The 44,142-nt window shown below is 69.9% G+C and carries 45 protein-coding genes and 1 pseudogene; 22 read left to right on the top strand and 24 right to left on the bottom strand.

Translation table 11 applies throughout. From position 1 onward, the window contains the following. The first annotated feature begins 316 nt into the window (after positions 1-316). From DJ74_RS08565 to DJ74_RS08550, 4 genes are all read left to right on the top strand, one after another. The gene (locus DJ74_RS08565; RefSeq protein ID WP_094524296.1) at positions 317-805 is read left to right on the top strand and encodes a TlpA disulfide reductase family protein; all 489 of its coding nucleotides are present in this window, start codon (positions 317-319) and stop codon (positions 803-805) included. After that, positions 802-1,506 (top strand): cytochrome c biogenesis CcdA family protein, encoded by a 705-nt coding sequence (locus tag DJ74_RS08560; RefSeq protein WP_094526968.1) that lies wholly within the window; start codon positions 802-804, stop codon positions 1,504-1,506. Before DJ74_RS08565 ends, DJ74_RS08560 begins: the two co-directional genes overlap by 4 nt. 69 nt (positions 1,507-1,575) lie before the next feature. Beyond that, a complete protein-coding gene (locus DJ74_RS08555; protein WP_094526967.1) occupies positions 1,576-2,373 on the top strand; it encodes a DUF3179 domain-containing (seleno)protein in 798 nt (265 codons plus the stop codon). 188 nt (positions 2,374-2,561) lie between these two features. Further along, entirely contained in the window at positions 2,562-4,322 is a 1,761-nt protein-coding gene (locus DJ74_RS08550; protein ID WP_254922153.1) for a globin-coupled sensor protein, read from the top strand. Positions 4,323-4,352: 30 nt separating this feature from the next. Here DJ74_RS08550 and DJ74_RS19135 read toward each other — a convergent pair whose 3' ends face one another. Beyond that, complete coding sequence (locus DJ74_RS19135) at positions 4,353-4,523, bottom strand: hypothetical protein (protein ID WP_158217282.1); 171 nt, start codon at positions 4,521-4,523, stop codon at positions 4,353-4,355. 48 nt (positions 4,524-4,571) lie between these two features. Continuing rightward, positions 4,572-4,877, bottom strand: a complete 306-nt coding sequence (locus tag DJ74_RS08545; protein ID WP_094524293.1) for a MazG nucleotide pyrophosphohydrolase domain-containing protein — start codon at positions 4,875-4,877, stop codon at positions 4,572-4,574. 121 nt (positions 4,878-4,998) lie between these two features. Here DJ74_RS08545 and npdG point away from each other — a divergent pair, with 121 nt between their 5' ends. The 3 genes from npdG (at position 4,999) to DJ74_RS08530 (ending at position 6,996) form a co-directional block, all read left to right on the top strand. Beyond that, positions 4,999-5,667: an NADPH-dependent F420 reductase gene (npdG, locus tag DJ74_RS08540; RefSeq protein ID WP_094524292.1), complete on the top strand. Its 669-nt coding sequence runs from the start codon at positions 4,999-5,001 to the stop codon at positions 5,665-5,667. Between the two features lie 57 nt (positions 5,668-5,724). Next, the gene (locus tag DJ74_RS08535) at positions 5,725-6,567 is read left to right on the top strand and encodes a polyprenyl synthetase family protein (RefSeq protein WP_094524291.1); all 843 of its coding nucleotides are present in this window, start codon (positions 5,725-5,727) and stop codon (positions 6,565-6,567) included. A gap of 72 nt (positions 6,568-6,639) precedes the next feature. Continuing rightward, positions 6,640-6,996: a YbjQ family protein gene (locus DJ74_RS08530; protein ID WP_094524290.1), complete on the top strand. Its 357-nt coding sequence runs from the start codon at positions 6,640-6,642 to the stop codon at positions 6,994-6,996. 140 nt (positions 6,997-7,136) lie between these two features. Here the strand turns inward: DJ74_RS08530 and DJ74_RS08525 are convergent, their stop codons facing one another. Genes DJ74_RS08525 through DJ74_RS08505 form a run of 5 tightly spaced genes read right to left on the bottom strand, consistent with a single transcriptional unit; the run spans position 7,137 to position 13,091 of the window. Further along, positions 7,137-8,213 carry an ABC transporter ATP-binding protein gene (locus DJ74_RS08525; protein ID WP_094524289.1) on the bottom strand — a complete coding sequence of 359 codons (1,077 nt, stop codon included), beginning with the start codon at positions 8,211-8,213 and terminating at the stop codon, positions 7,137-7,139. Then, the gene (locus DJ74_RS08520; protein WP_094524288.1) at positions 8,210-9,421 is read right to left on the bottom strand and encodes an ABC transporter ATP-binding protein; all 1,212 of its coding nucleotides are present in this window, start codon (positions 9,419-9,421) and stop codon (positions 8,210-8,212) included. Before DJ74_RS08520 ends, DJ74_RS08525 begins: the two co-directional genes overlap by 4 nt. Next, positions 9,418-10,437 carry an ABC transporter permease gene (locus DJ74_RS08515; RefSeq protein ID WP_094526966.1) on the bottom strand — a complete coding sequence of 340 codons (1,020 nt, stop codon included), beginning with the start codon at positions 10,435-10,437 and terminating at the stop codon, positions 9,418-9,420. The genes DJ74_RS08520 and DJ74_RS08515 overlap by 4 nt, the downstream gene beginning before the upstream one ends. Beyond that, entirely contained in the window at positions 10,437-11,429 is a 993-nt protein-coding gene (locus tag DJ74_RS08510) for an ABC transporter permease (RefSeq protein ID WP_094524286.1), read from the bottom strand. Before DJ74_RS08510 ends, DJ74_RS08515 begins: the two co-directional genes overlap by 1 nt. 27 nt (positions 11,430-11,456) lie before the next feature. Beyond that, on the bottom strand, positions 11,457-13,091 hold the full coding sequence (locus DJ74_RS08505) for an ABC transporter substrate-binding protein (RefSeq protein WP_094524285.1): 1,635 nt from the start codon (positions 13,089-13,091) through the stop codon (positions 11,457-11,459). 126 nt (positions 13,092-13,217) lie between these two features. On the opposite strand from DJ74_RS08505, the gene DJ74_RS08500 reads away from it, so the two are divergent. The 5 genes from DJ74_RS08500 to DJ74_RS08480 all read left to right on the top strand — a co-directional run bounded on the left by DJ74_RS08500 (position 13,218) and on the right by DJ74_RS08480 (position 16,983). Beyond that, positions 13,218-13,676: a hypothetical protein gene (locus DJ74_RS08500; RefSeq protein WP_094526965.1), complete on the top strand. Its 459-nt coding sequence runs from the start codon at positions 13,218-13,220 to the stop codon at positions 13,674-13,676. A 150-nt stretch (positions 13,677-13,826) separates the two neighbouring features. Continuing rightward, positions 13,827-14,540: a phosphoribosyltransferase family protein gene (locus DJ74_RS08495; RefSeq protein WP_094524283.1), complete on the top strand. Its 714-nt coding sequence runs from the start codon at positions 13,827-13,829 to the stop codon at positions 14,538-14,540. Positions 14,541-14,765: 225 nt separating this feature from the next. Continuing rightward, complete coding sequence (locus tag DJ74_RS08490) at positions 14,766-16,145, top strand: NCS2 family permease (protein WP_094526964.1); 1,380 nt, start codon at positions 14,766-14,768, stop codon at positions 16,143-16,145. A 74-nt stretch (positions 16,146-16,219) separates the two neighbouring features. Further along, positions 16,220-16,474 (top strand): glutathione S-transferase N-terminal domain-containing protein, encoded by a 255-nt coding sequence (locus tag DJ74_RS08485; RefSeq protein ID WP_094524281.1) that lies wholly within the window; start codon positions 16,220-16,222, stop codon positions 16,472-16,474. Positions 16,475-16,572: 98 nt separating this feature from the next. Then, positions 16,573-16,983, top strand: a complete 411-nt coding sequence (locus tag DJ74_RS08480) for a DUF192 domain-containing protein (RefSeq protein ID WP_394338307.1) — start codon at positions 16,573-16,575, stop codon at positions 16,981-16,983. A 28-nt stretch (positions 16,984-17,011) separates the two neighbouring features. Here the strand turns inward: DJ74_RS08480 and DJ74_RS08475 are convergent, their stop codons facing one another. The 4 genes from DJ74_RS08475 to DJ74_RS08460 form a co-directional block, all read right to left on the bottom strand. Further along, the gene (locus DJ74_RS08475; RefSeq protein WP_094526962.1) at positions 17,012-18,514 is read right to left on the bottom strand and encodes an ATP-binding protein; all 1,503 of its coding nucleotides are present in this window, start codon (positions 18,512-18,514) and stop codon (positions 17,012-17,014) included. A 68-nt stretch (positions 18,515-18,582) separates the two neighbouring features. Then, on the bottom strand, positions 18,583-21,177 hold the full coding sequence (locus DJ74_RS08470) for a DNA topoisomerase (protein ID WP_094526961.1): 2,595 nt from the start codon (positions 21,175-21,177) through the stop codon (positions 18,583-18,585). A gap of 91 nt (positions 21,178-21,268) precedes the next feature. Next, on the bottom strand, positions 21,269-22,462 hold the full coding sequence (locus tag DJ74_RS08465; protein WP_094526960.1) for a DR2241 family protein: 1,194 nt from the start codon (positions 22,460-22,462) through the stop codon (positions 21,269-21,271). A 2-nt stretch (positions 22,463-22,464) separates the two neighbouring features. Beyond that, positions 22,465-23,334 carry a CbiX/SirB N-terminal domain-containing protein gene (locus DJ74_RS08460; RefSeq protein WP_094524276.1) on the bottom strand — a complete coding sequence of 290 codons (870 nt, stop codon included), beginning with the start codon at positions 23,332-23,334 and terminating at the stop codon, positions 22,465-22,467. Between the two features lie 139 nt (positions 23,335-23,473). Between DJ74_RS08460 and DJ74_RS08455 the strand changes: the two genes are divergently transcribed. The 7 genes from DJ74_RS08455 (at position 23,474) to DJ74_RS08425 (ending at position 27,386) form a co-directional block, all read left to right on the top strand. Further along, the gene (locus DJ74_RS08455) at positions 23,474-24,001 is read left to right on the top strand and encodes a hypothetical protein (protein ID WP_094526959.1); all 528 of its coding nucleotides are present in this window, start codon (positions 23,474-23,476) and stop codon (positions 23,999-24,001) included. Positions 24,002-24,017: 16 nt separating this feature from the next. Next, a complete protein-coding gene (locus tag DJ74_RS08450) occupies positions 24,018-24,362 on the top strand; it encodes a hypothetical protein (RefSeq protein ID WP_241881439.1) in 345 nt (114 codons plus the stop codon). Between the two features lie 158 nt (positions 24,363-24,520). Next, positions 24,521-25,096 (top strand): copper resistance protein CopD, encoded by a 576-nt coding sequence (locus DJ74_RS08445; RefSeq protein ID WP_094526958.1) that lies wholly within the window; start codon positions 24,521-24,523, stop codon positions 25,094-25,096. Between the two features lie 94 nt (positions 25,097-25,190). Continuing rightward, the gene (pheA, locus tag DJ74_RS08440; RefSeq protein ID WP_094524274.1) at positions 25,191-25,997 is read left to right on the top strand and encodes a prephenate dehydratase; all 807 of its coding nucleotides are present in this window, start codon (positions 25,191-25,193) and stop codon (positions 25,995-25,997) included. 171 nt (positions 25,998-26,168) lie between these two features. Then, positions 26,169-26,669, top strand: coding sequence for a fasciclin domain-containing protein (locus DJ74_RS08435; protein ID WP_094526957.1), 501 nt, complete (start codon positions 26,169-26,171; stop codon positions 26,667-26,669). 104 nt (positions 26,670-26,773) lie between these two features. After that, the gene (locus tag DJ74_RS08430; protein WP_094524272.1) at positions 26,774-27,049 is read left to right on the top strand and encodes a winged helix-turn-helix domain-containing protein; all 276 of its coding nucleotides are present in this window, start codon (positions 26,774-26,776) and stop codon (positions 27,047-27,049) included. A 55-nt stretch (positions 27,050-27,104) separates the two neighbouring features. Continuing rightward, the gene (locus DJ74_RS08425) at positions 27,105-27,386 is read left to right on the top strand and encodes a hypothetical protein (RefSeq protein WP_094524271.1); all 282 of its coding nucleotides are present in this window, start codon (positions 27,105-27,107) and stop codon (positions 27,384-27,386) included. A 37-nt stretch (positions 27,387-27,423) separates the two neighbouring features. Here DJ74_RS08425 and cysS read toward each other — a convergent pair whose 3' ends face one another. Continuing rightward, positions 27,424-28,932: a cysteine--tRNA ligase gene (cysS, locus tag DJ74_RS08420; protein WP_094526956.1), complete on the bottom strand. Its 1,509-nt coding sequence runs from the start codon at positions 28,930-28,932 to the stop codon at positions 27,424-27,426. Between the two features lie 410 nt (positions 28,933-29,342). Further along, positions 29,343-30,728 (bottom strand): deoxyribodipyrimidine photo-lyase, encoded by a 1,386-nt coding sequence (locus tag DJ74_RS08415; RefSeq protein WP_094526955.1) that lies wholly within the window; start codon positions 30,726-30,728, stop codon positions 29,343-29,345. 123 nt (positions 30,729-30,851) lie between these two features. Here DJ74_RS08415 and DJ74_RS08410 point away from each other — a divergent pair, with 123 nt between their 5' ends. Then, the gene (locus tag DJ74_RS08410) at positions 30,852-31,214 is read left to right on the top strand and encodes a PLD nuclease N-terminal domain-containing protein (protein WP_094526954.1); all 363 of its coding nucleotides are present in this window, start codon (positions 30,852-30,854) and stop codon (positions 31,212-31,214) included. 49 nt (positions 31,215-31,263) lie between these two features. Here the strand turns inward: DJ74_RS08410 and DJ74_RS08405 are convergent, their stop codons facing one another. The 10 genes from DJ74_RS08405 to ahaH form a co-directional block, all read right to left on the bottom strand. Continuing rightward, positions 31,264-31,674: a DUF6276 family protein gene (locus tag DJ74_RS08405; RefSeq protein ID WP_094526953.1), complete on the bottom strand. Its 411-nt coding sequence runs from the start codon at positions 31,672-31,674 to the stop codon at positions 31,264-31,266. A gap of 69 nt (positions 31,675-31,743) precedes the next feature. Next, positions 31,744-32,445, bottom strand: a complete 702-nt coding sequence (locus DJ74_RS08400) for a V-type ATP synthase subunit D (protein ID WP_094524266.1) — start codon at positions 32,443-32,445, stop codon at positions 31,744-31,746. 120 nt (positions 32,446-32,565) lie between these two features. After that, on the bottom strand, positions 32,566-33,984 hold the full coding sequence (locus DJ74_RS08395) for a V-type ATP synthase subunit B (RefSeq protein ID WP_094524265.1): 1,419 nt from the start codon (positions 33,982-33,984) through the stop codon (positions 32,566-32,568). A 2-nt stretch (positions 33,985-33,986) separates the two neighbouring features. After that, on the bottom strand, positions 33,987-35,765 hold the full coding sequence (locus tag DJ74_RS08390) for an ATP synthase subunit A (protein ID WP_094524264.1): 1,779 nt from the start codon (positions 35,763-35,765) through the stop codon (positions 33,987-33,989). A gap of 1 nt (position 35,766) precedes the next feature. Beyond that, positions 35,767-36,096 carry a V-type ATP synthase subunit F gene (locus DJ74_RS08385; protein WP_094524263.1) on the bottom strand — a complete coding sequence of 110 codons (330 nt, stop codon included), beginning with the start codon at positions 36,094-36,096 and terminating at the stop codon, positions 35,767-35,769. Beyond that, positions 36,093-37,139 (bottom strand): V-type ATP synthase subunit C, encoded by a 1,047-nt coding sequence (locus DJ74_RS08380; RefSeq protein ID WP_094524262.1) that lies wholly within the window; start codon positions 37,137-37,139, stop codon positions 36,093-36,095. Before DJ74_RS08380 ends, DJ74_RS08385 begins: the two co-directional genes overlap by 4 nt. After that, complete coding sequence (locus DJ74_RS08375; protein WP_094524261.1) at positions 37,136-37,714, bottom strand: V-type ATP synthase subunit E; 579 nt, start codon at positions 37,712-37,714, stop codon at positions 37,136-37,138. Before DJ74_RS08375 ends, DJ74_RS08380 begins: the two co-directional genes overlap by 4 nt. Before the next feature lie 14 nt (positions 37,715-37,728). After that, complete coding sequence (locus DJ74_RS08370) at positions 37,729-37,983, bottom strand: hypothetical protein (RefSeq protein WP_094524260.1); 255 nt, start codon at positions 37,981-37,983, stop codon at positions 37,729-37,731. Positions 37,984-38,217: 234 nt separating this feature from the next. Then, complete coding sequence (locus tag DJ74_RS08365; protein WP_094526952.1) at positions 38,218-40,440, bottom strand: V-type ATP synthase subunit I; 2,223 nt, start codon at positions 40,438-40,440, stop codon at positions 38,218-38,220. Positions 40,441-40,444: 4 nt separating this feature from the next. Continuing rightward, complete coding sequence (gene ahaH / locus DJ74_RS08360; RefSeq protein WP_094524258.1) at positions 40,445-40,801, bottom strand: ATP synthase archaeal subunit H; 357 nt, start codon at positions 40,799-40,801, stop codon at positions 40,445-40,447. Positions 40,802-40,957: 156 nt separating this feature from the next. Here ahaH and DJ74_RS08355 point away from each other — a divergent pair, with 156 nt between their 5' ends. Next, a complete protein-coding gene (locus tag DJ74_RS08355; protein ID WP_094526951.1) occupies positions 40,958-42,616 on the top strand; it encodes a P-loop NTPase in 1,659 nt (552 codons plus the stop codon). Between the two features lie 24 nt (positions 42,617-42,640). On the opposite strand, the gene DJ74_RS08350 is transcribed toward DJ74_RS08355, so the two are convergent. Further along, a complete protein-coding gene (locus tag DJ74_RS08350; protein WP_094524256.1) occupies positions 42,641-43,612 on the bottom strand; it encodes a transcriptional regulator in 972 nt (323 codons plus the stop codon). Between the two features lie 198 nt (positions 43,613-43,810). Here DJ74_RS08350 and DJ74_RS08345 point away from each other — a divergent pair. Beyond that, positions 43,811-44,142 (top strand): annotated as a pseudogene (locus DJ74_RS08345) (tRNA(Ile2) 2-agmatinylcytidine synthetase); the annotation flags it as partial.

Raw genomic sequence — 44,142 nt, 5'->3', positions numbered from 1 at the left:
ACGACCGCGCCGCCGACCTCGTCGCCGATAACGTCGACCTCGCGGCGCTGGGGGTGGGCGAGCGCGAGTGACCGCGACTCGTCGGCGGAAACCGCGTCGTGTAATCCGATGACCGCGTCGGGGTCACTGTTCGAGCGCTCGCTCGACGTCGAAGCCGGCGCCGGTCGACGCGAAGTTCGCGGAGCTCGCGGCCACGAGCGCGAGAGCGGACGGCGGGACCGAACCGGAGTGGTAACGACGCCGAGAGAGCCACTGCTGTGTATCGACGGGCCACGACCGGCGAAAAACTAATTAGCGCGATATCGTGCTGGTCGGTATGCCGTCCCGTCGCAGATTCCTCGCCGGGGGACTCGCTGCTGCCGCGACGGGGATAGCCGGATGCATCGGTACGTCCGCGGACGAGACCTCAGCGCTCGACACCTTGGCCGTCGCGGGTTCGCCGGGCGGCTCGGTTCGGGTCGCCCCGGTCGACGACGTGGTATTGCTCGACTTCTGGGCGACGTGGTGTGCGCCCTGCGAGCCGCAGATGACCGAACTCCGTCGCATCGAGCGGGAGTATCCCGCGGTCCACATGCTCTCGATAACGAACGAGGCGGACGAGGCGGCCGTAGAGCGGTTCTGGCGCGACAACGAGGGGACCTGGCCGGTCGCGACGGATCCGGACCTGCGCGTGTCCGAGCGATACGACGTGACACGGATCCCGACGTTGATCGCGCTCGATACCGAGAACGCGGAGGTCTGGCGCCACAGCGGGTTGGCAGCCGCTGACACCATCGCCGACGCCCTTGACGACGCCGGCGCATGAGTCAGTTGGCGCCGCTTCGTCTGGGGTTCGCGTTTTCGGCCGGTGTGGCGACGTTTTTCGCCCCGTGTGCCTACCCGCTGTTGCCCGGCTACATCGCGTTCTACCTCGGCGACGCGGCGGGCGACGCACCGGCGGGGGTTCAGCTCCGACGGGCGGGGCTCGTGGCCGCCCTCACCAGCAGCGGCATGCTCGTCGTCTACGCCGCATTGGCCCTCCTCGTGGCCGTTGTCGGGACGGAACCGCTGTCGAACCTCGCCGCCCTAGAGCTGGTGGTGGGCGCCGGACTGGTCGCCCTCGGAGGCGCCGTCGCGACCGGCCGGTACGGCGTCTCCGCGGTGCATATCCGACTGCCGGCCCGTCGTCGGTCCAAGAGCGGCTTCCTGCTGTTCGGCGTCGTCTACGCGGCGGCGGCCGCGGGGTGTACCGCGCCCGTGTTCGTCGGCCTCGCCGGCGTCGCGTTCAGTGCCGGTCCCGTGGGCGCGATCACCGTCTTCGCCGCCTACGCGACCGGAATGGTCCTCCTGATGGTCGCCGTCACGGGAGCGACCGCGCTCGGCTACGACCGGCTCGTCACGCGGCTCGCCGACAGTGGCAACCGGTTCGAACGGCTCACCGGGGCGTTGCTGGCACTCGCCGGACTGGCCCAGCTCTACCTCTTCTTTTTCCGGTACGGCGGGCTGTCGCTGCTCGGTCTCGGCTGAGCGCGGCGGTGGTGCGGCGGCGGAACACGTCGGCGTATGAGTTTTGCGCACGCGGTTCCTGAGGCCGCCATGGACCGCCGTTCGCTCCTCTCGGCGCTCGGGCTGGGGATGAGTGGCTTCGCCGGGTGCGGCGGTGCCGTCGATAGCGAACAGTCCGAGACGCCGACCGACGATGGCCCCGACCGAAACGCGAGTGCGATGGCCGAATACGGCATTCCGTCTACGATCTGCGAGGAGGAGATCAGAGCCGATCCCGGTATCGCCGCCATCACCGACCCGGCCTTCGGTCCCGACTGGGACGAGATAACCCCGGCCCCCGAGTATCGCTTCGACGATGCGACGACGCTCAGCGCCGAACAGACGGTCATCGGGCTGGAGGGCCCCGACGGAACGCGGGCGTACCCGTTGGCGGTCCTCTACATTCACGAGATCGTCAACGACGCGTTCGGGCGGACCGATAGCGGTGAGCGTCGACCGGTGATCGTCACGTACTGTCCGATCTGCCGCAGCGGCCTCGTCGCCGACCGGCGACTCGACGGCGACCCGACCACGTTCCTGGTTTCCGGCCTGCTCTGGCAGCCCGAGTCCATCCGGCAGGCCGCGAGCGAACGGGACAACCGGACGTTCGGTGCCGGACGGACGGGCGGGGAGACCGACCTAGCCCGAGGTGGCAACCTCGTGATGTACGACGAGGCGACGCTGAGCTACTGGAGCCAGATCCTCGGGGAGGCCATCTGCGGTCCCGAGGCGGGCGACCGGCTGCCGATCGTTCCGTCGACGGTGACCACTTGGGGCGAGTGGCGGAGCGAGCACCCGGGGACCGACGTTCTCCTGCCGCCGCCGCACTCGGAGACCGTCGATAGCTGAGTCGCCGCGTCCGGGGCCACGTCGACGTCTGCCGGGGCGAACCGAGGCGGTCTCAGACCGCGAGAATCCGGGGCGAGATTGTTTATTATCGCCTTCCTCTCTCCGCGGTCCGGTCGTTGCCCTCGAAACGTATCAGTCCTGAAAAACGGACGCACAACGTTATATTCCACCGACGTGCGGGCGACGGTATGAGTAAGTCCGGCGAGTACGGGAGCGGAGACTTCGGACGGGGCGAACTGAGCGCCGGTGTGGACGCCGCGGCGCTGGTGGACGACATCGGGCTCGACGCCGAGGAGATCCGGTGGCGCAAGGAGTTCGTCGGCTTCGACGAGGACGACAAACGCCGGCTGAGCCGGTACGAGGAGGCGTTCGCGGAGAACGCCGATCGGATCGCGGAAGACTTCTACGAGAATCTCACCGGTCACGAGCAGACCGTCGACGTCATCGGCCGCTCGGATAAGGGGATCGACCAGCTCAAGCGGACGCAGTCGGCGTACCTCGTGACGCTCGCGGGCGGCGACTACGGTGAGGAGTACTTCGAGGACCGGGCGCGGATCGGGAAGATCCACGACGTGCTGGAGATGCCGATGAAACACTACCTCGGCCAGTACGGCGTGTACTACGACCTCATTCTCCCGCTCATCGGCGACCGGCTCGTCGACTCGCTCACGGACCGGCTGTCGGGCGGGGCGGACGGGGTGACGCCGAGCGCACCGGACGACGCTGACGGCGGGGCCGTCGACGCCGAGACCGAGGCGGCGATAGAAGCGGAAGTCGACGACGCGATCGAGGACCTCCTCTCCGTCCTCCGGATCGTCAACCTCGACATGCAGGTCGTCACGGACACGTACATCCACTCGTACAACGAGAGGCTCTCGAGGGAGATCGAGCGGAACGAGCGCCTGATGGCCGAGGTGGAAGACGAGGTCCGGGAGCCGCTGGGCGACCTCCGGGAGTCGGCGTCGGACGCCGCCGACAGCGCCGCCGCGGTCGACGACGCCTCCGAAGAGCAGTCGCAGCGGGTGGCTGAGATCTCCTCGGAGGTGTCGAACCTCTCGGCGACGGTCGAGGAGGTGGCATCGACCGCCGACGAGGTCGAACGGACGAGCGGCCGAGCGGAGTCGCTGGCGGACGACGGGCGCGCGGCGGCCGACGACGCCGCGGCGGCCATGGACGACATCGGCGCCGCCGTCGACGAGGTGGCCGACGACGTCGAATCGCTCCAAGACCGCGTCGAGGAGATCGACGAGTTCGTCGACGCGATCAACGGGATCGCCGACCAGACCAACCTGCTCGCGTTGAACGCCTCGATCGAGGCGGCCCGCGCGGGCGACGCCGGCGCCGGCTTCGGTGTCGTCGCCGACGAGATCAAGTCGCTCGCGGAGGAGTCGCAGCGACACGCGAGCGACATCGAATCGATGGTCGACGGGATCCGGACCGACACCGAGGACACCGTCGGGAGCCTCTCGGAGACGACCGAGCGGGTCGACGACGGGAGCGAGCGAGTCGGCGACGCGACGGAGAGCCTCGCCGCCATCGCCGAGGCGGTGACGGAGACGGCGGACGGCATCGACGAGGTCTCGGACGTGACCGACGAGCAGGCCGCCGCCGCCGAGGAAATCGCCGCCACGGTCGACGAGGTGGTCCGGCAGTCGAACCGCGTCTCCGACGAGATGCGGGAGCTGGCGGCCGAGAGCGAGCGTCAGGCCGAGACGGTCGAGGAGGTGGAACGCGCCGTGCGCCGGTTGGGTACGGGCGACGACGTCGGGGGAGTCGGGAGCGCCGACGACGACGGGGGCGACGGGGCGGTCGCGATGGGGACCGACGGCGGGCGGTCGACCCCGGCGGGGCTCCCCGAGGGAATGCCCGACTTCGTGATCGAGCGGCTCTCCGACGAGGAACTGCGGGCGATCGCGGACGGCGAAGCAGACGTGGACGACCTGCTGTGAGCCGCTGACGCGACCCGATGTGAGCCGGGATCAAGGCGCGAAGTAAGCGTCCGGCCCCCGGACGCCCCGAAGCTCGCGGAGCGGTGAGGCGCCGCACCGCCCGCAGGCGTCCGGCTCTTCGGGGTCGTCGGGCAGCGCGAACACCGTCTCGCAGGCGTCGCAGGCGACGTAGCGGAGCGCGAGCGACGGAGTGTCGGCCATGACGGTGGTAGGGGGCCGGCCCACTTGAACCGACGCCCGAGTCCGCCCCTACCGACCGGACCCCGCGTCGGCGGACGCGTCGAGCCGTCGCTCGTACTTCGCCAGCGACTCGGCGAGCGCGTCGCCGGCGTCGACGTCGGCGGTCTCGGCGAGCGCCAGCAGCGCGAACAGCGCGTCGCCGAGCTCGTCGCTCGCGATCGCGGCGGCGTCCGGGTCGCTCCCGTAGTCGGTCGAGGTCGCGACCTCCTTCGCGACCTCGCCGACCTCGCTCTCCAAGTCGAGGACGCGGTACGCGAGGTCGGTCTCCAGCCCGTGCTCGGCGACGAACGCGGCGACGCGGTCCTGCTCGTCCATGAGCGTCGCCTCTGCGCGGCCGGAAAAGAAGCTCCCGATCCGAACGGCGGTCCCCGATCCGAACGGTGGCGAGGACGGCCGGTCACGGAACCCATAAGACGCGAGCGGCCCCACAGACCGTATGAAGATCGCGATACTCGGCGGTACCGGCGACATCGGCGAGGGGCTCGCGCTCCGGCTGGCGGCCGACACCCCTCACCGCGTCTCGATCGGCTCGCGGGAGGCGGAGAAGGCGGAGACCAAGGCCGAGGAGTACACCACCGAACTGGAGAGCCGCGGCCTCGACGCGGCGGTCGAGGGCGCCGAGAACGCGGCGGCCGCCGCCGCGGCCGCGATCGTCGTCCTCGCCGTGCCGCCGTACCACATCGGCGACACGGTCGAGGCCGTCGCGGACGAGCTGGACGACGGCGACGTCCTCGTCTCGCCGGCGACGGGGATGAAACGCGACGACGAGGGGTTCCACTACCACAAGCCCGGCGCGGGCTCGGTGGCGCGGATCGCGGCGGACGCCGCGCCGGAGGGCGTCGCCGTCGTCGGCGCGTTCCACAACCTCGCGGCCGCCCGGCTCGCGAACCTCGACGCCGACCTCGGGATCGACACGCTCGTGATCGGCGACGACGAGGACGCGAAGCGAACGGTCGCGGACGTCGCGGAGGGAATCGAGGGACTCCGCGCGCTCGACGCCGGCGGGATCGCCAACGCGCCCGAGATCGAGGGGCTCACCCCGTTGCTTATCAACGTCGCGAGCAACAACGACGGGCTCCACGACCTCGGCGTTCGATTCACGTAGTCGCCCGCGGCCGCCGTTCCGTTAGGCCTTTGCGCGGCCGGCCCGTCCGGGCAATAGATGGAGTACCTGGAGCGCCGGGTCGCGCTGGTCGAGGACCGGCTGGAGGCCGTCATCGACGAGGTCGAGCCCGACGAGCTGTCCGACGAGGTCGGCCACGTCGTCCTCGCCGGCGGCAAGCGGGTCCGCCCGGCGGTGACGATCCTCGCCTGCGAGGCGTTCGACGGGGACCCCGAGGACGCCGTCGACTTCGCGGCCGGAATCGAGTTCGTCCACAACGCGTCGCTCGTGATCGACGACATCATCGACCGCTCGGAGGTCCGACGCGGCACCCCCTCCGCGTGGGCGGAGTTCGGATACGGCCCGGCGATCGTCGCCAGCGACGGCCTGCTGGGCGAGGCGTTCGGGCTGTTCTCCGCGGAGCCGCGCGCGATGCGGACCGTCGCCGAGGCGATGGTCGAGCTCGGCGAGGGCGAGGCGACCGAGCTCGCCGACCGCCCGACGACGGAGGCGGAGTACATGGAGCTCGCCCGTCGGAAGACCGGCGCGCTGTTCCGGGCCGCCGCCGAGCTCGGCGCGGTCGCCGGCGGCGCCGACCCCCACGCGATCGACTCGTTCGGCGAGTACGCCGAGCGCGTCGGCATCGCGTTCCAGATGCGCGACGACGTGCTCGACGCGACCGCCGACGCCGACGAGCTCGGCAAGCCGACGGGACAGGACGCGGAGATGGACCGGCCCTCGGTGGTGCAGGTCACCTCGCTGTCCCCCGAGGAGATCGACGAGCGGGCCCGCGAGCAGTCGGAGCTCGCCCTGGCCGCGCTCGACGACGCCGACCCGCCCGAGACGGAGGCGATCGAGTACCTCCGCGACCTCGCGGAGTTCGTCGTCGTGCGGGAGCGGTAGACGGCGACCACGCGACGAGGCCGCACGCGTCACCGTCGGTTTATCTCCTCAGACGACGTATACGGGGCGATTATGTCTTCGACAGTAGTCTCGTCCGACCCGGAGCAGTCGCTCGTCGCGACCGTCACCACCGAAACCGTCGCCGGCCGCGAGATCGCGGAGGTGCTGGGTATCGCCCGCGGCAACACCGTGCGAGCGCGGAACGTGGGCCGAGACATCACGCAGGGGATCCGGAACCTCGCCGGCGGTGAGCTCAAGGCCTACTCGACGCTGCTCGCGGACGCCCGGGATCAAGCGATCGAGCGGATGGAGGCGGACGCGATCGAGATGGGCGCCGACGCCGTCGTGAACGTCCGGATGGAGACGTCGGAGGTGACGCAGGGCGCCTCGGAAGTGATCGCGTACGGGACGGCCGTCAGGCTCGCCTGAGCGGTCGTTCGTCGAACGAGCGACTGCGCTCCGAAGTCGGGTTTCGGTCTGAATCGAACTTCGTTCGACGTGGGCGGTCCCCGGCGAGCCTCCCTGTGTCGCGACGCGACCGCCGAGCCCCGCGGCCGGGTCGGGTCCGCTCAGTCGTCGTCGCCCGCGGTCCGGGCGTTCTCCTCGATCGGCTCGCTCTCCCAGTAGGAGTGGTCCTCGTCGGCGCGGAAGCACGTCGCCGAGCGCCGAGCGCCGACGTCGTACGCCGGCGGCGACGACTCGCGGCAGGCCGCCCGCGCCTCTGGACAGCGGGTGTGGAAATGACAGCCCGCGGGCGGGTTCCGCGGCGACGGCACGTCGCCGTGGAGCGTCTCGAAGTCGCCGTCCCGCTCGTCGGTCGTCACCCGGGGGACGCTGGACAGCAGCGCCTCCGTGTACGGGTGCGCCGGGTCCGCGAAGATCTCGTCGACCGGCCCGGTCTCGACGATCTCGCCGAGGTACATCACGGCGACGCGGTCGCAGATGTGCCGGACCACGCTGAGGTTGTGCGCGATGAAGAGGTAGGTGAGACCGAAGTCGTCCTGGAGGTCGTCGAGGAGGTTGAGGATCTGCGCCTGCACCGAGACGTCGAGCGCCGAGACGGGCTCGTCGAGCACGATGAACTCCGGGTCGACCGCGAGCGCCCGTGCGATCCCGATCCGCTGGCGCTGGCCGCCCGAGAACTCGTGCGGGTAGCGGTCGATCTGGTCGGCCGACAGGCCGACGCGTTCGAGCAGGTCGCGGGCGGTCTCGCGCCGCTCCCCCTGATCGGCGATCCCGTGGATCCGGAGCCCCTCGGTGACGATGTCGCCAGCGGTCATGCGCGGGTCGAGGCTGGAGAACGGGTCCTGGAAGACGATCTGCGCGCGCCTGCGGAACGCCGTCAGCTCCGCGTCGGTCATCTCCAGCAGGTCCGCCCCGTCGAACGAGATCCGGCCGTCGGTGGCCTCGCGCAGGCGAAGCACGGTCTCGCCCGTCGTCGACTTGCCGCAGCCGGACTCGCCGACGAGCCCGAGCGTCTCGCCCTCGGCGACCTCGAAGGAGACGCCGTCGACGGCCTTCACGCTCTCCTCGTCGGCGCCGAGCAGCCGGTCGAGGAGCGACTGCTCGTCCGCGTAGTACTTCCGGAGCCCCTCGACGGAGAGGAGGGGGTCGGCGGCGTCGGCGGGCCCCTCGGCGTCGCTCATTCCGCGTCACCCCCGAAGTGGTCCTCCGGAAGCGCCTCGCTCGGGTCGTACGGGCGGTCCGCGAGGACGCACTTCGCCCCGTGTTCGGCCTCGGCGTCGACCACGCGCTCCGCGGGCTTCTCCAGACAGGACTCCATCGCCTTCGGACAGCGGTCGGCGAAGTAACACCGGTCGTCCATCTCGGAATCGACCAGTCCGGGGACGTTCCCCTCGATCGGTTGGAGCCGCGGGCGCGGGTCCTCAAGGTCCGGGATCGATCCGAGCAGCCCCTCGGTGTACGGGTGGACCGAGTCGTCGAACACCGCGTCGAGCGTCCCGCGCTCCACCACCTCGCCAGCGTACATCACGCAGACCCGGTCGCACATCTCCGCGATGACGCCGAGGTCGTGCGTGATGAGCACGATGCTCATCCCGCGGTCCGCCTGGACCTCCCGCAGGAGGTTGAGGATCTGCGCCTGGATCGTGACATCGAGCGCGGTCGTCGGCTCGTCGGCGATGAGCACGTCGGGCTCGCCGGCCAGCGCCTGCGCGATCATCGCGCGCTGGAGCATCCCGCCGGAGAACTCGCCGGGGTACTCGTCGACGCGTTCCGCCGGGTCGGGGATCCCGACCTGTTCGAGCAGCTCGATCGCCCGGTCGACGCTCTCGTCGCTGGTGTAGCCGCGGCCGGGGACGATACCGTCGAGGAGGTACTGGCCGAGCCCGTACCCCTGGGTCCGCGAGCGGGTCGATCGCGGGTTCGCCTTCGCGCGCCGCTGTACCTCCACCGCCTCGGCGATCTGCTCGCCGACGGTGATCGAGGGGTTGAAGCTGCTCATCGGGTCCTGGAAGATGGTGCTGAACGACGGGCCGCGGAGCGACCGCCGGACGCGCGGCGGGACGGTCCGGAGGTCGACGTGGTCGCCGTCGACGCCGACCGCGTCGCTCGCCCGGAACTCCTCCGCGAGGTCGGGGTTCCGGTACCACACCTCTCCATCGGTGATCCGACCGGGCGACTCGACGAGGTCGATGAGCGACAGCGCGGTCACCGACTTCCCGGAGCCCGACTCGCCGACGATCCCGAGAATCTCGTTGTCGCGGAGATCGAACGAGACCGACTCGACCGCGTTGATCTGCCCCTCCTCGGTGAAGAAGCGGGTCGAGAGGTCCGACACCGAGAGCACGTCGTCGCTCCGCAGCGCGGGGTCTGGCCGCACGCCCTGGCTCATGCGGCACCCCCTTCGCCCTCGATGCCCGGGTCGAGCGAGTCGCGGAGCCAGTCGCCGAGGAGGTTGATGCCGATCACGGAGAGCATGATCGCGAGCCCGGGCAGCGACGCGATCCACCACTGGCCCGACGAGATATAGTCGCGCCCCTGCGCGATGTCGAAGCCCCACGAGAGCGTCGTCCCCGAGAAGCCGAGGAACGACAGGGAGCTCTCCAGGAGGATGATCGCCGCCACCTGCACCGTCGCGAGGACGATGATCGGCGTGATCGCGTTCGGGAGGACGTGGTTCCAGATGATCGAGGTGTCGTCGGCTCCGAGCGCCCGGGACGCCTTGACGTACTCCTGACTCCGCAGGGAGAGCGCCTCCCCGCGGGCGACGCGGGCGAACCACACCCAGTTGACGAGCCCGACGACGATAACCACGGTTATCGGGAGCACGAAGCTCTCCGGCATCTCCGGCGCGAGGCCGGCGACGACGAACGGGTCGGGGATGTTGACCGCCGCCCGTCCCCACAGCCCGATGAGCGCGACGGCCAACACGAGCGACGGGAACGCGAGGCTGACGTCGGCGATCCGCATCAGGACGTCGTCGACGTTCCCGCGGTGATAGCCCGCGAACAGCCCCACCGGGACGCCGACGAACGCCGCCAGAAGCGTCCCGAGCACGCCGACGACCAGCGACGTCCGGGCGCCGTAGATGATCCGCGAGAGCATGTCTCGCCCGAGGCTGTCGGTGCCGAGCGGGTGCGCCGCGTCGGGGGTGATCTCGACGGTCTCGGTCACGGTCTGGATCTCCCCCTCGACCATCTGCGAGGTCGTCCGCTCGGTGGTCTCGCTGAAGCCGAGCGGCGGGAGCTCGCTCTGGTCGAGCTGCTGTTCGGTCGGGTCGTGCGGCGCGATGAAGGGCGCGAACGCGGCGGTAAACAGGATACCGACCACGAGCAGCAGGCCGATCTTCGCGAGCGCGCTGTTCCTGAACTCCTTCTTGAGATTTCGGATGACACGTGCGGAAACCATCAGTCGTTCACCACTTGGGGGTCGAGATACGCGTAGACGGCGTCGACGAGGACGTTCACGAGGACGAAGCTGGTGCCGATGACGATGAGACTCCCCTGTAACACCGGCCAGTCGCGGCGGTTGATGCTGTCGATGACGAGGGTGCCGAGCCCCGGCCACGAGAACACCGCCTCGGTGATGACCGCGCCGCCGATCAGCGTGCCGAGCTGGAGGCCGAGCACCGTGATCACCGGGATGAGCGTGTTCCGGAGCGCGTGTTTGTAGCGGACCAGCGTGTTCGGGAGTCCCTTCGCCCGCGCGGCCTGCACGTACCCCTTACCGAGCTCGTCTAACATTCCGGAGCGGGTGAGCCGCGTGATCAGCGCCATGAAGTACGTCCCTAAGGCGATCGCGGGGAGAGTGATGTACGCGAGCCACGCGAGCAGCGTCCCGACGAACGGGTCCGATCCGACGATCGACACCGCCACGTCGCCGACGTCGACGCCGCGACCGCTGGTGTTGAACACGTCGAACTCAACCGCGAAGACCAAGATGAGCATGATTCCCAGCCAGAAGTTCGGCGTGCTGATCCCGCCGAGCGAGAACAGCGTCGCGCCGTAGTCGACCGGCTGGTTGCGCCGGGTCGCGCTGAGCACGCCGAGCGGGATCGACAGGGCGATGGCGACGACGCTCGCGGCGAGCGCGAGCTCGACCGTCGCCGGCAGCCGCGCGAACACGAGCCCGACGACCTCCTGCCCGCGGATGTACGAGAACCCCATGTCGCCGCGGAGGAGGTCGAAGATGTACTGTCCGTACTGGACGTAGAGCGGCTGGTCTAAGCCGAGCTCGGCGGCGATCGCCTGTCGCGTCTCCTGGCTCGCGTCGAGCGGTGCGACGGCGTTGATCGCGCTCCCGGGGGTGACGAAGCGGAGCGCGAACACGACGGTGACGACCCCCCAGACGACGCCGAGTCCCTGGAGGCTTCTTTTGAGTACGAATCTCCCAAATGACATTGATGAGTTCGGGGCGGTCGTCTGGCGTTACTGTTGGGTGGCCGTGTCGGGGTCGATGAACTCGTCGGCTCGCGGCTCCCACGAGATGTCGCTGGAGACGCCGTAGACGCTGAACTGCTGGTGGAGGAACACCCACGGGGCGAGGTCGTGGGCGAGCTGGTTCGCCTCCTGGAGGATCTCGACGCGCTCGTCGGGGTCCTCGGTGCTCTCCGCGTCGACCATGAGCTGGTCGAGCTCCTCGTTTTCGAGGATCGTGAGCGCGCCCTCCGTGGTCATGAGCGGCGTGATGGTCTGGCTCCCGTCGAACTCGCCGTTCCCCCAGCCGAGAAGGTTGAAGTGCGGCTTGTCCTCGATGTTCCCCGTCGTGATGTCCTGGACGAGCGAGGAGAACTCGCGCTGTTCGAGGCTACAGGAGACGTTCGACAGCGAGTCGATCTGGTTCGCCGCGGCCTGCGCGATCTCGACGTCGCCGAGGTAGCGCCCGATGGGCGTCTGCAGCGTGATCTCGACGCCGGCGTGGCCGGACTCGTCGACCAGCCGCTCCGCCTCCTCGGGGTCGTACGGGTACGGCTCGATGTCGGGGTTGTGACCGACGTGGCCCTCGAGGGTGGGCTGGCCGGTGATGTTCCCGAAGCCGTTGAGGACGTTCTCGATGATGCTCTCGACGTCGACCGCGTGGTTCATCGCCTGCCGGAACTGCTGGCTGGAGAACGGCTCGACGTCGTAGCGCATCTGCAGGAAGATGATCCGGGCGCTCGGCACGGAGTTGATCCCGGCGACGTCGGAGCTCTCGACGCGCGAGACCTCCTGCGGCGGCACGTTCGTCACGATGTCCGTCTCCTCCGCGAGGAGGCGGTTCACGCGCGTGCTCGACTCGCTGGAGGCGCTCATCGTGAGCGCGTCGACCGGGACGTCGCCGCCCCAGTAGTCGTCGTTCGGCTCGTAGGCGACCTCGTTGCCGGAGTCGTACTCCGTGACGACGAACGGGCCGGTGCCGTTCGTGTTCCGGTTGATGAAGTTGCCGTCGTTCTCCTCGATCCACGACTGCTGCACGATCTCGCCGTTCGTCGCGAACAGCTGGAAGGCGATCGGGTTGAAGCCCTCGAAGCTCACGGTCACCTCGCCGTCGCCGGCGACGACCTCGCTGACCGAACCGAGGTCGTTCTTCTGCGGGCTGGCGATACCGACGTCGTCGTCGACGATCCGCCGGATGCTGAACCTGACGTCCTCGGAGGTGACCGGGTCGCCGTTGTGGAAGGAGGTGTCGCGGAGCACGAACCGGACGCTGCCGTCCTCGGTGCGCTCCCAGTCGGTGGCGAGTCCTTCGATGATCCCGCCCTCCTTGTCGCGGTCGAGCAGGCCCTCGTACACCTGCCCGACGATGATCTCCGTGTTCGTCTCCGCGTGGTCCTGCGGGTCGAGCCCGGAGTCCATCTGGCCCATGGTGACGCCGAGTTCGAAGGCCTCGTCGCCGCCGTCGTCGCCGTCGGACCCGTCCGAACCGTCCGAGCCGTCCGTGCCGTCGTCGCCGTCGGACCCGTCCGAACCGTCCGAGCCGTCGCCGCCGTTCCCGGAGCAGCCGGCGAGGCCGACCGCGGCCGCGGTGCCGGCGTACGTGAGCATCGTCCGCCTGTTGATCCGATCGTCGTTGTCAGAACGCATAGCATACCACATACGAGGCAACGTTATGAACCTAACGACGCGAACGCACCCGTCAGCCGTCACGTCGCGCGGTTTCTGTCACGGCGACTGGACAACTATTTACGATCCCGGCGGGTCCACGAGGACATGCGACGGACGGATCCGGGCGAGCGCTGGGGAGACGTGGTCGCCGACAGCGACGCGACGGCGACGGAGTACCGCGACCGGGGCTGGACGGCGGTCGCCGCCCACCCCGGCGACGTGAACCCGGTCGCGGACGCGGCGCGGATCGACGTGCTGCTCCCCGGCTCGGAGTTCGAGGAGACGAGCGCGGTCGTGGGCGACACCGACGTCGACTCGGTTCGGGTGTACGCCGCCGCGGCCGGGGGCGTCGAGTACCGCCTCGTCGTCGCGGAGGACGGCGACGCCGAGGTCGCCGTCTGCGTGCCGACGTACCTCGGCGCCGACGAGCTGGAGTCGCTCAGGGCGGGCGCCGACGCGGCCGGCGCGCTCACGGTCCGGCTCCGCCCCCTCGACGACCGGGACGTGGTCGAGATCGACGTGAGCGATCCGGCCGTCTTCTTCGACGCGACGGCCGACGCCTGAGCCGAGACTCTCTCGATGCGACGGCGGATCCGTGAGCCGAGACTTCCCGGCGACGGATCCGTGAGCCGACCCCATGTCACGCACACACATGTGTATCTCCTCCGGAGAACACTTCGACGTATTCATACTTGTGCGATCACGATCATCTGCATGAACCGAGCAGAGAAGGCGGCCCTCCAGCTGCAGGCGGTCGCCGTGTTGCGGATGTTGAAGGAGACGCGAACGTACGAGGAGCTCTCCGAGGTGACCGGGCTCCCCTCCGGCGACCTGAACCGGTACGTGAACGGCCACGTGTTGCCCGGCGCCGACCGAGCGAGCGAGGTCGTCGAGGCGGTGGGCCGCGACGCGCTCGCCGACGAGCTGATCGCCCGCGTCGAGTTCGACGACGAGGGGTACGTCGACAACTCCGGCGTCGTCTTCGACCAGTCGTTCCTCGACCTGGTCGCGCCCGTCGCCGCGGAGACGTTCGCGTTCGAGTCGCCGGACGTCGTCCTCACCGCCGCCACCGACGGGATCACCCTCGGCGCGGCGATGGCCTCCTTCTTCGACGCCCGCCTCGCGTACGCCAAGAAGTCGAAGGAGACCGCCGTCGAGGAGTTCATCGAGTCGCGCCAGCGGCTCGCCTCCGGCATCGAGCTCACATACTACCTCCCCGCGAGCGCGGTCGACGCCGGCGACACCGTGCTCGTCGTCGACGACCTGATCCGGTCGGGAGAGACCCAGGAGCTCCTCCTCGACATCGCCCTCCAGGCCGACGCCGACGTCACCGGCGTCTTCACCCTCATCGCCGTCGGCGACGAGGGGATGGAGCGCGCGCGAGCGATCACGGACGCGCCGGTCGGCGCGCTGACGACGTTCGAGTAACCCGCCGGCGGCCGTCGGGTGACGCGCCGGTCGGCGCGTTCGCGACCCGCGGGGAGTCGCTCGCGCGGGTCGGCGGTCGCGCTCAGAGAAGGGGAGTAAACACGTTCGCGCATTTTCTTTAGATTATTGACGCCTAAAGCGGCGTATTAATACACGTGTATGTGTATTCTCCGCGCTCGTTCAGCAAGGCTTATCATCCGATACGAAAGTAGACACATCCGTTCAATGGGGCTTACAGATACGCTGGCTGCGCGGTTCGACGTGGAGGCGCACGACTCCGACGTCCGTACGGAGCTGGTCGCGGGGCTCACCACCTTCCTCGCGATGTCGTACATCATCGTCGTGAACCCGTTCATCCTCGCCGAGGCGATCCAGATCCCCGGCTACGAGTTCTTCGAGGTGGTCCAGATGATCGCCATCGCGACGATCCTCTCGTCCGCGCTCGCGACGCTGGTGATGGCGCTGTACGCCAACCGTCCGTTCGGGCTCGCGCCGGGGCTGGGACTCAACGCCTTCTTCGCGTTCACCGTCGTGCTCGGCTTGGGTATCCCGTGGCAGACGGCCCTCGCCGCGGTGTTCGTCGAAGGGATCCTCTTCATGCTGCTCACCGCGGTCGGCGCGCGCGAGTACGTCATCCGGCTGTTCCCCGAGCCGGTGAAGCGCTCGGTCGGCGCCGGTATCGGCCTCTTCCTCCTGTTCATCGGCTTCCAGGAACTCCAGATCGTCGTCCCCGACGACGCGACGCTCGTCACGCTCGGCGGCATCTTCGGCAACCCGTGGGCTATCCTCGGGATCCTCGGGCTCGTGTTCACCTTCGGCCTCTGGGCGCGCGGCGTCACGGGCTCGATCGTGATCGGCATCCTGACGACCTCCGTCGTCGGCTGGGGGCTCACGCTCGCCGGGTTCTTCGACCGCGGCACGATCACGCCGGAGACGCTCCCGAGCGCACAGTACGACATCTCGCCGCTCGCGGGGGCGTTCGTCGACGGGCTCTCCGGGGTCGACCCGCTCACGTTCGGTCTCGTCGTGTTCACGTTCTTCTTCGTCGACTTCTTCGACACCGCCGGGACGCTCATCGGCGTCTCGCAGTTCGGCGACTTCCTCGACGAAGACGGCGACCTCCCCGACATGGACAAGCCGCTGATGGCCGACGCGGTGGGGACGACCGCCGGCGCGGTGCTCGGCACCTCCACGGTGACGACGTACATCGAGTCGTCGACCGGCGTCGAGGAGGGCGGTCGCACCGGACTGACGGCCCTCGTCGTCGCGCTGCTGTTCCTCGGGTCGCTCGCGGTGATCCCCGTCGTCGCCGCCATCCCGGAGTACGCCTCCTTCATCGCGCTCATCGTCGTCGGCGTGATGATGCTGCAGGGGCTCGTCGAGGTGGACTGGTCGGACCCGGCGTGGGCCGTCTCCGCGGGGCTCACGGTCACCGTGATGCCGTTCGCCTACTCGATCGCCGACGGGCTGGCCGCCGGTATCGTCGCCTACCCGCTTATCAAGGTCGCCGTCGGCGAGTACGACGAGGTCGCGCTCGGCCAGTACGTCATCGCGGCGCTGCTCGTCGTCTACTACGTCCTGCAGACGCGCGGCGTCATCCTGTAGCCCGACCGCCGCCCGTGCGCGCGGCGCGCACCGCCCACCGTACTTCTTTACGCGTCTACGCCCTACCGATGGTGATGGCAAATCTGACGCTCTACGAACTGGAGGGATGTCCCTACTGCGCGAAGGTGAAGACGAAGCTCGCCGAGCTGGACGTGGAGTACGAGTCGGTGATGGTGCCGCGCTCGCACTCCGAGCGCACGGAGGTCGAGGAGCTGAGCGGGCAGACCGGCGTGCCCGTCCTCGTCGACGAGGCGAACGGGATCGAGGGCATGTCCGAGAGCGACGACATCGTCGAGTACCTCGAGGAGACGTACGGAAGCGCGAGCTGATCCGACGGAGCAGTTCCTGACCGTCAGCGGCGGCGATCGACGGTCGCGCCGGCGGTTCGCGGTCGCGATCGCGAGGCTATTTATCCGACGGTCGCCACGTGCGGAGCGTGCGACTCGTCCACCGCAACGCGGAGTCCGACGGCGACGCGGGGCCCGACGGCGACGCGGGGCCCGACGCCGACGACCGGAAGTCGACCGTCCTCGCCGACGACGTCGACGTCGCCCGGTCGACGCTCGAACAGGGCCGCGGACTGATGTTCAGGCGCGCCGTCCCCGACGGCTACGCGCTCGTCTTCCCCTTCGAGGAGGCCGACGCGCAGTGGCTCCACATGCTGTTCGTCCCGTTCGCGATCGACGCGCTGTGGCTCGTCGACGGCGAGGTGCGAAAGCGGAAGCGGCTCGCCCCGTTCGTCGGACTGGGCCGGGGGCGGGCCGACACGGTCGCCGAGCTCCCCGCGGGCGCCGCCGCCGACGTCGCCGTCGGCGACGAGGTCCGGCTCGTCGAGTGACCGGAGCGACGGCTCGGGCGCGTCCGACTCACTCCCCGTCGACCGTGCGGAGCTCCATCTCGATCCGCGTGCCGCCGGCCTTGCTCTCGCCGATGTCGAAGCCCCCGCCGCCGGCGCTGACGATCCAGTTCACGTACCAGAGTCCGAGCCCGCTGGCGTGCTCCAGCGGCGTCTCCTCGCCGGTGAGCACCGCGCGCTCGACGGGCGGGATCCCCGGACCGTCGTCGGCGACGACCAGCGACGTCCACGACTCGCTGGGGAGCTCGGCGGCAGTAACGGTCACCGAGGGGCGGTCCGCGTCGCCGTGTCGGATCGCGTTGTCGACGAGCTCCGCGATCGCCTCGGCGAGGTAGCCGACCGCCGACACCGTGATCCCCTCCGGGACGTCCACCTCGATGTCGGCGCGGTCGCGGAGCTCCGACGGAACCGTCACCAGCGCCTCCTCGACCTCGTCCGCGAGGTCCGTCGGCCGGGGAGTGGGCCGGTCGGCGAGCAGCCGCTCGACCCGCCGCGAGGTCTCGCCGACGCGCAGCAGCCGCTCCGCGGTGTCGACGACGCGCTCGAGCTCCGCGGCGAGCGTCGGGTCCTCGACCTCGCCGATCGCCCGCTGCGTGAACCCCGTGACGACGTTGAGGTCGTTCCGGAAGTTGTGGCGGAGCACCCGAGTCAACACGGCGAGCCGCTCCTCTCGGAGGGACGCCTCGGTGACGTCCTCGCCGACCCCGACCGCGCCGACGACCTCGTCGCCGTCGGTGACCGGGCCGAGCGAGAGCCGGTACGGGACGCGCTCGCCCGAACGGGTGACGAGCGTCGCCTCGCACTCGGCGTTCTCGGCCTCGCGGTAGACGGACTGGAGCGCAGCGGCGACGGCGTCGTGGCTCTCGTCGTCGAACAGCGACGTCAACGCGGTCCCGGAGAGCCGCTCGTCCTCGTAGCCGGCGTCCGCGGCGAGCCGGTCGTTCCACCGCGAGAGGGTGCCGCGCTCGGTGCACTGGAACAGGGCGACCGGAACCGTCGCGGCGACCGCGTCGGTGACTCGGAGCTGCGACCGGAGGCGTTCCTCGGCGGTGACCCGGTCGGTGACGTCGGTCAGACCGACGATCAACCACTCGCGGTCGGCGACCGTGGCGGCGCGGACGGCCAGTTCGAGGCGCCGCATCGGCGCGCTCGCGACGGTCCACTCGAAGCGGGTGACGCCGTCGCCGTCGGGCGGGGCGCGGACGGCCGCGCCGATCGGGTCGCCGGCGACGGTCGCCGCCGCTTCGCCGAGGTCGTCGAGCCCCATCAGCGTCAGCGTGCCGCGGTCGCGGTCGAGCAGATCGGCCGCCGGCGGGTTCGCCGCGCGGATCGCGAGGCTCCCCGGATCGCACGCGAGCGCCGGCGTCGGAATCGCGTCGACGAACGAGCGGAGGACGCGCGGGACCGCCTCGCCGCCGGGCGCGCTCAGCGACCCCTCATCGGCGGCGCGGTCTCTCTCGCCGGCCGAGAGGCCGCCGTCCGCGTCCCCGTCAGCGTCGCTGTCGCGACCCATACGTAGCGCGACTGACGCGTCCCGCGCTTATGTGTCTGTGGGTCGGAAAGTCGGAGACGCCGGGAGCGTCAGTCCGCCTTCGCCTGCCAGTCCCGAACGGTGTCGGCGCCGACGCCGTCGACGTCGGCGGCGAGATCGTCCGGGTCGGCGGATTTGAGATCGTCGACGCCGTCGACGCCGACGTTCTGCAGCTTCTCGGCCGTCTTCTCGCCGATCCCCTCGACCGTCTGGAGCTCCGAGCCCTCCTGGCGGGCGGTGAACTCGCGGTAGTTACAGATCGGACAGCCGAGCTCCCACGGCTCGTCGCCGGAGTGGACCCGGAGGTGCGGGAGGTCGTGTTCCTCGCAGCGCTCGTCGGTGACCTCGATCTCGCCGCGGCGGGGGAGCGGCAGCGAGTAGTCGCAGTCGGGGTAGCGCGTGCAGCCGACGAGCCGGGAGCCGGAGCGGAGGCGTTTGATGGCCAACTCTCCCCCGTGCGTCTCACCGCACTCCGGACACGCACCGATCACCTCGTCCTCTTGATCGTCGGCCTCGTCGGCCTTACACTGCGGGCACCCGTGGACGAACGTCTTCCGGCCCGCGAGCATCTTCACGTGCCGGAGGTCGTGCGCCTCGCAGGTCTCGTCGAGGATGAGCGGCTTCCCGGTGGAGGGGAGCGGGAGGGTGTGCTCGCAGTCGGGGTAGCCGTCACAGCCCACGAAGTACGAGCCCTGTCGGGACTTCCGGACGAGGAGGTCCGCGCCGCACTCGGGACAGGGGCCGAGCGTCTTGTCCGCCTTCAGCGACTTCTGCAGGTGGTCGCCGACCGCGTCGCGGGACTCGGTGAGGTCGTCGAACACGCGGTCGAGCAGCTCGCGGGACGCCTCGGTCACCTCGTCGTACCCCTTCTCGCCGGCCGCGATCGCCTGCATGTCCCGCTCCAGTTGGGCGGTCATCTCCTCGCTGACGATGTGCTCCGCGAACTCCTCGGCCGCCTCGACGACCGCCTCCGCGAGCCGGGTCGGCCGCGGCGGGTCGCTCTCGATGTAGTTGCGGTCGTACAGCTTCTCGAGGGTGCGGTGGCGGGTCGCCTTCGTGCCGACGCCGCGCTTCTCCATCTCCTCGATGAGCCGCGACTGGCCGTACCGGCGGGGCGGCTGGGTCTCCTTCGCGTCCGTGCGGCGGCCGTCGAGCGCGAGCCTCTCGCCGACCTCGACGTCGGGGACGATTCGCTCGTCGCTGGAGCGGTACGGGTAGACCTCGTGGTACCCCGCTTCCAGCAGGCGCTTCCCGTTCGCCTTGAGCCGGAGCCCGCCGTCGGCGGCGAGGTCGGCGGGACCGTCGGCGTCCGCCGGGTTCCGGAGGGCGGCCCGTCCGTCAGCGCCCTCGGCGACCGCGGTCGCCTCGCCGTTCGCGAGCGCGACGACGCGGAGCCGCTCCCACGTCGCGGGCTCGGCGCAGGTCGCGAGGAAGCGGCGGACGATAAGCTCGTACACCTCCCACTCGTCCTCCGAGAGGTCCGACGCCGACGGGAGCTCGCCGGTCGGGTGGATCGGCGGGTGGTCGGTCGTCTCCTCGTCTCCCTCGGTGGGCTCGATCTCCTCCTGGTCGAGGAGGGACTTCGCGTCTTTCCCGAACGTCGAGGCGGCCGAGAGCTCCTCGATCAGCTCGCGGGGCTCCAGATCCTCGGGGTACACCGTGTTGTCCGTCCGCGGGTAGGTGACGTAGCCGGCGGTGTACAGGTCCTCCGCGAGCGACATGGCGCGCTGGGCGGAGTGGCCGAGCGAGCCCGCCGCCCGGATGAACGCCGTGGTGTTGAACGGGGTTGGCGGCTCGTCGGTCCGAGTCCGGCGGCGCACGTCGTCGACGACGGCCTCGTCGGCCGCCGCCAGGGCCTCGGTAAGCACCTCCGCGACGTCGCCGTCCCAGACGCGCTGGGCCTCGTTGCCCTCGTCGTTCAGGTAGAAGTAGCGCGCCTCGAACGGGTCGCCGCCGGACTTCGTCAGCTTCCCGTACAGCTCCCAGTACGACTCGGGATCGAACGCCTGAATCTCGCGCTCGCGGTCGACGATGAGCTTGAGAGTCGGCCCCTGCACCCGGCCGACCGAGATGAAGTCGTCGCCGAGCTGGCGGGCGGACAGCGAGAGGAAGCGGGTGAGCGCCGCGCCCCACGTGAGGTCGATCACCTGGCGGGCCTCGCCGGCGGCGGCGAGGTCGAAGTCGAGCTCGTCGGGGTTCGCGAACGCCTCGGTGACCTCGTTGTCGGTGATCGAGGAGAATCGGACCCGATCGATGGGGGCGTCCTCGTTGACCTCGCGCACCAGCTCGTACGCCTCCTTTCCTATCAGCTCGCCCTCTCGGTCGTAGTCGGTCGCGATGACGACACGAGAGGCGTTCCGCGCCAGCGTACGGAGCGCGGCGACGATCCCCTCTTGAGTCGGCTCCTTGGTGACCGGCGCGTCGATGAGCTCGACCGGCTCGACGTCGCGCCAGTCGTTGTACTCGGCCGGGAAGTCGACCCCGACGACGTGGCCCGAGAGGCCGATACAGCGCTTGCCGCCCCACTTGTACACGTTGACGTCGTTCTTCCGCTCCGTCGTCGCGGACTCGCCGCTCAGGATGTCGGCGATGCGGCGCGCCGCGTTGTCCTTCTCCGTAATTATCAGCTCGGGGCCGCGACTCATTGCACCGGGATACGCCGCTCTCCCGTCTAAAGGTTTCGTGATACAGCCTAAGATCGCCCGCACGCGCGACTGCGCGCGATGACCGGGCGTTCTACTCCTCGTCGTTCTCGTCCGGCTCGGTCGGCACGCCGGCGAGGTTCCCGTCCCCGTCGAACAGCTTGGCGCGGAGGAAGCGCGTCCGGTAGCGGTTCGCGCCCTCCTTCGTATCGGCCTCCCGGATCTCGTCGATCCGGCCGTCGGCGACCGCGTCGATGATGTCTTCGACCTGCTCCTTCTCGCTCGGCGTCAGCTCGAACTCGTAGGTCCGGGGCTGCTCGCTCTCCAGCCGCGTCCACTTACGCGCGGCCGAGACGACGACCGAGCAGGGCTCGCGGCAGGGGAAGGCACCGTCGCCGCCGTCGACGTCGAGGTCGGTCTCGTCGTCGTACTCCCACTCCCGGCGCTTCAGGCACTGCGAGTCGTCGCAGCACGCCTCCGCGACCCAGTTGACGTGCTCGTACCCCTCGCCGCGGTCCCACGTCTTCACGACGCCGTAGATGCCGGACTGCCGCGCCATCGTCTCGCGCCAGTGGTTCACGTCGAGCTCGCCCTCGCGCTCGCGGTGCCAGTTGGCGACCGTCGCGGGGTAGATCGTCTCGACCGCCTCGTAGGCGTCTCGCGGACCGAGCTCGGGGAAGACCCACCCGCCCGCGAGCGACGGCGCGGTCTTGAGGGGACGGTAGCGCCCCTGCTCGTCGTACCTGACGAGGTCGCGGGCGTCGAGCGGGTCCTCGTGGGCGTCGAGCTCGTCGACCGAGACGCCGGCGTCGTCGGCGTGGCGCACGTCGTACCGGCGCTCGCCGCGGTCGGTGAGAGTGGCCGTAATCCGCAGCTCCCCCCACGCGCGCTCGACCCCCTCCGCGAGCGCGGCGTACCGGGTCGCCACCGTCGCGCCGTCGGCGTCCTCCAGCCAGCGCAGGAACGCTCGACGGGGGCCGAACTCGCCGACGACGCGCTCGAAGGCGTACCAGTCCGTGACCGCGGGGGCGCGCTCGGCGAGCGCCTCGTGGAGTTCGCCCTCCGTCAGCCCGGTGCGGCGGTCGCCGTCGGCGAGGACGTACCGGTCCTCGTCGATGTCGCCGCGCAGGTCGGGCGCGACGCTGAACCCCTCGAACCGGAGCGGGTCGCCCGGGGTGTGGTCGCTGAGCGCGTCGAGCACCGCGTCGAAGGCGTCGCTCGGGAGGTCGATGTCGGGGGGCTCGGGAGCGGCCCCGGAGTCCGCCGACTCCTCGGCGGGTTCGGACATCGTCAGTCCCCCGTGGCGACGCGGGTGGTCTCGCGCACGTCGTCGAGCGCGGCACCGAGGTCGGCGCCCGCGTCGGCCGCGCGCTCCAAGACGACGTCGGCCATCAGGGGCTCGGTGCCGACGGCGCCGGCGTACCAGATCCGGGTGCCGTCCACCTCGGTCGGCACGTCGTACCCCTCCGTGTAGTCCTCGCAGAGCCCGACGTCCTCCGGGATGTCCTCCTGGGTGTGGTAGCCGTCGGCGATGAACAGCGGGACGAGGACGACGTCGTCGCTCTCGAAGAACTCGGGGAGGTCGTCGACCTCGGGGTCCTCGTCCATGTACAGCGCGCGCACCTCGTCGAAGCGGTCGCGCTCGGCGATCCGGTCGGCGTGGTACTCGATCGCCTTCGCCGAGTTCTCGTTGCGCTCGGTGCCGTGACCGACGACGGCGAGCCCGAAGTCGTCGCCCACGTCGGGGTCACCGGTGACCGACTCCGCGCGCCGGACGATCACGTCGGTCATCGCGCGGTGCGTCCCCACCGGGCCGCAGTAGTGGACCTCCCGGTCGATGTCCTCGGCGACGAGCGTGGCCTGGTCGGCCGAGAGGCCGTCCGAGTCCCACTCGGCGACGTCCCAGCCGTCGAGCCGGAGCTCGCGCGGGATCACCTGCTCGGTGAAGTACCCCTCCGAGACGAACAGCGGGACGACGTAGATCTCGTCGCCTTCGACGGTGCGGAGCACCTCCCGGAAGTGCGGTTCCTCCTTCCAGAAGCCGGTCTTCACCTCGTCGAACGCGCCGGTGGCGCGGATGGTGTCCGCGTGGTCGTACGTCGGCGCGCTCGACTCCGGATTGAGGTGCGAGCCGTGTGCGACGATGACGAGCGACTGCATACACACGCTGAGGGCGCGCCGCTCTTAGGGACTTCGGCACGTGCGGCGCAACGGGAACGCGACGGCGCCGCGTTCAGCCGAGGGGCGCTCCCCGAGCCCGACCGAAATCGCCATGCCGGCCCGCGCCGCACTCCCGACCATGTCGCTGGCAGCCGACACCCGCGAAGCGGCCCGGGCCCGCCCGTTCGTCCTCGACGCGCTCCGCGCCGGCGTGTTGAACCACAGCGCCGCCGCCGCGTGGCTCGCCGACGAGGCCGACCTCGGCGGCGACGGCGACGCCGACACCGACGCGATCGCGACCGCGCTCCGCCGATTCCGGGAGGACCTCCCGGCGTACGCGACCGCCGAGCGCTCGGCGAGCGTGTCGATGCGGAGCGGGGTCGGAGTGGTCGAGGGGGAGCGAGACACCGACGCCGGCACCGATCCCCTCCTCAGTGCCGGCGGTGCGGCGGTCGTCCCCGAGGGGCGCGACACGGCCATCCTCGCGACCGGGGACGTCGACGCCCGAGCGCTCGCGACCGCCGTCCGCCGCCTCGACGCCGTCGACGTCGACGTCGCGGCCGCGGGGGTCGCCGGGGGCGCGCTCGCCGTCGTCGTGGGACGGCGCGACGGCGCGACCGCGGTCCGGGTGGTCGAGGCGGCGCTCTCGGCGGTGCCGAACGAGTGAGGTGCCTGCGGCCGCGATGTCGACCGTGAACCACGTCCCGGACGAGGCGCTCGCGGCCCTCGACGCGTTCGGCGAGGGACACCTCCGCGGCGACCCCGCGCCGGTCAGCGAGCGGCTCCGCTCGGACCTCCGGCTCCGGATCACGACGCTCGACGACGGGCGGACGGCGCGCTGCCGGTTCGAGACCGAGCACACGCGGACGCCGCCGACGCTCCGGGACCGGGGGTCGTTCCTCGCGACGTACGCGGACGGCGTCGACGACCGGCTCCGCGCCTGGGGGATCGAGCCCCCCGACGCGTACGAGTACGTCGGGACGGTCGACGGCTGGCACCGGTACGCCGGGCGGCTCCGACTCCCGTAAGCGGGCGACCCGCGGCGGACGGGAGCCGATCGGGCCGCGTCGGCGACGCCGGGGCGGCAGACGACGACCGCGATGCCGGGGCGGCAGACGACGACCGCGACGCCGGGGCGCGGGAACGCCGGCGCGGCTTTATTTTCCGCGCGTCCGCAGGCGGTCCCGTGCTGCTCACGACCGCGTTCGTCTTCCACGTGCTCTCCGGCGCGCTGTGGACCGGCGCGACGCTGTACGTCGTTTACGCGACCCTCCCGCGTGCGGCCGACGGGACGCTCGGCCGGGCGGCGTTCGTCGACGCCGCGCACCGGCTCCTCATGGTCACGCGCTGGACCGGCGTCGTCCTTCCCGTCATTGGCGCGTACATGATCTGGGCCCTGTACACGCCGCTCGGCCTCCTCACGGCGAGCGGGCGGGGGTGGGCCGTCCTCGCGATGCTCTCGCTGTGGGGAGTCATGAACGGTCTCGTCGAGCTGGGCGTCCTCCGGATGCGCCGCGAGGTCGACCCGGCGCTCGGCTGGGGCGCGTACATGGCCGAGGGATTCCCGATCGACGCGCTGCCCGGCGAAGGAAGCGCGACAGACGTCGACTTGACCCACGAGACCGGCGCGGCCGACGGCGCTCCCGGCCCCGACGCGGAGCGCCTCGCCGCGGTCGGTCACCCGTACCTGCTCGCGAGCGCCGGCCTCGCCGTGCTCCTGCTCGTCGACGCCGCGCTCCTCGCGGGCGGGCTGCCGACGTGAGTCCGGCCCCGGCCCGGAACGCCCAGCCGACCGCCGTGCGACAGCGTTCGCGCGACCCGCATGCTTTTCTAACGCGCTCTGATAGGTACGGGCGATGAACGCCGTCACGCTCGGTCCCGCCGGCACGTACTCACACCGTGCGGCGCGGGCCGTCGCCGCCGAGGTGTCGTTCCGGGAGTCGGTCACCGCCATCGTCGACGCCGTCGCCTCCGGCGAGTTCGAGCGCGGAGTCGTCCCCATCGAGAACAGCATCGAGGGGTCCGTCACGGAGAGCCTCGACGCGCTGGCCGACTACGACGTCGCGGTCACCCGCGAGGTCGTCACCCCGATCCGACACGCGCTCCTCGCGCAGGAGCCCGAGTTCGGGGTCGTCGCCAGCCACTCCCAGGCGCTCGCGCAGTGCCGCAACTGGCTGGAAGAGCACTATCCGGACGCCGGGCTCGAAGCGGTCGCCTCCACCGCCCGCGGGGTCGAGCGCGCCCGCGAGGACGCCCGCATCGCCGGGATCGGCCACCCGGACAACGCCGGCGACGACCTCGAAATCCTCGCGGAGGACATCCAAGACCGCACCTCCAACGCGACCCGGTTCCTCGTCGTCGCGCCCGCGTCCGCCCGCTCCGACGCGGGCGGAAAGACGACCCTGATCGTCTATCCGAACGCGAACTACCCGGGGCTCCTGCTGGAGCTTTTGGAGGCGTTCGCCGACCGCAACCTCAACCTCTCTCGGATCGAGTCGCGCCCGAGCGGTGAGCGCCTCGGCGACTACCTGTTCCACTTCGACGTCGACGCCGGGCTCTACGAGGACCACATGGCGGCCGCCGTCGAGGACGTCGAGGCCATCGCCGACAACGGGTGGGTGCGCGTGCTGGGCTCGTACGACACCGAACACGTGCTGGAGTAGCGGCTCAGCGTCCGATCGCGAAGCCCGTTCCGCGCCCGGCGCTCTCGGTCCGACGCCCGATCGAAACCGGCAACACTGACGGAGATTTGGGTCTCTTTGATGTGGGATTGCGGTTACTTTCACCAAATAGTTGATTGCATACTAAAACGATCTCTCTGACGGGTATATCCCATGAACGCTAACAGACGGACGGTACTCAGGGGCGTCGGCGCGGGAACAGCGGCACTGCTCGGCGGCGTCGGCGCGGCCGCGGCCAGCCCGCCGAGCGAGGGCAAGACGATCGTCGACGTGGCCGACGACGCCGACGGCTTCGACGTCCTCGTCGCCGCGGTCAAGGAGGCGGGTCTCGCCGGCGCGCTGAGAGGAAACCGCCAGTTGACCGTGTTCGCTCCGACCGACGCGGCGTTCGATGACGCCCTCGAGAGCCTTGGCGCCGACAGTCTTGCTGAGGTCGACGACGAGACGCTAGCCAACATCCTCACCTACCACGTCGTGCCCGGCCGTCGGAAGGCGAACTCGATCGTCAACGCGGACGAAGTGCCGACCCTGAACGGCGCGAAAGTCGACGTCGACGGCACCGACCTCAACGGCGATCAGGCCGATATCGTCGCCACGAACATCGAGGCGTCGAACGGCTTCGTCCACGTGATCGACGGAGTGCTGCTGCCGTAGCGCGGCCGCGAGGCTCGATGGTCCCCGCCGGCGTCACGTGCCCTTCCGTCACCTCGTACGGCTATCCGTGTGTTTATATATCCGACTTCCGATGAGTATGTTCGATGGAGCCGGTGCTCTGGCAGGTGCTGGCAGGAACGCGGGGGGGGCCCAACCGCGCGCGATTGCTCCGGGCGCTCGACGAACGACCGCGGAACGCCAACCAGCTCGCCGAGGACCTCGACCTCGCATACAAGACCGTCAGGCACCACCTCGGAGTGCTGGAGGAGAACGACGTGGTCGAGAGCACCGAACAGGACTACGGCGCCGTGTATCTGCCGACGGAACGCACCCGGAACCACTGGGAGACCGTCGAGGACATCATCGATCAGGTGGAGTGAGTATGACTCGAATCTGGAACGAAGCGATCGACGGAGGAATCGGAGGGGACGCGGAATGACCCTGGTGCTCGACGTGGCGCGAGTCGCCGCCGCGGTCAACGTACTGCTGTTGCTCGTCCTCATCGGCATCTGGGGACGCAACTACCTCGAGATCCGCTCGAAGCACACGCTCGGGTCGGCGGTGTTCGCGCTCTTCCTCCTGGCCGAGAACGTGCTGGCGCTGTTCTACTACCTCAACCCGCCGCAGATGTCGGCGCCGGCGGTCCGGGCGATGATGTACCTCCAGATCCTCGAGTTCGTCGGGATCGCGTTCCTCGTCTACGTGACTTGGGACTGACGTCGGCGGCGCCCGCTCCGCCCTCGTTCCCGCCGCCCTACTCGAACCGGTACGTCGCCCCGTCCGGCCCGTCCTCGATCTCGATTCCCACGTCGCGCAGCGCGTCCCGGAGCTCGTCCGCGCGCTCGTAGTTGCCGGCCGCCCGCTCGGCCTCGCGCACGTCCAGCACCAGCTCGACGAGCTCGCCGGCCAGCTCCACGTCGCCGTCGCTCTCCGTCTCGAACTGGAGCCCGAGCACGTCGCCGCCGAGCGACTCGAACGCCTCGACCGCCTCGCGGAGCCCGCGGTAGTCGTAGGCCGCTCCCGAGTCGCCTCCGTCGGTCCCGCTGTCGCCCGCCCCGTCCACGTGGCGGTTCACGGCGTCCGTCAGCTCTAGGAGGGCGGCGGTCGCCTCGCGGAGGTTCAGGTCGTCGTTCATCGCCGCGGCGAACTCGTCGCGGGCCGTGTCGACCGCCTCGCGGAGGTCGCCGTCTTCGGCCGTCGCGCGGGCCTCAGTCGAGTCGAGCGCGTCGACGGCGCGGTCGTACGTCCGGGAGAGGCGCTCCCAGCGCTCCTCGGCCTCCGCGATCGTCTCCTCGGTGAGCGCCTGCTCGGAGCGGTAGGCGGCGCCGGCGTAGAAGGTCCGGATCACGTTGACGCCGAGCTCGTCTAAGGCGTCCGGGACGGTCCAGAAGTTACCGATCGAGGAGGACATCTTCTCGCCCTCCATCTCGAGGAGACCGACGTGGAGCCAGTGGCGGGCGAACGTCTCGCCGGTCGCCGCCTCGGACTGCGCGATCTCGTTCTCGTGATGGGGGAAGACGAGGTCGCGCCCGCCCATGTGGACGTCGAGGGTGTCGCCGAGGTGCGTCGTCGACATCGCCGAGCACTCGACGTGCCATCCCGGCCGCCCCTCGCCCCACGGGGAGTCCCACGTCTCGCCCTCGGGGACGACGTCGCCGTGGGCGTGTTTCGCGTGCTCGCGCGCGGCGGTCTCGCTCACGCCGCCGGCCTTCCACAGCGCGAAGTCCGAGGGGTTGCGCTTCTCCGACCGCTCGTCCGGCTCGCCCTGCGCCTCCAGTTCCTCGACGTCCTGGTTCGACAGCTTCCCGTACTCCTCGAACGTCGTGACGTCGAAGTAGACGGAGCCGTTCGACTCGTAGGCGTACCCCTTCCCGACGAGGGTCTCCACCAGCCCGCGGATCTCCGGGACGTGCTCGGTGACGCGGGGGTACACCTCCGCGCGCAGGAGGTTCAGCCCGCGCATCGCGTCGAAGGTGGTCGCGGTGAACGCCTCGGCCACGTCGCGCTCGGCGGCCCACTCGTCGCGCTCGCCGACGCGGGCCGTGATCTTCTCGTTGACGTCGGTGACGTTCTCGACGTGACGCACGTCGTAGCCGAGGTAATCGAGCCACCGGTGGAGAACGTCGGCGTGGAACCACAGGCGGGCGTGTCCAAGGTGGGGGTCGTCCGACACCGTCAGCCCGCAGACGTAGAGCGTGACGTCGCCGTCGGCCGTGAACTCGACGCGCTCGTCTGCCAGGGTGTCGGTAACGACGAGACTCATTAACGAATGCTTGCAAAGGTGAGAGTTTTAAACCGTCGGATCGGTCGAGGGTGCGGAGACGAGCGCTCTGACGGCTCGTACACCCGTATATAAATAATCGGTGCTGACACCGGACCGGTAACGGACTCCTCCAACGACCCAGCCGCTCGCCGATACATCGGTGACACCGCGGTGACCGCCCCAAAAGCCCCAGCCGCGACGGCTCGCGCCTCTAGCGGCCGGCGGCGACGCCGCCGGCGACTGCCCTTTTGAGTCCCTCTCGCCCGCTCCGCAACCGCACCTCACGCCTCCCCAGCCTCGTCGGACCGGCGCGTGTCCGCCGGTTCGACTCCCTCGCGCGTGCACCTCGCGCCCGGTGGGCGCTCGGCGGCACGCGCCGACCGCGTCACCCAGTTACACACAGCCGATTCTCACCGCTTTCCGAGCGCCTCCTCGAAGACGCGCTGGGCGCGCTCGTACCCCTCGTTCCGGTCGACGATCGGGTGCGGGTAGTCGGGCGCGAGCTCCTCGCGTTCGCCGTGCGAGAGCGTCGGCCAGTCGACGACCTTCCCGGCGGGCACGTCCCGGAGTTCGGGGACGTACGCCTTCACGAAGCGGGCGCCGTCGTCGTACTTGCTCATCTGACTCACCGGGTCGAAGATGCGGACGTCGACCGAGTCGGTCCCGGTGGAGGCGGTCCACTGCCACGCCCCGTGGTTCGAGGCGTAGTCGTGGTCGATCAGCTGTTTGGTGAAGTAGCGCGCTCCGCGCCGCCAGTCGATCAGGAGGTGTTTCGTCAGGAAGCTCGCGACGACCTGCCGCGGGCGGTTGTGGATATATCCCTCCGCGTTCAGCTGTCGCATCCCGGCGTCGACGAGCGGGTAACCGGTCTCGCCGCGCGCCCACGCCTCGAAGTCGGCGTCGTCGTCGTGCCACGCGATCTCGTTCGGGAACGACTTGTAGTTCGACACCGCCAGGTCGGGGTTGTAGTAGAGCAGGTGGTACATCTGCTCGCGCCACGACAGCTCGTAGCGGTACTTGTCCACGTTGCGGCGCTCGCCGCCCGTCACGGCCTCGTAGACGTCGCTCGCGCCCGCCCACACCTCGCGGATCCCGATCGCGCCGGTCGCGAGGTACGGCGACAGCCGCGAGACCGCGTGCGTGGGCTCCTCCGCGGCGCGCCGGAGGTCGTCGCGGGTGTCGTTGTACGACGTGATCCCGTAATCGAGGAAGTCGTCGAACCGCTCGCGGGCGGCCTCGTACCCCGCCGCGGGGAGGTCGATGTCGGCGTCCGGTTCGGGGACCGTCTTCCCGTCGCGCACGGCCGCCAGCGACTCCGACTCGGGCTCCGGATACGGTCCGGGCTTGGGGACCGCCGCCCAGTCGTCGTGGAACCGACTGTGGTTCGCGTAGCGCTCCTCGAGCCGGGCGGGGTCGACCAGAACGGCGTCGGTCCGCGCGTCGGTCTCGACTCCGACGCCAGCGAGGGCGTCCTCGACCGCGCGCTGGCGGTTGCGCCGAGCGGGGCGGTAGTACTCGTTGTAGAAGACCGTCTCGGCGCCGTGCTCGTCGGCGAGCTCGACGAGGACCTCTTCGGGGTCGCCCGCCCGGACGACGAGGTCGCTCCCGAGCTCGCGGTAACGAGCCTCCAACCACTTCACGTGGCGGAGGAGGAAGGCGCGCTGGCGCGCTCCCACCGTCTCGAACAGGTCGGCGTCGTAGACGAAGACGGGGACGACGGTCCCCGCCCGCGCGGCCGCCGCGAGCCCGGCGTTGTCTCCGGTTCGCGGGTCGCGTCGGTGCCAGAACAGCTGCATGGGATCGGTACGGACTCCACCGGATAGTGTCCTTCGGCCGGGAGCGACGTTCCGGGACGGACGCGACCGCGCTCCACCCGAAATCCACCCGTGTGCTTAAGCCGACGAGCCCGAAGCGTGAGTATGGAGCCGATCGTCGTCGCCATCCTCGTCGGCGTCCCGCTCGCGTGGCTCGTCGGCTTCGCCGCGTACGTCTACGTCGACGCCCCGAAACACGGGATGAACCGCGAGAAGTGGGCGCTCATCGCCTTCGTCGTCCCGCTGTTCGGCCTCTTCGCGTACCTCTTCGAGCGGGACGAACAGTCGTACGACCCGTCCGAAGACCCGTACGCCGGCGGGAGCGACGCGCGCAAGGCCGGCCTCGCGGTCCACGAGCGCCGGCGCGGCGAGAAGGCGCTCGGCCCGGCGGGGACGGAGGCCGACGACGAGTCGGACGCCGAGGACGAGTGGGACGACCCGCCGGGCGTCGACCTCGACGAGGACTGACTCCCGAGCGTCGGTATCGGCTCGGCGATCGCCACGCGCCGGCGAGCCCTCACAGCACGTCCAGCAGCGCCGCCCGCCGCCGGTCGAGGTCGAAGGCGGCGTCCGCGGCGTCGAGGCGCTCCAAGAAGGCGAAGACGTCGGCGCCGGACCGCTCCGCGTGGTCGACGAGCGCCTCGATCGAGGCGCGGTTGAGCGCGAACGACTCCAGCTTGCCGCAGACGAGCGCGAGCGCCGCGCCCGCCTCGCCGTCGGGGAACGCGGAGTCGACCGCGGAGAAATCGGGGTCGGCGGGGGACGCAGAGTCGGACCCGTCGACCTCGACGCCCCCGTCGCTCCCGTCGGCGGCGAACGTCCGCAGACAGCGGGTGCAGATCGCCGTCGTCGCGGCCGGCGCGTGCTCGCGGATCGCGGGCGGGACGACGAACGCGACGAGGTCGGCGTCACAACGGGGACAGGACATGAGAAACGAGATGGATGAGACGGCGGGTTCGGTCGGTAGACGCGGGACGGCGCGAGTCGACGGAACCGGTCAGTCCGCGGGCTCCGGCTCCTCGGCCCGGGCCGCGGCGGCCTCGGCGGCGGCCTCTTCGGCCTCCTCCTTCTCTTCTTCCTCCTTTTTGGCCTTGATCTTCTTCATGCGGAAGATCTCCTCGCGCTCCTGTTCCTCCAGCTTCTGCTCGATGTACTCCTGGTTCTCGTAGAGGGTCGGGAGGAGCGTGAACTCCAAGGCGTTCACGCGGCGCTTGGTGGTCTCGATCTCCGTGAGCATCTTCTTCATGGCCGTCTCGACCTCGGCCGCGAGGATGATCTTCTCTAACAGTTCCTCGTAGGCGTCGGCCGCCTCGTCGATGCGGGCGGAGGAGCCGAGCAGCCCGTAGCCGCGCTCGTCGAGGCTCTTCTTCACCTTCGAGGACTCGATCTGCGGGACGACCACGCCCATGATGTTCTTCGACTGGGTGGTTATCTCCGGGTGCTCTTTCAGCGCGGCGGCCGCGCCGCGGACGGCGACGTCGCCCTCCATCGCCCGGGCCATGTCGATCTTGCGCTGGGCCGTCTCGTACCTCTCGGAGACGTCCGAGCGGACGTCCTGCGCCTGATCGAGGATGTCCATGAACTCCATGATGAGGCCGTCACGCTTCTGTTCGAGCGTGTCGTGACCGCGCTCCGAGAGCTCGATGCGGTCCTCGATCGCCATCAGGTTCTTCCGCGTCGGTTTGACGTCCTTGGCCATCTTATTGGTGGAGTCTTCCGCTCCGAGGCGGATAATTCTTTTCAGTCGTGACGTGTCGCGCGCGAGCGGCCCCGGCCGGCGCCGCCGCTAACTGAGGGCGAAAAGTGGAAGAACGCCGCGTCAGTCGGCCGCTTCGACGACTTCGCGCTCGGAGTCCTCCTCGCGGTAGTACTCCTCGATGAACTCCTCGTCGATCCGGTTGAGGGCGTCCTTCGGAAGCATCGAGAGCAGGTCCCAGCCGATCTCCAGCGTCTCCTCGATGTCGCGGTTCGTGTCGAAGCCCTGGTCGACGAACTCCGACTCGAACGCGTCCGCGAAGTCGAGGTACTTGTTGTCGAGCTCCGAGAGCGCCTCGCGCCCGACGATGTTCACGAGGTCGCGCAGGTCCTCGCCCTCCGCGTACGCCGCGAACATCTGGTCTTTCACGTCGGCGTGGTCCTCGCGGGTGAGCCCCTCGCCGATCCCGTCGTCCATCAGCCGCGACAGGCTGGGGAGGACGTTGATCGGGGGCTGCAGCCCCTGACTGTTCAGGTCGGGGTCGACGTAGATCTGCCCCTCCGTGATGTACCCGGTCAGATCCGGGATCGGGTGGGTGTCGTCGTCGCCCGGCATCGTGAGGATCGGGATCTGCGTCACCGACCCGTCACGGCCCTGGATGCGCCCGGCGCGCTCGTACAGCTGCGCCAGGTCGGTGTACATGTACCCGGGGTAGCCACGTCGGCCCGGGACCTCCTCGCGGGCCGCCCCGATCTCGCGGAGCGCCTCGCAGTAGTTGGTCATGTCCGTCAGGATGACGAGGACGTGGTAGTCCTTCTCGAAGGCGAGGTACTCGGCCGTGGTGAGCACCATGCGCGGGGTGACCGTCCGCTCGACGGCGGGGTCGTCCGCGAGGTTCATGAAGACGACGGAGCGCTCCAGCGCACCGGTGCGCTCGAAGTCCTGCATGAACTCGTTCGCCTCCTCCTGGGTGATCCCCATCGCGCCGAAGATGACGGCGAACTCGGAGCTCTCCTCCCCGGCCTCCTCCTCTTCCGGCACGCTCGCCTGCCGGGCGATCTGCATCGCCAGCTCGCTGTGCGGCTGCCCGGAGCTGGAGAAGATCGGGAGCTTCTGGCCGCGAACGAGGGTGTTCATCCCGTCGATCGCTGAGACGCCCGTCTCGATGAACTCCTCGGGGTACTCCCGGGAGTAGGGGTTGATCGCCGCGCCGACGATGTCCTGGCGCTCCTCGGGGACGATCTCCGGACCGTCGTCGATCGGGCGGCCGGAGCCGTCGAGGACCCGTCCGAGGAGGTCCTCGGTGACGGGCATCTTCATCGTCTCGCCCAGGAAGCGGACGGACGCGTTCTGGTCGATACCGGAGGTGCCCTCGAACACCTGGATGGCGACGACGCCCTCCGAGGATTCGAGCACCTGTCCGCGCAGCGTCTCTCCCTGTGCCGTCTCGATCTCGACGATCTCGTCGTAGCCGATCGCCTCGTCGACCTCGGCGTACACGAGGGGGCCGCTGATCTCGGTGATGGTCTGATACTCTTTCATGGTCAGTAGAGGCTCCGGAGCTCGTCGGCGATCTCCGCTTTGAGCTCCTCGACGTACTCCTCGTAGTCCTCTTGGACGCCGATCCGGTTAATTCGGGGGGCGGCCTCGGTGTCGACGATCTCCTCGACGGGGACGCCCGCTTCGAGCGCCCTGAACGCCTCGTCGTTGAACGCCTCGATCGTCGTCAGCATGAGGTACGTCTTCTCGGGCGGACAGTACGTGTCCACCGGGTGGAACGCGTTCTGCTGGAGGTACGCCTCGCGCAGGTAGCGGGCGACCTCCAGGGTGAGCTGCTGGTCGTCGGGCAGGGCGTCCTTCCCGACGAGCTGTACGATCTCCTGCAGCTCGGTCTCCTCGTCGAGCACGTCGACCGCCCACTGGCGCTTCTCCGCCCAGTCGTCGGCGACCTCGTTCTCGAACCACGGGTCGAGCTGGTCTTTGTACAGCGAGTACGACTCGTTCCAGTTGATCGACGGGAAGTGGCGGCGCTCCGCCAGGTCCGCGTCGAGCGCCCAGAACGTCTTCACGATGCGCAGCGTGTTCTGGGTGACCGGCTCGGAGAAGTCACCGCCGGGCGGCGACACCGCGCCGATCGCCGAGACGGACCCCTCCGTCCCGTTGACGTTCTCGAAGTAGCCGGCGCGCTCGTAGAACTGCGCGAGCCGGGCAGCGAGGTACGCGGGGTACCCCTCCTCGCCGGGCATCTCCTCCAGCCGGGAGGAGATCTCGCGCATCGCCTCCGCCCACCGCGAGGTGGAGTCGGCCATCAGCGCGACGTCGTACCCCATGTCGCGGTAGTACTCGGCGATCGTGATCCCCGTGTAGATACAGGACTCACGCGCCGCGACGGGCATGTTCGAGGTGTTCGCGATGAGCGAGGTGCGGGCCATCAGCGGGTTGCCGTTGGCCGGGTCCTCCAGCTCGGGGAAGTCCTCGATGACCTCGGTCATCTCGTTTCCGCGCTCGCCGCAGCCGACGTAGACGATAATGTCGGCGTCGGCGTACTTCGCGAGCTGGTGCTGCGTGACGGTCTTCCCGGAGCCGAACGGGCCCGGGATCGCGGCCGTCCCGCCCTTCGCGATGGGGAACAGGCCGTCGAGGATGCGCTGTCCGGACACCAGCGGCGTCCGGGGCGTCTTCTTGTTCTCGGAGGGGCGCGCCTCGCGGACGGGCCACTCCTGGTGCATCGAGACGTCGGTCCCGTTCGCGAGCTCGGCCACCGTCTCGGTGACGTCGAACGAGCCCGACTCGATCGCGGTGACCTCGGTGGTCTCGCCCTCCTCGAGGGCGTCCGGCGGCACCATCACCTTGTGGTCGATGGTGACCGTCTCCTCGACGACGCCGACCACGTCGCCGCGGCCGACCTCGTCGCCGACCTCGACGATCGGCTCGAACTCCCACTCCTCCTCGAGGTCGATGCCGGGCGCGTCGACCCCGCGGTCGAGGTAGGGACTGCCCATCTTGCCCTCCAGCACGTCCAGGGGTCGCTGGACGCCGTCGTAGATGGCGTCCAGCATGCCCGGACCAAGGTCGACCGACAGCGGCTCGCCCGTGTTCTCGACGGGTTCGCCGGGGGCGACCCCGGAGGTCTCCTCGTACACCTGAATGGTCGTGATGTCGCCTTCGATCTCGATCACTTCCCCCATGAGGCCTTCGTCGCCGACGTAGACGACGTCGTTCATGCGGGCGTCGAGGTCGCGGGCGCTCACGACCGGACCGCTCACGCTTTGGATAACACCGTCTTCGGTAGGGGTGGTCTCCGTGGATTCTGCTTTGCTCATGTTAATCGTCCTCCTCCATCAGGTCGATCCCGATGGCTCGTTTGATCTGGTCGCGCAGCCCGCCGCTGCCGGCGCCGGCGCCGCCGAGCGTGACGAGCACGGGCTCGATGCTCCCCTCCACCGACTCGCGGGTCCCCCGCGAGAGGTGGTCGAGGTCGTCGTTGTGCATCACGATGATGCCGGTGCCCTCGTCGTCGAGGGTCCGTTCGACGGCGTCGTCGAGCCGCTCGTCCTTCTCGTCGTCTGGTACGTTCTCGAACTTCCGCACGCCGGCGAGCCGGAACCCCGTAGTGAACTCGGGGCTGCCGACGACGGCGATCTCCTGGCTCATGTTATCACCAGCTCCGATTCGATCTCGTCGGCCGACAGGCCGGCCTCCTTGCCGCGGGCGATCGCCCGGATGTTCTCCACCTCTCGCTCCTTCGCGAGGATGTAGGAGATGACCGGGGTGACCGACACCGGGTGGATCGTGCCGAGCCGGTCGCCGTACGCGAGCAGCGCGGCGTCGGTCGCGTGCTCGAACGCGATGAGGCTGTCCGCCTCCTCGAGTTCGCGCAGCGCCGGGCCGAGCTGCTCGGCGTACTGGCTGTCCGCGATGTACTCCACGAGCTCGTCGAGGTTCCGCGCGAGCCGCGCGAGCGACCCGCGGGTGAACAGCTCGCCGCCCTCGATGAAGTACGCGGCGGGGTCGATGTCCGCGCCCGACCGGGCGAGCCGGAGGGCGTTCGTCGCGTTCCGGAAGTCGACCTCCGCCTTGAGGAACGCCTCGTACTGCCGGGTCGGTTCGTCGTTACCGAGCCCGGAGAGGAGCCGCTCGTAGAACGCGCGGTCGACGGCGTTCTCGAGGGGGACCAGCACGTCCGTCTCCTCGTACTCGGCGTACGCCTCGCGGAGCGGCGGGCCGTAGATCGTGTCTTCCAGCACCTCGACGACGCCGTCGATCGAGTCGGCCTCCAGCAGGCGCCGGATCAAACGGTCGTCGAACTCGCCGGCGCGGATCAGGTCGACTTCGACGTCGGACTGGTCCGCGTCGGTGTAGACGCCGCGGATGACCGTCTTCACGTTCCACGCGTCGAACTTGCGGAGGTAGCGGGCGATCTGGTCGTACAGCCTTCCCTCGCTCCACTCTAAGATCCCCTCGAACTGCTGGGCGAGGTTCCGGTTCAGCGCGTACTCGATGAGGTCCACGCCGCCGTGGCGGCTCCCGAGGGCGTTGATCTCCCGCCCGTAGCTCGATTCCTCCATGAACCGGGCGATCTCCGCCGGGCCCATCCGGGTCAGCTTGCGGTACTCCTCGTCCCCGTAGAGGCTGCCGCGGCGGGCGCGAACCCGCGCGACGACGTACTCCGGGTTCGAGCTCCCGACGGCGCTCATTGGTCGAACAGCCGCTCCGAGATGTTCTTCAACTCGTCGTCCCAGACGGACTCCAGGACCGAGTCGAACGTGTTGTTCACGCGAACGCGAGAGGTGTCGCTCTCGGCGACCACGCCGCCGAGACAGTCGACTTCGCCGTCGACTTCCGCGTTGCGGTCGGCGACGAGCTCCTCGAGGAGCTCGACGTCCTCGGCGCGAGTGTAGACGGCGACGTCGGCGTCGCCGTCGAACTCCGCGAGGCTCGCGTCGAGCAGCGTCTCGGTCAGCTCGCGACGGCGGTCGTCGTCGAGACCGGCGATCGCCGCCTCGACGTCGTCGTGGACGTCTTCGAGGACGTCGCGGCGGGCTCCGAGCCGCTCCTGCTTCGCCTCGAGTTTGGCCGACGAGAGCGTCTGCTCGCGCTCTTGGTCGATCTGTCGGTCGACCTCTGCGAGCCGCTCCTCGCGGATGCGCTCGGCGTCGGCCTCCGCCTCGGCGACGATCTCGTCCGCCTCGGACTCCGCCGCTTCGCGGATCTCCTCTGCACGCGCGCGGGCTTCGTCTCGAACGTCCTCAACGACAGTGTCCAAACTCATTGGTTGAAAAAGGGTTACCCGACGATGAACACGACGACGAGCGCGAGGATGACGATCGTCTCGGGAAGCACCGTCAGGATGAGCCCGTTGACGAAGAGGTCCTCGTCCTCGGCCATCGCGCCGACGGCGGCCGAGCCGATACCGCGCTCCGCGTAGCCCGCACCGAGCGCCGCGAGGCCGACGGCGAGCGCTGCCGCGGCGTTGGGGTCAGTAAGTGTTCCTCCGGTGGACAGTACGGCGTTCCCGAGTGCGTTGGTAGCTTCAAGCATTGGTAGTAGTTCCGGTTGCTCGTCTCCGAACAGTTGCTAGTTGCCGCCACAGTAGTCATAAAGCTTCCCAAAACGACCGAATAGACCGGCCGCAGTCGGGGATGGAGGCGGGGCTAAACGCGGCTCGAACGCGACTCGCCGCGACGCGCGACGGGCGTGTCCGAGCCGGCGAGAGCGGCAGTGAATGACTGCGAGGGGCGGAGGCGACAGGGCGGGACGCGGCCGCCGGACGTCCTACTCCTCGGTGGTGTACTCTCGGTCGTAGCCGAACGGCAGGTAGCTGTCGCCGCCGCCTTCGTAGAAGTTCCCGAAGAACTCCACGTACTCGAGACGCACCGCCTGAATGCCGGCGGAGGTGACGCCGAGCAGGAGGACGACGACGTGGCCGACGACGGCCACGACGACCCCGCCGACGAGCGCGACGACCCCGACGAGGCCGATCGAGGCGGGGTCGAAGGCGGTCGTGATCCCCGCGAAGACGAGCTCGTAGTCCTCCGGGTGGCTCCGCACGTACTCGAGGTAGTCGGCGGAGAAAATGAAGTGGAAGCTCCCCGCGCCGCCCTCGTCGATGTACGCGCCGAACGCGAGCAGGTTCACCGCTAGCGCCATCCCGCCCTTCGCGAGCAGCACCGCCATGATCCGGGCGTACGAGATGACGTTGACGATCGGCGAGAGCACCTCGGCGAGCTCCGGCGGCTCGCCGATCGCGAGCAGGACGACGCCGAGAGCGATGGCCGCGATGGCGACGTACCCGACCGCGACCGGGAAGCCGGCGAACGACACCGCCCCGAAGGTGAGTATCGAGAACGAGTCGAAGAGGAACGCCGGCTTCGGACCGAGCACGTGCTGGCTGAAGATCCAGACCCACGCGCCGTTGAGGATCAGCAGCCACGACCCGCCCTCGTACAGTGCGTGTTTGAGGTCGTGCTGCTGGTAGTTGCTCACGAACGAGAGGATGTGCCCCGCGTTCAGGTGGACGAGACCGAACAGCACGCTGGCGACGAGGAACGACAGCGCCCAGTCGAGGTCCGCCGGCGAGAGCCCCTTCCCGTCGACGGGCCAGTGGATGTCACCCGGCAGCAGCTGGTACGCGTGGTAGCCGAACAGGTCGATCCCGAAGTAGATCCCGAACAGGATCGTGAAGCCGCCGGCCCACATCGCGACGGCGCCGAGCTCCCGGAACGTCCCGTCGAATCGGCTGTACAGGAAGTAGCCGATCGCGGCGTAGAGGACGCCGTACCCGACGTCGCCGATCATGAACCCGAACATGAGCGGGAACGTGAGGAAGACGAGGAGCGTCGGGTCGAACTCAGAGTACTTCGGTCGGCCGAAGCCCTGCACGAGCAGCTCGAACGGCCCCGCCGCGTTCCCGTTGTCTTGGACGACCGGCGGGTCGTCGTCGCCGTGCATCGCGTGGCCGCCGTCGGTGGCGGCCGCCTTCTCGGCCGTCGCGTCCGCGGCGCCGGCGTCGGCGTCGACCGCGCTCGCGGAATCGCCCTCGTCGCCGTCCACCGCCTCGGTGTGGTGGTCGCCGTCGGGCGTGAACGAGGCGCGTTCGAGCTCCTCGACCTCGGCGTGGTCGCCGACGGCGTCGGCGATGGTCGCCTCGAATTCGGGGTAGGTGTCCGTGGGGATCCACCCCTCCGCGACGAACGCGTTCTCGGTGGTCGCGAAGGAGAGCGGCGCCTCTTTCTTCTCGGCCTCGATGGTGAGCTGCTCCTCGGCGCGGAGCAGGAAGGCGGCCGCCTCCTCCTTCATGGCTGCGAGGTCGGCCTCGATCGCCTCGAGGTCGGTCCGCAGATCCTCGCGCTCGCGCTCCAGCTCCGCGACGTACTCCGCGGGGCCGGCCTCGGCCTCGGGGACCTCCAGCAGCGCGATGTCGACGCCGACGAGCGAGTCCTGCAGGACCCCCTCCTCGGCCCCGTCGGCGGGCTTCGCGAAGATCGCCACGACGTCGCTCCCGGCGAACACCTCGTAGGCGTCGATCCCGTCGGCGTCGGCGAGCGTCGCCTCGACGGCGTCGGGCTTGGCCTCGCCGACGACGACCTCCAGCGAGTCGTAGCCGCGGAGCAGGTCGAGCTCGATGCCGAGGTCGGCGAACGGCTCCATGCGGTCGATCTCCTCCTCCCGGTCGCGGATCTCGGTCTGGAGCTCGTCACGCCGGTCGTTGAGGGCGTTGACGCGCTCGCGGACGTCGGCGAGCTCGCGTTCGAGCTCCTCGTCGTCGATGGCGCGGGCCGCGTCGACCTCGTCGCCCTCGACGTCGAGGACGCTCTCCAGCGAGCGGACGGTGACGAGCCGCTCGTTCACCGTCTGGGCGCCCTCGAGCGACTCGCCGGGCGCGAACCCCTCGTAGCGCTCGTCGTAGTCCGTGACGTGCAGCGAGTGGTGGGCGTACGCCGCCTCGATGACGTCGTCGATGACGCGCTTCGAGCCCGTCACCGACACCTTGCTCATCCGCTCAGGCCTGAGCATCCACCGCCTCCTCGGCCTGTTGGTTCACCGCTTCCTCGAACCGTTCGACTGCGTAGTCGACGGCCGAGTCCACGCGCTCGCGGGCCTCGCGTTCGAGCTCGTCGCGGTCGGACCGGCCCGACTCGAGGATCTCCTCGCGGCGTTCCTCGATCTCCTCGCGGGCGGCCTCGAGCCGTTCCGCGGCCTCGGACTCCGCCTCCTCCTCGGCCTCGGCGCGGATCGCCTCCGCGCGCTCTCGAGCCTCGGCGAGGCGCTCGTCGGCGTCCGATTCCGCCTCCGCGATGATCTCGTCCGCCTCCCGTTCAGCCTCCTTGATCCGGTCGAGCACCTCTGGTCTCGCCATGCTACTAATCGCCTGAAACTCTACAAGCGACGTATAAGGTGTTTGCGAAAGTACGCGGGCGTTGCCCCCGATATCGGCGGGAATCCGCGGCGCCCGCACGTCTCCGGCCGGCGGCCGCCGCCTACATTTAAGTACCAGTCGCCGGACCGTCACCGTATGGCAACGGTGTATGCGGTCGCGTCGGCGAAAGGTGGGGTCGGGAAGACCACCACGACCGCGGCGATCGCGACGATCCTGGCCGGCTCCGGCGCCGACGTCGTCGCGGTCGACGCCGACATCGGCATGGCGAACCTCGCGGGCGCGCTGGGCGTGACGCCCGGCGAGACGACGCTCCACGACGTGCTCGCGGGGCGGGCCGACCCGCTCGACGCGGTCCACGAGGGGCCCGAGGGGCTCCGGGTCGTCCCCGGCGCGGACGACCTCGACGCCTACGCGTCGGCCGACCCCGCCGGGCTCAGCGACGCGGTCGCCGCCTTCGAGGGCGCCGACTACGTGTTCGTCGACGCCGGCGCGGGGCTCTCGCACGATTCGAGCCTCCCGCTCGCGATCGCCGACGAGACGCTCCTCGTCTCGACCGCCGAGCGGAGCGCCCTCGGCGACACCGAGAAGACGCGACAGCTCGCCGAGCGGCTCGGCGGCGCGGTCGCCGGCGCCGCGATCACCCGCGTCGACCCCGACGCCGACCCGGGCGTCGCCGGCGCCGAGAGGCTCGACGACGTCGGCGACGTGCTCGACGCGCCGGTCCTCGGTCGGATCCCGGAGGACGACGCGGTGGTCCGGGCGGCGACCGCGAACCGACCGCTCCCGACGTTCGCGCCGGAGGCGCCCGCCACTCGGGCCTACCGGGACCTCGCTCGGGCCCTGACGGGCGCGGCCGTCGAGGGAGCCGGGATCGGCGAGTCCGACGCGACCGACGACTCGGAGCCGGAGGAAGCCGACCACGCGGAGGAAGCCGACCACGCGGAGGAAGCCGACCACGCGGAGGAAGCCGACCACGCGGACGAGTCCGCGGAGGCCGAGGAGGTCAAAGGGGAGGCCGACGACACCGACGCGGACGATACCGACGCGGACGGCACCGACGCGGACGACGACGAGATCATCGTCGCCGACGCCGAGCCGGGGGGACTGAGCGACCCGGGCGACGAGGAGGAGATCATCGTCGCCGACGAGGACCCCGTTCCGGAGGAAGGCACGGAAGCGCCGGCCGACGACGACGAGGTCGACGCCGAAGCGACCGCTGACGCCGCGGCCGCGGACCGGGCCGCGACCGGCGAGACGGAGACCGTCGGCGAGGAGCACGTCGACGGCGACGACCTCGAGGCGATGATCGAGGAGGACGCGGCGGAGGCCGAAGCGTTCGAGGACGAGACCGCGGCGGACGAAGACGAGGTCGCAGCGGACGACGGCGACGAAGCGACGCCGGAGGACACCGAGGAAACGGCCGCAGACGACGGAGAAGGGGCCGCAGACGACGGAGAAGCGACCGACGATACGGGGAGCGACGATAGGGAAGTCGACGAGCCAGAGATCGACGAGCCAGAGATCGACGAGGCGGAAGGGGCCGGTCCGGACGACGAGGCGGAGGTCGACGAGCCGGAGATCGGCGAGGCGGAGGCGACCGGTCCGGAAGACGAGCTCGCGGGGAGCGTCCCGTTCCGCGACGACGACACCGGCGGCAGGAACACCGTGCTCTCGGGGGGCACCGACGGCGACGGAGACGCGGGGGAACAGAGCGGGAAGACGGCGTCGGACGGAACCGAGGCGGACGACGAGGAAGAGAGCGGCGGCTTCTTCAGTCGCTTGTTCGGGCGATAAGTGGGCCGGAACGCGCTCGCGGTCTCAGGCCTCGGAGGGCGCTTCCGCCCGGTCGCGGATGAGCTCGCGGATCTCCTCGGGATCGGTGATACCGGCGAGCTCGTCGCAGGAGACCAGCGCGGTGCCCTCGATCGACTCGCGCTTCTCGTCCTCCTCGGTGAAGTACACCGAGCGCGTGCGGGCGACTTCGCCGATCGAAGACATGATCCGCGCGCGCTTCTCCGCCGCGGGGGTGAACGCCGAGTGACCGGTGAGGACGCGGGTCTCGGCGCGCTGATCGTCCTCCGAGACGGCCTTGAACGGCGCCCGGGCGGTCGGGTGGACCGTGAAGCCGGCGTTGGTGAGCACGTGGAGGACGTGCTCGTCGTCGGGGTCGGTCTCGGGCGCCGAGGGGGTCGGGTCGGCGTCGCGCACCTCGTCGGCGCCGTCCAGCACGTCGACCGGGCTGGAGAACGGCTCGTCGAACAGCTCTTCTAACTGGATCGCGACCTCGATGGAGGCGTTCATCCCGTCCTCGTACTTCGAGACGGTGCGCCGGGAGACGCCGAGTTCGGTCGCGAGCTGGCCGAGCGACCAGCCGCGCTCCTCGCGCTCGTCGGCGAGGAGGTCGCCGTCGAGGCTGACGTAGAGCCCGCCGGGGGCCGCGTAGATGAGCGGCGGCATCCCCTCGACGAACAGGTCGTACCCCGTGTCGGGGTTGATCACCGGGACGCCGTGCCGGAAGTAGACGACGCCGGGCTTCAGCTCCTCGTCGCGGGTCCGGACCCCGATCACCATCGGCGTCGCCCGCAGGTACTCGCCGAGCCGGCGCATCTCAGCGCCGGTCTCCGCGTCCAGGGCGTCGACGTTGCCGAGGATCTTCAGGAGGAGCAGGTCGTCGCCGCGCCGGGCCGCCACGTCGAAGCTCTTGGGCCGGACCGCACACCGATCGCTGACGAGGAAGCCCGCGTCCTCCAGCATCGCGGTGACGTTTTCTATCAGCGCAGTCCGGGACATACCCTGAAATAGGCGGCTCGCCGTATATATGCGTTGTGTCACTTGCGGCCGCTCGAAACCGCCGCCCGCTTGCGTTTTCCCCGTCTCACCCACCGGAGCCGTTAAATACCGCGTCGGCGCCGATCGGCGGCTAATCGCTCGGGAGGGGCCCGAGCGACCGGCCGAAACCGGTTTGTCCGGGAGCGGAGAAGGGCGCGTATGCCCATCGTCGCCGTCGACGACACCGACTCCCGCGAGCGCGGGATGTGCACGACGTACGTCGGCGCGCGGCTCGCCGAGCGGCTCGAAGCGGCCGGCGGGCGGGTCCGCCGCCGGCTCCTCGTCCGGCTGAACCCCGCCGTGAAACACAAGACGCGGGGGAACGCCGCCGTCGCGGTCCACGTTTCGAGAATCGACGCGGCGGCGGCGTTCGACCTCGCCGCGGAGGCGGTCCGGGAGTTCGCCGCGGCCGACGACCCCCGGACCTCGCCGGGCGTCGTCGCCGCCGACGTCGACGTCGCGGGGGACCCGTTCGCGCCGGTCGCCCCCGC

The sequence above is a fragment of the Halorubrum sp. Ea8 genome (genome assembly GCF_002252925.1).
Lineage (GTDB): Archaea > Halobacteriota > Halobacteria > Halobacteriales > Haloferacaceae > Halorubrum.
This window is presented reverse-complemented; position numbering and strand designations above follow the sequence as displayed.

What these genes read in the sequence shown, in the direction of transcription:
- npdG (WP_094524292.1), top strand. Translation starts at nt 4,999, where the DNA reads ATGAAGATCGCGATACTCGGCGGTACCGGCGACATCGGCGAGGGGCTC.
- DJ74_RS08405 (WP_094526953.1), bottom strand. Translation starts at nt 31,674, where the DNA reads ATGTCCTGTCCCCGTTGTGACGCCGACCTCGTCGCGTTCGTCGTCCCG.
- DJ74_RS08490 (WP_094526964.1), top strand. Translation starts at nt 14,766, where the DNA reads ATGGGGCTTACAGATACGCTGGCTGCGCGGTTCGACGTGGAGGCGCAC.
- ahaH (WP_094524258.1), bottom strand. Translation starts at nt 40,801, where the DNA reads ATGGCGAGACCAGAGGTGCTCGACCGGATCAAGGAGGCTGAACGGGAG.
- DJ74_RS08435 (WP_094526957.1), top strand. Translation starts at nt 26,169, where the DNA reads ATGAACGCTAACAGACGGACGGTACTCAGGGGCGTCGGCGCGGGAACA.
- DJ74_RS08520 (WP_094524288.1), bottom strand. Translation starts at nt 9,421, where the DNA reads ATGAGCCAGGGCGTGCGGCCAGACCCCGCGCTGCGGAGCGACGACGTG.
- DJ74_RS08500 (WP_094526965.1), top strand. Translation starts at nt 13,218, where the DNA reads ATGCGACGGACGGATCCGGGCGAGCGCTGGGGAGACGTGGTCGCCGAC.
- DJ74_RS08355 (WP_094526951.1), top strand. Translation starts at nt 40,958, where the DNA reads ATGGCAACGGTGTATGCGGTCGCGTCGGCGAAAGGTGGGGTCGGGAAG.
- DJ74_RS08370 (WP_094524260.1), bottom strand. Translation starts at nt 37,983, where the DNA reads ATGCTTGAAGCTACCAACGCACTCGGGAACGCCGTACTGTCCACCGGA.
- DJ74_RS08510 (WP_094524286.1), bottom strand. Translation starts at nt 11,429, where the DNA reads ATGTCATTTGGGAGATTCGTACTCAAAAGAAGCCTCCAGGGACTCGGC.
- DJ74_RS08395 (WP_094524265.1), bottom strand. Translation starts at nt 33,984, where the DNA reads ATGAAAGAGTATCAGACCATCACCGAGATCAGCGGCCCCCTCGTGTAC.
- DJ74_RS08545 (WP_094524293.1), bottom strand. Translation starts at nt 4,877, where the DNA reads ATGGACGAGCAGGACCGCGTCGCCGCGTTCGTCGCCGAGCACGGGCTG.
- DJ74_RS08400 (WP_094524266.1), bottom strand. Translation starts at nt 32,445, where the DNA reads ATGGCCAAGGACGTCAAACCGACGCGGAAGAACCTGATGGCGATCGAG.
- DJ74_RS08555 (WP_094526967.1), top strand. Translation starts at nt 1,576, where the DNA reads ATGGACCGCCGTTCGCTCCTCTCGGCGCTCGGGCTGGGGATGAGTGGC.
- DJ74_RS08410 (WP_094526954.1), top strand. Translation starts at nt 30,852, where the DNA reads ATGGAGCCGATCGTCGTCGCCATCCTCGTCGGCGTCCCGCTCGCGTGG.
- DJ74_RS08415 (WP_094526955.1), bottom strand. Translation starts at nt 30,728, where the DNA reads ATGCAGCTGTTCTGGCACCGACGCGACCCGCGAACCGGAGACAACGCC.
- DJ74_RS08485 (WP_094524281.1), top strand. Translation starts at nt 16,220, where the DNA reads ATGGCAAATCTGACGCTCTACGAACTGGAGGGATGTCCCTACTGCGCG.
- DJ74_RS08530 (WP_094524290.1), top strand. Translation starts at nt 6,640, where the DNA reads ATGTCTTCGACAGTAGTCTCGTCCGACCCGGAGCAGTCGCTCGTCGCG.
- DJ74_RS08350 (WP_094524256.1), bottom strand. Translation starts at nt 43,612, where the DNA reads ATGTCCCGGACTGCGCTGATAGAAAACGTCACCGCGATGCTGGAGGAC.
- DJ74_RS08495 (WP_094524283.1), top strand. Translation starts at nt 13,827, where the DNA reads ATGAACCGAGCAGAGAAGGCGGCCCTCCAGCTGCAGGCGGTCGCCGTG.
- pheA (WP_094524274.1), top strand. Translation starts at nt 25,191, where the DNA reads ATGAACGCCGTCACGCTCGGTCCCGCCGGCACGTACTCACACCGTGCG.
- DJ74_RS08505 (WP_094524285.1), bottom strand. Translation starts at nt 13,091, where the DNA reads ATGCGTTCTGACAACGACGATCGGATCAACAGGCGGACGATGCTCACG.
- DJ74_RS08565 (WP_094524296.1), top strand. Translation starts at nt 317, where the DNA reads ATGCCGTCCCGTCGCAGATTCCTCGCCGGGGGACTCGCTGCTGCCGCG.
- DJ74_RS08385 (WP_094524263.1), bottom strand. Translation starts at nt 36,096, where the DNA reads ATGAGCCAGGAGATCGCCGTCGTCGGCAGCCCCGAGTTCACTACGGGG.
- DJ74_RS08430 (WP_094524272.1), top strand. Translation starts at nt 26,774, where the DNA reads ATGGAGCCGGTGCTCTGGCAGGTGCTGGCAGGAACGCGGGGGGGGCCC.
- DJ74_RS08465 (WP_094526960.1), bottom strand. Translation starts at nt 22,462, where the DNA reads ATGTCCGAACCCGCCGAGGAGTCGGCGGACTCCGGGGCCGCTCCCGAG.
- DJ74_RS08425 (WP_094524271.1), top strand. Translation starts at nt 27,105, where the DNA reads ATGACCCTGGTGCTCGACGTGGCGCGAGTCGCCGCCGCGGTCAACGTA.
- DJ74_RS08375 (WP_094524261.1), bottom strand. Translation starts at nt 37,714, where the DNA reads ATGAGTTTGGACACTGTCGTTGAGGACGTTCGAGACGAAGCCCGCGCG.
- DJ74_RS08380 (WP_094524262.1), bottom strand. Translation starts at nt 37,139, where the DNA reads ATGAGCGCCGTCGGGAGCTCGAACCCGGAGTACGTCGTCGCGCGGGTT.
- DJ74_RS08390 (WP_094524264.1), bottom strand. Translation starts at nt 35,765, where the DNA reads ATGAGCAAAGCAGAATCCACGGAGACCACCCCTACCGAAGACGGTGTT.
- DJ74_RS19135 (WP_158217282.1), bottom strand. Translation starts at nt 4,523, where the DNA reads ATGGCCGACACTCCGTCGCTCGCGCTCCGCTACGTCGCCTGCGACGCC.
- DJ74_RS08535 (WP_094524291.1), top strand. Translation starts at nt 5,725, where the DNA reads ATGGAGTACCTGGAGCGCCGGGTCGCGCTGGTCGAGGACCGGCTGGAG.
- DJ74_RS08365 (WP_094526952.1), bottom strand. Translation starts at nt 40,440, where the DNA reads ATGAGCAAGGTGTCGGTGACGGGCTCGAAGCGCGTCATCGACGACGTC.
- DJ74_RS08460 (WP_094524276.1), bottom strand. Translation starts at nt 23,334, where the DNA reads ATGCAGTCGCTCGTCATCGTCGCACACGGCTCGCACCTCAATCCGGAG.
- DJ74_RS08450 (WP_241881439.1), top strand. Translation starts at nt 24,018, where the DNA reads ATGTCGACCGTGAACCACGTCCCGGACGAGGCGCTCGCGGCCCTCGAC.
- DJ74_RS08475 (WP_094526962.1), bottom strand. Translation starts at nt 18,514, where the DNA reads ATGGGTCGCGACAGCGACGCTGACGGGGACGCGGACGGCGGCCTCTCG.
- DJ74_RS08515 (WP_094526966.1), bottom strand. Translation starts at nt 10,437, where the DNA reads ATGGTTTCCGCACGTGTCATCCGAAATCTCAAGAAGGAGTTCAGGAAC.
- DJ74_RS08560 (WP_094526968.1), top strand. Translation starts at nt 802, where the DNA reads ATGAGTCAGTTGGCGCCGCTTCGTCTGGGGTTCGCGTTTTCGGCCGGT.
- cysS (WP_094526956.1), bottom strand. Translation starts at nt 28,932, where the DNA reads ATGAGTCTCGTCGTTACCGACACCCTGGCAGACGAGCGCGTCGAGTTC.
- DJ74_RS08455 (WP_094526959.1), top strand. Translation starts at nt 23,474, where the DNA reads ATGTCGCTGGCAGCCGACACCCGCGAAGCGGCCCGGGCCCGCCCGTTC.
- DJ74_RS08470 (WP_094526961.1), bottom strand. Translation starts at nt 21,177, where the DNA reads ATGAGTCGCGGCCCCGAGCTGATAATTACGGAGAAGGACAACGCGGCG.
- DJ74_RS08525 (WP_094524289.1), bottom strand. Translation starts at nt 8,213, where the DNA reads ATGAGCGACGCCGAGGGGCCCGCCGACGCCGCCGACCCCCTCCTCTCC.
- DJ74_RS08550 (WP_254922153.1), top strand. Translation starts at nt 2,562, where the DNA reads ATGAGTAAGTCCGGCGAGTACGGGAGCGGAGACTTCGGACGGGGCGAA.